Source organism: Paenibacillus sp. MZ04-78.2, from assembly GCF_024213375.1.
GTDB lineage: Bacteria > Bacillota > Bacilli > Paenibacillales > NBRC-103111 > Paenibacillus_G.
In genome coordinates this window covers 1-45,793 of the sequence record NZ_JANAVJ010000041.1, presented here as the reverse complement: position 1 = coordinate 45,793, position 45,793 = coordinate 1, and the positions used below count along the sequence as shown (strand labels likewise).

Genomic DNA, 45,793 nt, shown 5'->3' with positions numbered 1-45,793 from the left:
TCCGTTTGGTGGTACAAACGATTCTACAGCAAAGGCGATCTTTTTTCTACCATTTAGTGGTTAATCAACAGGCCTGATGGTATAGGTGAATAAGAACAGGGGGAGGACAGAGAATGGGTCTAAACGAGAATCAAAGAAGGAAATATGAGGAATATGTGAAGAGGAATAGTTTGGTATTTTCAGATCGTGTGGTACAAGACTTTTTTCAAAAAGAAGATCATATCCACCTTTTACTAAGAGTTCTTGATGGTGACTGCCACGGACAGCGTGTGTTGGAGGAAAAATTCCGTAAATTCTTCTTCAGAATTCGGTTCATAAAATTTCTCGTATCTACAATAAGATTTTGCACCATTGACCAACTACGACGTTACCAAAAACAAGAATCTCGTTACCAACTCATATTTGACCACCCAGTGTCTGGGGACGGAGACGGAACTACGTTTGGTGAGATTCTTTTAAGTACTCAAGAACTGACAATCGACGTGCCCAACACCCCAGATCTGGTTCAATTCCAGTCCACATTTACGAATGAGTTACTTGTCCATGCCTTTTCTAGGCTATCCCATAAACAAAAAGTTATTACAACCCTTAGATATGCTTTATGCTATCAAGATAATGAGATTGCAAGGATCATTGGTGTATCACCCCAGGCTGTTTGCAAAACGCGAAATTTAGCATTGCAAAAGTTGCGCATTTTACTTGCAGAAGGGGGTGATTCAAATGGATAATACAAATGCTCTCTCATACTTCATTACGGCAATTAGTCAAGTCGGCTTTCCAATTGTTTTAACAGGCTACTTACTTCTTCGATTTGAAAAAAAGCTTGATATTTTGACTGAAACCATGTTGCGTTTGATTGATGTAATCCATAATAAAGCGAGCGAGGGAAGCCAAGGGAAATGAAATGTTCGATTTAGTAAATCGGGCACAACAGGGTGACAATGAAGCACTGTATGAGGTTATTGCTGTTTTCTTACCGGCTATTCGAAGTGCCCGACAAAAAATTAAGCGTGATCGGCGGGATGATCTAGAACAGATTCTCGTTGAAACCATGATCAATAAAATACTGTCATATGACTTAAGCCAAACGCCAGATTTTTCTGCATTTTGCAGGCAATTGCATGAGGTTGAAAATCAATCCTAGGAATAGAAAAGGAAAGAGGCAGAAGGAAAAAAGCTGTGTGTACCTTCGCCTCCATCATTGATTTTTTTGTTCCATCCACGATCGTTTCAAAGGCGACGAATAGAACCTTGTTCGACAATCAGCTTGGTCACATGCATCTTGGGCACCCAAAAAAGCGGTCTATACTTTTCCATCGTGAACGAATAATGCGGCCGTACGCTTTCAACTTATCACGGGCCGGGAGGCCCTGCTCATACAAATCGCTATGGTCACCCCATCCGGCCAAGCCGATTCGGATCATGAACGTGTGCCTCCTTGCCTTGTTGCGCCGTACGGCTTACCCCATTTCCGACATAATAACTGAAATGACGATACCTGCCGCAGCGATCCAAAACAGCTTCGATTTAAAATATCTTTTCACCACGCTATCCTGTCGTTTGAATACTTTACCAGGGTCTTGCTGCATCTGCAAATCCGTAGCGTAGTGCGCTTCCGCGGAGCCTCCGTTATAAGTAAATCCGCGCCCTCCTCCGCCCACGAACACAAAATTCACAATAAGCGTCAGCAATGAGGCGATAAACAAATAGTCCGCAACAGTGTGCATTTGAACTCCTCCTCGACATCCTGAATTTTGTACAGCCATCCATCACTTCTACTTAGCGTCTCTGGAAGCCGCAGGCCTTACCAGCTCCAGCACCCGCTTCACCGCTTCCTCCACGGTAATCTGCTCCGCCTCCGGGGCTTGGCGCTCCTTGTACTCGACCACCCGTTCGCCTGCTCTCTTGCCGACGACGATGCGGACCGGGAGGCCGATCAGATCGGCGTCCTTGAACTTGACGCCCGGCCGCTCCTCGCGGTCGTCCAGCAGCACCTCGACGCCCTGCGCCTGCAGCCGCCCGTACAGCTCCTCGGCCAACTCCCGCTGAGCGTCGTCCGTCACGGCTACCGGAACGATATGCACGTGAAACGGCGCCAGGGATAGCGGCCAGACGATGCCCTGCTCGTCGTGGTGCTGCTCCAGAACTGCGGACAACAGGCGGGAGACGCCGATGCCGTAGCAGCCCATAATGATGTCCTGCTTCGTGCCGGATATACTCGTCGCCTTTGCGCCCAGCGCTGTGCTGTATTTCGTGTCGAGCTTGAACACGTGACCGACCTCAATCCCCCGGTGCAGCGTCAACGGTTCGTCGCAGCGTGCGCAGCGGTCGCCGAGCCGCACCTCGCGGAAATACCCCGTATGCGCCAACGAGAAATCCCGGCCCGGCCGGACATGGCGGTAGTGGTAATCCCGCTCGTTCGCGCCAGCAATGCCCTTGCCCAAGGCGGAGACCTCGCGGTCGACCAGCAGTGGAACGTTCAGCCCAACCGGTCCGGCAAAACCGACCGGCGCACCGGTAACGGACTGCACCGTATCGGCATCGGCCAGCTCAAGCTGATCCGCACCCAAATATCGCTGTACCTTTACTTCGCTCACTTCGTCGACGCCCCGCACCATGACGGCCACCGGCTTCCCGTCCGCCAGATACAACAACGCCTTCATCAGACGCGAAGCCTCCGGTCCGAGCAGTTCGGTCAGCTGCACAATCGTGCGGATGTCCGGCGTATGCCATCGCTCCAGCGGCGGCGCGGCTTCCCCATCCGCCGCAGCTTGCGCCTGCTGCGCGGCGGCCGCTTCCGCCTTCTCCAGATTGGCTGCGTAGCCGCAGCTGCCGCAGGCGACGACCGTGTCCTCCCCGATCTCCGCCAGCGCCATAAATTCGTGCGTCTCGCCCTCGCCGCCGATCGCGCCCGCATCCGCTTCCACCGCCCGGTAATTCAGCCCACAGCGGGTGAAAATCCGGTGATACGCCTCGTACATCGCCCGGTAGGTCGCGTCCAGCCCTTCCCAGTCCGTATCGAACGAATACGCGTCCTTCATCAGAAATTCCCGCCCACGCAGCAGGCCGTACCTCGGACGCCGCTCGTCGCGGAACTTTGTCTGAATCTGGTAAACCGTCAGCGGCAGCTTGCGGTACGAGCTGATCTCGTCCCGGACGAGCGCCGTAACGACCTCCTCGTGCGTCGGCCCAAGCGCGAATTCCCGGTCGTGCCGATCGCGCAGCCGGACGAGCTCCGGTCCGTATACGTCGTACCGGCCAGACTCCCGCCACAGCTCGGCAGGCTGCATGGCTGGCAGCAGTACCTCCTGCGCGCCGATCCGGTCCATCTCCTCCCGGACGATCGCCTCGGCCTTGCGGAGCACGCGGCGGCCAAGCGGCAAATACGTATACACCCCCGCCGCAAGCGGCCGGATCAATCCGGCCCGCAGCATCAGCCGGTGGCTGGCAGCTTCGGCATCCGACGGGATTTCCCGCAGAGTAGGCATGAGCAGATTTTGTTGTCGCATGGAAATCCCTCCAAGTTCAGATATAAACAAATAAACACGTCTTCGTCAGGGACGAAAACGTGTCGTGGTACCACCCTTGGTTCAACCGCATATGCCTCGGACTCCGGGCATGTACGGTCCTTCACTCGGATAACGGGGGAGGCCCGGCAGCGGATACGTCCAGCTTAGTTCCCCGCTGCAGCTACAAGGTGGGTGAAGCATACGGCGGTTGGGGGTCTCTCAGCCTCGGACGCCCTCTCTGGCGCAACCGGTCGCACGTTCCATGTCCTTGATCATTGCTTTTCGATTCTTGAATTAGAGCTACTGCAATGTTGTGTATTCCAATTTACATCAACTGTACCAAAATTGCAAGTGCTTCCAATCATCTCCTTCCGCGCTAGGAGCAACGAGCGGCAAACCGCCGCTGCTTTTATTTTGCTATTATTTGAGAAAAAGTATCAAAAAGCTACCCCGACTATACACAGTTGCCCTTTGTTATCGGAGGAATGATGCCGCCGGTATGGAGTTCTGTATAGCATATTCCCACATATGCGTCTGCTCTTTTAATCTATCTTAAATAGCTTTTTTATTAAGGGCTTAGTCACAAAATGATAGATTGTGATTGAAAGTATTAAACCAATGCCAAGGCTGCTGATGTTAGTACAAACGATATAAAAAAGTAAAACCATAACAACAAGATCAACCACGAAAAAAGGGATTTTGTTTTTTTCATCCACTATATTATTTCCGCCTTTCTTAGGTAAGGGTAAGGTTTCCTAAACAAGTACTACATCTTACAAAATGTTACAAAGTATTTTTAGCCTTGCAACTCGCTATAAGGGACTGGATCATGCACCGCAGGCATGCGATCCGGTACGGTTCCGTACTGTTCTAGTGCTTCGGCGGTAAAGCCGTCAGGCCGCCTTGGCTGGACGCAGATACGGAGGCTCAGCACCATTTCCTCTTTGGACTTCCATGCTTCCGCGGCTGACCTCATAGATCATCTGATATTGGCCATTCTCCTCTCCCTTACGCCAACGTTCCGTGAACAGCACTTTATAGACTTCCTTCTCGGCCGTTTCCTCTACCTTCGTTTCCCGCTCAACGTCATAGCCGTCAATTTGCAACTTAACGACTCCTTCTTCCTTGGGAAATCGGTCAATAGTAGTACCCCTGCCGGAAGTAGCAAATTGCACAGCATCTTTTGCGGTAAACGGCAGCTTCGGCGGCTTCGGCGGCGATGTGGCATCAATCGCACCCACTATGAGAACAAACAGTAGCATGGGAGCAATAAAAGCGATCACTCGGATCTTCCTCTTAAGAATCGGGATAGCACGAATGAGAATTCGATCGAAACTATAGAAAAGTATCGCCGCTCCTCCCCCCATGATGCCAAATAGCGAAGACTGAAGCACGAAGCCAAAGCAAAGTCCAAAGATGGCATGGAGAAAACCGAATATCAACGCCCCACCGGGACCTTTCACTTTTAACTTAACCGATAATGCTTCGAGGAGCGAAGAAACGAGAACTCCGTAGAGAAAAATAGCGGGAACTGCGTACAACGCAATAATGAACGCCAATAACAAATAATTTTCAGCCGCGTTCCAGTTGCTTCCTCCTAACGCTATACTAGGAAAGGTAAGCCAAAGGACGATTGCCCAGGAAGTGAAATAAGCTGCTGCCAGCTTTCGGACAAGCATCCGCCGTACGTTCAACAGCGTCAAAAGATATCCCCCCTGTGGGTTTGTGGTTAACTGAGATCTATATAAAACATTGCTTGGCTACCAAATCTAAAATGGAAAAAATTTATATAAATATGTTGAGTCAAGATGGGAAGGTAATAGGCTCATTTTTCTTTGTTCTAGATAAACCGCATTATTTTCATAAGAGTCCAATTACACAGGAGCTGTTTAATCTAGAATTATCCGGTGAATTCTGGTCAGAACCCTCTGTATGAAGCGATGGAAATTTGGAACAAATGGATGATCTCGAAACCAACAATAAAAAATACATGGTCAAGCCTGTCACAGAGACGAAGATTAGGTTGGTTAGAAGTTGTTCGTATATATCATGTCACCTATTGGGCCGGGTGGGTATTATGGTTCTTGTTTAGATAGTCTTAAAGACTGTTTTTGTGGAGGTTTTGGAGCCACGCCACCATTTGTTCTTCGCCTTTGTAATGGGAATTTTAACGAGCTGATGCATCAAGATAAAATAAAAGAATCTGAGAGAGTAAAATTACGAAAAATCCAAGATTTATTAATTTCAAGTCAAGTAACACTGGTTTATGATTAAACATTGGCGAAAAGATGGATGAATGGGTCTTCATGCGCGGTTTCCCACTTTTGCGGCGATAAGCGCGTATTTTTCTCATGGTAGCTTACGCGCCGCCAGCGTGTCAATTTGCGTACGGCCCGGCCCTCTCCGGCTTCGGACGCCTGCCCGCGGGTCGCTGAAGGAAATAATGGAAAATTAGGGTTGACGCCATCCTTGAAAACGTTTACTATAGGCATATAAAACTATAAACGTTTATAATTTTAAAGCTTCGATGCCATCCGCAATCCCCCCTCGTTTCAACAACATCCGAGTTTAACCGGCATAACTTTTTCAGACCCTTATTCATAAAAATCAATTCCATGTTGCGCGGAACCGGGCGCACAGCTTCGCATCGGTCGGTAGGGGGTGCGCCTTACTTCGACGAAAAATATAAACGCTTATACTTTAAGGAGGGATTGCCCATGCGGCAGGGGGCACGCAGACGGGAAACCAAAACTTTTTACCTGTTTATTTCGCCGTGGCTGATCGGAGCGGCGGTATTCACGCTGTACCCGATTCTGTATTCGCTCTACATCAGCTTCACGGAATACAACATCATCAGCCCGCCGAAGTGGGTCGGTCTGCAGAACTACGCCAAGATGCTTCAGGACGATCTATTCTGGCGCGGGGTGAAAACGACGGTGCTATTCACAATATTCAGCGTACCGCTCCAGCTTCTGCTGTCGCTGTTTCTGGCGCTGCTAGTCAATCAGAAAATTCCGTTCAAGCGGTTTTTCCGGACAGCGATTTATTTTCCCAGCATGATCTCCGGCGTGGCCATGTCGCTCGTCTGGCTGTGGGTGTTCAACTCCAAGATCGGCATGTTCAACTGGGCGCTCGGGCTGCTCGGCATCGACGGGCCCAAGTGGCTCGAAGACAGCAACTGGGCGCTGGCCGCCATGGTCATCATGACGATGTGGAGCGCCGGGGCCGGCATGGTCATCTTCCTCGCCGGTTTGCAGGGCGTGCCCCCGATTCTGTACGAGGCCGCTAAGATCGACGGCGTCACCCGGTGGCAGTCCCTCTGGCGCATCACGCTGCCGATGATTTCGCCTGTCGTACTATTCCAGCTCATCATGGGCATTATCGATTCGTTCCAGGTGTTTACGCAGGCGTTCGTCATGACCAAGGGCGGGCCGCACTACGCTACCCAATTTTACGTGTACTACCTATGGCAGAACGGCTTCAAATTTTTCAAAATGGGCTACGCTTCGGCCATGGCCTGGCTGCTGCTTATCGTGATCATGCTCATGATGTTCCTGATCATGAGGGTATCCCGGAAGCTTGTTCATTATGAAGGAGGCGGCGTATGAGTACGACAACCGTAACGCAGAAGCGTCCGGGGCAGCAAGCAGGTGACAAGCGCAAAACGACCCCGTTCGAATGGTTGGTCTTTCTACTGCTGATCGTCGTCGCGGTCATCATGATTTTCCCGACGCTCAACATGTTCTCGACCGCGTTCAAGTCGCAAGCGGAAGTGCTCAAATTCCCGCCCAGACTCATCCCGGAGCAGTTCGCCTGGGGCAACTTCAAGAGCCTGTTCACCCAATACCAGTACGGCTTGTGGTACAAAAACAGCCTGCTTATTGCCGTCTTCAGCGTCATCGGGACCGTGCTTTCGTCGTCTCTCGTCGCGTTCGGATTCGCACGCTATAACGCCCGGGGGAAAAACGCGCTGTTCCTGTTTCTGCTCAGCACGATGATGATTCCGTACCCGGCCCTGATGATTCCGCAGTTCATTTTGTTCAAAAATCTCGGGTGGATGGACACGATTCTGCCGATTACCATCCCTGCTTTTTTCGGCTCGGCGTATAACATCTTCCTCATCCGGCAGTTTTTCGCTTCGCTGTCGGGTGAGTTGTACGACGCGGCCAAGATCGACGGCTGCTCCGAATGGCGCCAGTGGTGGAACATCGCGCTGCCGCTCTCCGGCCCTGTGCTGGCGACCGTGGCGATCTTCGCCTTCATGTACGGCTGGAACGATCTGCTCGGGCAGGTGCTGTACCTGAACTCATCCGAGCATTTTACCCTGACGATCGGCATGACCGCGATGTATTCGTCCGCCACCCGGCTGGTGCCGTGGAATCTTGTCATGCTGTCCGCCGTTCTGGCTCTCGTTCCGATTCTGGTTTTATTCTCCGTCGCACAAAAATATTTCGTAGAAAGCATCGTGCTGACTGGAGTGAAATGAATAACCCTCAGGAGCCCGGTGGATGAACTAGCGGAGCAAGCGGAATCGTTCTGGAGAAGCGTCAGCGGTCGCCTTTGGCCCCGGATTCTCCCCACCTGATGGGTTATTGAATCAAAGAATCCGGGGACAACAGCGATCGGAAGAATGATCCGCTTGCGCAGCGACCTGTTATTCACCGGGCTCCAATGGTCACCAAACGAAGGAGTGAAGAAAGATGAAAAGAAACAAGACGGCTTGTCTCGGCGCGATTCTGCTGACAGGCGCGGTACTGCTGCCGGCTTGCTCAAGCGACACAAAAGATGGCGGGGCCAAGGGGGACTCCGCGGTCACGATCACGCAGTTCGTTCCCGACGTTCCAGATAAAATCTTTGTCGAGAAGCTCATTCCGGAATTCGAAGCGAAGCACCCGAACATCAAGGTCAAGATCATGAAGACGCCTTACGAGGAATTCGATTCGAAGATGCAAGCGATGATTGCCGCCGGAACGGCTCCCGACGTCACCTCGCATTGGGGCGAGGGCGGCTTCATCGAGTATTACGACAAGGGCTTGCTGCGTGACCTGACCGACCTGATGAAAGAGGACAACTTCAAAGCGTCCGATTACGGCATTCCCGACAACCTGCTCGATATCTACAAAATCGACGGCAAAAACTACGGCATCCCGGTGTACAGCTATGTGACGATGCTCCTCTACAACAAGGACATGTTCGACAAAGCAGGCGTTCCGTACCCGCCGTCGAGCTACGAAGACAAGTCTTGGACGTTCGACAAAATGATCGAAACCGCCAAGAAGCTGAGCAAGCCAAGCGACGATTTTGAAAAAGTGGAGTTCGGCGTGGACTGGGGCTGGGGCGATAGGGATATGCGTCCGGTTTATTTCGGAGCGAAGGTATACTCCGACGATACGTGGACGAACGGTGGCCATGCGACGTCCTTCCATTTCAATTCGCCGGAAAGTCGTCAAAATCAACCAGCGCTTGTCCGACTTGATTCTGAAGGATAAGGTGATGCCGTCGCCGGAATTCTCCAAAGCCGTGGCCGGGCTGGGCGGCGACCCGTTCGCCACCGGGCGCGTAGGGATGTCCGTCGCCGGGGCCTGGATTCTCGCCTCGGTCAAAGATTACAGCTTCAAGGTCGGCGTGGCCGCCGTCCCGTACAGCGGCAGCGACAAGAACCGCAACGTACTGTACGTCGACCCGCTCCTCATCCTGAAGGACTCCAAGCATCCGAAGGAAGCGTACGAATGGATCAAATTCCAGCTCGGCAAAGAAATCCAGGAAAAGTCGATTCAGTTGAGCGGCGGCACGCCTCCGGCCAACCAGCAGGCGGCGGAAAAGTATTTCAATCTCTACGCGCCGGCGATTGACGCCAAAGACATGAAGAACGTCGTCGAGGGCGGCCTGAAATACGGCGTCGAATCGTATAACCATCTGATCACCCACTACTCCGAGATTTTGAACATCGTCAAGAACGAGCTGGATCTCGTGGACAACGGGCAAAAATCCGTGGCCGAAATCAGCCCGCAGCTGGAGAAAAAGGTGAACGACCTGCTGAAGGAAAAAAACGCGGGCAAAGCCAAACAATAATCGAGCAAGCCTTCTGACCCCGCCGCGTAACGACTCCCCTGCGCCCCGGCCTCTCCTCGCGGAGGGGCCGGACGGAGCTATGGTATACTATTGCTTATCTATACGAATACCGATCCGGGAGTTTGATCCAATGAAAAAAGTAAGCATATGGGACGTCGTAAAAAAATCGGGACTGTCGCTCGTGACCGTGTCGAAGGTGCTTAACAATTCGCCTACCGTCCGGGAGAGCAACCGTCAGAAGGTGCTGCAGGCCATTCAGGAGCTGGATTACCGCCCCAATGCCGCCGCCCGCAATCTGGCGCGGGGGTCGACGGGACTGATCGGCCTGACGCTGATCACCCTGCAAGATTCGGTGTTCGACGGCATTGTGCATGCCGTGAACGAAGCGCTGGAGGAGAACGGCTATTTTTTGGCGCTGAACGTGTGCTCCTCTCCGGACGGCGGTTTGAAGCCGACCAACTTTTTATTTCAGGAGGACCGGGTCGACGGCATCATCGTGCTGTCGCCGATGGAAGAAGAGCAGTATGTGCTGGAGCTCAAACGGAAGAAAATCCCGTTTGTCATTATCGACAATCAGATTGAAAAAACAAATGCCACTACGGTGAATGTGGATAATTACATGGGCGGCTATGAGGCGACCAAGCATTTGATCGAGCTGGGACATACCCGCATCGCGCACGTCAGCGGACCGGAGCTGTTTCTCAGCGTCCGAGAGCGCCGCCGCGGATTCGAAGCGGCCATGGCCGAAGCGGGACTGACGCCACTGGCCGTGGCCGGAGCCGAATTCAACATCCGCAGCGGCTTCGACGTCGCCAAGGCATGGCTGCGCAGCGGGAACGTGCCGACCGCCGTCTTCGCCGGGGAAGACGGCCTTGCGCTCGGCATCATGGATGCGTTCCGGGACGAAGGGTACCGCATTCCGCGCGATATTTCCATCGTCGGGTATGACGACCAAGTGTTCGCCGCCGATATTCATCCGCGTCTGACGACCGTCAGACAGCCGATGGAGCAGATGGGACAGCAGGCCGTCCGCCTGCTGCTCAGGCTGATCGACGGCTCCTTGAAACGGAATACGTCGGTCTGCTTGAAGCCGGAACTGATCGTGAGAGAATCCACGTCGCCCTATTCTCCCGCACCGTAGCTGGCTCCAAGGACGGGAGTGGAGTACATTGAAATACTACTTGGGGATGGATGCCGGAGGCAGCAAAACGTATGCCGTCATTACCGACGAAACGGGTCGGCTGGTCGCAGTCGGCAAGGGCGGCCCCGGCAATCATCAGATTGACCGTGATACGGCCGCGCAGAGCATCCGCCAAGCCGTCGCGCAAGCGCTCGGCCAAGCAGGCCTGCGCGAGCAGGATATTGCCGCCGCCTGCTTCGGGCTGGCAGGCGCCGACCGCGAAGCCGACTTCCGCATTTTGCGCCCGATGATCGCCGAACTGGGACTACCCGGCTCCGACGTCGTCTGCGACACCGTCATTGCCCTGCGCGCTGGCACGTCGAAGCCGTACGGCGTCGTGGCGATTTGCGGCAGCGGCACGAACTGCGTCGGCGTCTCCCCTTCGGGCGAGACGTACCAATGCGGCGGCTTCGGTTATTCCTACGGCGATTTCGGCGGCGGCGGGGACTTGGCGACGGAGGCGTTCCGGGCCGTCATCCGGGCATGGGAAGGCCGCGAGGAAGAGACGCTGCTGACCGCGTTGGTCACGAAGGAGCTCGGCTACCCCTCAGTTGAACACATGTTCCATCACTTTCTGGACCATGCGCTGCCTGTCCCGCTTGGTTTGACCCCGCTGCTGTTCGAAGCCGCCGCCCAGGGAGACCGCGTAGCGACCCGCATCCTCCGCGTACAGGGAACGGAGCTCGGGCTGGCGGCCCGGGCGGTGATCCGGCGTCTGGGGATGCAGAGCGAGACATTCGATCTGGTGCTTGCGGGCAGTGTGCTGACCCGGGGAGACGGGCAATTCATTCATCCGTATATCGTAGATATCGTGCAGCCGGAGACGCCGGGCTGCCAGCTTCAGGTACTGGATGTCGAACCGGTGGCCGGGGCGATCTTGCTGGCCATGGAATCAGACGGCACGATCGTCTCCGAGCCGGTGCAGGAGCAAGTCCGACGCATATCCGATTTGAAGGGAGCGCTTGCAAATGACTGAAACCAAAGGACTGAAAGTTGTCGTGATCGGTGGCGGGTCGTCGTACACGCCGGAGCTGATCGAAGGATTTATTATGCACCATGACCGTCTTCCCGTCATGGACCTGTGGCTGGTCGACATCCCGGAAGGAGAGCACAAGCTGCGCGTCGTCGGACAGCTGGCGCAGCGCATGGTGGAGAAATCGAAGCTGTCGATCACGGTCCGCTTGACGACCAATCGCAGAGAAGCGCTGGCGGCCGCCGATTTCGTCACGACGCAGCTGCGTGTCGGTCTGCTGGAAGCACGCATCCGGGACGAGACGATTCCGCTGCGCTACGGCATGATCGGCCAGGAAACGACCGGTCCGGGCGGCATGATGAAGGCGCTGCGCACGATTCCCGTGCTGCTGGATATCGCCAAGGATATGGAGGAGCTGTGCCCGGACGCCTGGATGCTAAACTTCACGAATCCGGCGGGGATGGTGACGGAAGCGATCCTCAACCATTCGAACATTCGGGCCGTCGGCATCTGCAACTCGCCGATCGGGGTGTACAAATGGCTGGCCGGTCTCTACGAGATGCCGATGGAGCGCATCTACGCCGAGTTCGTCGGCCTGAATCATCTGCACTGGGTTACGCAGGTGCGGATTGACGGCGATTCGAAGCTGGAGGAGCTGCTGGCGAACCGCGACGGCTATTCCGCCAAAAACGTCCCTCAGTACGAATGGAACGCTTCGTTCATCCGTTCGCTCGGTGCCATTCCGAGCTATTACTTGAAATATTTTTATTTGACCGAAGAGATGCTGGCCGACCAGATCGAATCGTCCGCCCGGGAAGGCACCCGCGCCGAGGTGGTGAAGCGGCTGGAGGACGAATTGTTCGAGCTGTACAAGGACCCGGAGTTGGCGGAGAAGCCGAAGCAGTTGGAGAAGCGCGGAGGCGCATACTACTCGGAGGCCGCGGTCATGCTGATGACCTCACTCTACAACGATACACGCGACATCCAGACGCTGAACGTCCGCAACCAGGGCATTCTCGACTTCCTGCCGGCCGATGCCAGCATCGAGGTCAACTGCGTCGTCACGAAGCAGGGGCCGATTCCGCTGCCGGTTTCGGTCGTGCCGGAAGCCGCCAAAGGCTTGATCCATGCGGTGAAAACATACGAGCGCCTCGCGATCGCCGCCGCCGTCTCAGGCGACCGCGGACTTGCGCTGCAAGCGCTCGCCCACCATCCGCTCGTGACCTCGGTCAACAAAGCGGAGCCGATGCTTCATGAGATGCTGGAGCAGAACAAAGCGTATTTGCCGCGTTTTTTCGCCGCGCAGACCGTTTAAGCCGTTCTAACGCTTAAAGCCTTTAATCGCCTTGCAGCAAGCCGGCATCGGTCGCCGAACCGATAGCCGGCTTGTTCAATAGACACGGCAAAAAAATCCATGTTTCAACCCGGCCGGAAACGGGTAATGAACAAGCAAGCGTCCGCCCACTCCAGACTACCGACAGCCCTCCGTTCGCAAAAGAAAATAAGACGAAGGTGGTGTTTTTCTAATGGTAATGGGAGGCTTATTGTTCCTGTTGGTTATCCTTTTCACGATGTACCTGCTATACAGCCGCTCCGCGCAGTGGAAGACGGTGATGTCCGCTTCCGGGCCCGAGGCCCGCGACCTTCAAGCGAGGCACGCCTTCTTAAAGTCGAAGCAGGTCAAATGCCGGGTGCAATCCGATACCGATGCAGCGTTGAGCGCGATTCAGACGGCGGCCGAAGCCGTCGATCTCCATCACCCTGAACGCTTGAAGCTCGATGTGCACGCCAAAGATTTACACAAAGCCGAAGCACTGCTGCAGCAGTATGAGGAGAAGCAGCCGGAAGCCTCGGCTCGGCTCTAATCCGATATCCTCGCCAGTCATCCCCTGCGACCTGCGGCCTCGCGCCCGGACGCAGGGGATTTTCCGTCATGCGGACCATTTGCCGCCATCAGGGCTCGCCGCCAAAGGTCAGGTTGTCGAAGCGGAACGGGCTCGCCGCGTATTTGAAGCTGAGCCGGAAGCCTGAGCTTTCGATGGAGACGGAACGCAGATGCGGGGTCTTGACTATGCTGCGGACCAGCCGGTCAAGCAGCGCGCGGTTGCCGCTGCGGATCGCCCGGACGACGATGCAGGCGAGCGGCCGGTTGGCGACAATTTCTTGATAGAACGGCAGAATCGCCTTGGCGATAGCGCGGTGAACCTTGGAGTTGAAATAAAATTGCGTCGTTCCCGGACGAATCGTGGTGGCGTTCGAATACAGCACGATCGGCTTCGGCGCGTAGAAATCGACGAAATAGCCGATGCCGTTCGTGGACAAGGAAGCATACCTCCGTTCGGGTAAGCCAACTTGTCGAAGCAGCCGAAGCAGCGTATCCAGATCCGCGCGGCGCACGCCCCGGGCCCACGCTGCGGCATAAGCGGGGTCCGCAGCAATCCGCCGGTAAAACGGAAGCATGGCGGCCAACGTCTTCCGCAGCACCGGCACCGTTACGAGACGGTTCGTTTCTTTTACATGGTTCTTGTTCACAATGAATCGCTCCTTTCTATGCAATTCCCCCTTCTTTCCACCTTATGTTCTCTTGGCCGCAAGGTGCGGATTTTGCGCCGTCTCTTGCATAAAGAGAGAAAAGCCCCTCATTTTCATAGATACCGCCCAAGGCTCTGACGGAAAACGCAAAAAAGTCCGCCAAGTAAGGGCTTTCTTCAAAGAAACGTATAGAAACCCATTTATAATTGCCCTCCATTTTGTGTATTATAGAGAGTAATAGATTTTGACAGCTAACTTGTGAGAAAGGTTGATCCCATTGGACACGACGAAACCGGCTTCTGCATCATCCTCCAATTACATCAAAAACATCGTAATCGAAGACTTGAACACGGGTAAAGTGAACACCATCGTCACCCGCTTTCCTCCGGAGCCGAACGGCTACCTGCATATCGGGCACGCGAAAGCGATCTGTCTGAACTTCGAGCTTGCCGACGAATTCGGCGGACGTACGCATTTGCGGTTTGACGATACGAACCCGGTGAAGGAAGACGAAGAATTCGTACGCTCGATCCAGGAAGACGTCAAATGGCTTGGCTTCGAGTGGGAGCAGCTGTATTTTGCTTCGGACTTTTTCGATGAAATGTACGAGCGCGCCTTACGCTTGATCCGCAAGGGTAAAGCTTATGTATGCGATTTGACGGCGGAACAAATCCGCGAAACGCGGGGCACCTTGACCCAGCCCGGCCAAGAAAGTCCGTACCGCAACCGCAGCGTGGAGGAAAATCTCGACTTGTTCGAGCGGATGCGCAAAGGCGAATATGCCAACGGCGAGAAGGTGCTGCGCGCCAAGATCGACATGGCCTCCCCGAACATCAACCTGCGGGACCCGGTGCTGTACCGGATCGCCCATGCGCATCACCACAATACCGGCGACAAGTGGTGCATTTACCCGATGTACGATTATGCTCATCCGCTGGAGGACGCGATCGAAGGCGTCACGCATTCCGTCTGTACGTTGGAGTTCGCCGACCACCGTCCGCTGTACGATTGGGTTGTGCAGGAGTGCGAGATGGAGAACGTGCCGCGGCAGTACGAATTCAACCGGCTCAACCTGACCAATACGGTGATGAGCAAGCGGAAGCTGAAGCAGCTCGTGGATGAGAAGGTCGTCGACGGCTGGGACGATCCGCGGATGCCTACGATCTCCGGTCTGCGCCGCAAGGGCTATACCCCGGAAGCGATTCGCACGTTCTGCCGCGAAGTCGGCGTGGTGAAGACGAACAACAGTGTCGTCGACGAGAAGATGCTGGAGCATTTTATCCGCGAGGATCTCAAATTGAAGACGCCGCGCACGATGGCTGTGCTGCAGCCGCTGAAGGTGGTCATCACGAATTACCCGGAAGGGCAAGTGGAGATGCTGGATGCGGAGAACAACCCCGAGAACGAAGCGATGGGCCATCGTCAAATTCCGTTCTCGCGGGAAATTTATATCGAGCGGGACGACTTTATGGAGGAGCCGGTCAAAGGCTATTTCCGCCTGTTCCCCGGCAATGAAGTGCGTCTGAAGCACGCCTACTTCATCAAATGCGAGAACGTGATCAAGGACGCGGATGGCAACGTTACGGAGTTACACTGCACGTACGATCCCGAAACGAAGAGCGGCAGCGGATTCACCGGCCGCAAGGTCAAGGGGACGATACATTGGGTAGAAGCGACGCAAGCCGTCCCGGCGGAATTCCGCCTGTACGAGCCGCTCATCCTCGACGAGCAAGCGGAAGAAGGCGAATCGTTCCTCGACAATATTAATCCGAAGTCGCTCGAAACGGTGCAAGGCTTCGTCGAAAACAATATGCGGGACGCGCAGCCTCAGGACAAGTTCCAGTTTTTCCGCCACGGCTACTTCAACGTCGATCCGAAGCATTGGGCGGAGGGCCGCCCGGTGTTCAACCGGATCGTGTCGCTCAAGAGCTCGTTCGACCCGAAAAAATAGCTGCAAGCTCAAAGAAGCCTTATCGCCGGACGGTTCATCCGCTGCGAAAGGCTTCTTTTTTGCTTTCCTCTCAGGGTTCTGCGCTAAGACCGCGGAGCGTACAGCATGACGGCGACGCCGGCCAGACACAGGCTCATCCCGAGCCAGTCGTAGATGTCGGGGGTTTTCTTGTCGATGCCCCATCCCCTCTATGTATACCGATTCCCCAATGCCAAACATAAAAAAAGATCCCGTCAACGGGATCTTCAGGAAACTGCTCGCAATTAGATGAACAAAGAACGGGAAACGATCACAAGCAGAATGAAGAGAACGAGAATGACACCTATGCTAGTAAACCCGCCACCAACTCCGCAGCCGCCGCCGCAACCTCCAAAGCCGCCAAAACCCATTGTTCGGTCCCTCCTTTCGTTTACATGTTACATCGTATGGTCTTGCCCTTCCGCACGTTTGGACTATGCTGCAGAATGTGTGCTTTTCTCCGTCCATTTTATTCGTACCGTGAGGTCAACCGACTTGGAGTTATCGAGTATAAATTTTGAAATAGTGCGATACGGACACCATATCGCAGCGCTATAGTGTGATCTAAATCATAGGCGGGCGGGCACGGCTGGTATACCCTTGGTACAATGGGGCTGCTTCACCTCCGGACGAAAACCCATATTACTACAAAGGTGGCAGATGCTATGAGATCCGCCAACCGGGGCAAGCTGCCCGTTTTGGACTCCTTGACGATGTTTTTTATCTTATCGAATTTCATTCTCATTTTTTTGACCGATCTGATCGTCGACAAGGTTTCGGGCTTTCTCGACGCTTTGGGCTACGGCATACCGGATGTCCGCTGTTGCTGAGGTGGGGGCTGTTTCTTCTGAATTCGGTCGTGTTCTACTTCATTCTCCTCCGCTACAACGCCCGGCTGCTGCGGGAGGCGAACCGGCGGAGACGCTCGGAGAAGCATCTGCGGCTGCATGCGCGGGTGTTCCAAGCGGCACAGGAGGGCATTGTGATCACGGATGCCATGAATCGGATCATGGATGTGAATCGGGCCTTCACCCGCCTGACCGGGTACGAAGCAAGCGAGATCATCGAAGCAACGCCGCGAATCCTCCGATCGGACAAGCAGGACAAAGCGTTCTACGACGACATGTGGGCATCGATCCGCGAACAAGGAAGCTGGCAAGGGGAAATTTGGAACCGACGGAAAGACGGCAGCATATTCCCCGAATGGCTCATCATTAATGCCGTCAAGGACGAGACGGGCAGGATAACCAACTATGTAGGCATTTTCTCGGATATATCCGAGCGCAAAAAAGCCGAGCAAACGCTCCGCATACACGCCAGCGTGTTCGAATCGTCCCACGAAGGAATTATGATTACCAATATGGAAGGCACGATCTTGGCGGTCAATCCCGCATTCATCACGGTGACCGGCTACACCGCCAAGGATGCGATCGGCAACAAGCCCAGCATGCTGCAATCGGGGCGTCAGGATCGGGCGTTTTACTTGAGGATGTGGGCCTCCATCCGGGAGACCGGCAGGTGGCAAGGCGAAATCTGGAACAAGCGCAAAACGGGCGAAATTTACCCGGAATGGCTGACGATCAAAGCGGTCAAAGACGACGAGGGGAACATCCGCACCTATGTCGGCATGTTTTCGGACATTTCGGAACGTATTCAGGCGGAGGAGAACCTCCGTTATTTGACCTACTACGATATGCTGACAGGGCTGCCGAACCGCCGTCATTTCCAGAACAAGCTGAACGCGGCGCTGCTGGATGCGAAGCAAAGCGGCACGATGGTCGGACTGCTCTTCATCGACCTCGACCGGTTCAAAATCATTAACGATTCGCTCGGCCATGAAATCGGAGACCGGCTGCTTGTACAAGCGGGAAACCGGCTGCGCCGCTGCATTCAAGAGCCTCAGTTCGTATCCCGGCTCGGAGGCGACGAATTCACGGTGATCTTGCCCGGGCTGCTGGACCCGAAGGAGGCGACCGACGTCGCAGATACCGTGCTAAAGGAGCTGGCGCGGAAGTTCCATGTGGACCCGCACGAACTGTACATCACCGGCAGCGTCGGCATCAGCTTGTATCCAAGAGACGGAAGCGACTTGGAAACGCTCGCGAAGCATGCCGACTCCGCCATGTACGCGGCCAAGGAACAGCGCAACGGCTACCGCTTGTTCGCTCCCCATTGGACCGAGACGCTGCCCCGCCGGCTGGTGCTGGAGAACGGACTGCGCGCCACAACGCTGAACGGCGAGCTGGAGGTGTTCTACCAGCCGCAGATGGACTGCCGCTCGGGCCGCCTCGTCGGGCTGGAGGCGTTGACACGCTGGAACCATCCGGTGCTGGGCCTGATCAGCCCGCAGGAGTTTATCCCGGTGGCCGAAGAAATCGGCATGATTGCGGATATGGACGAATGGGTGCTGGAGAACGTATGCCGGCAGCACGTCCGGTGGGAAGAGGTGTTGGGCTACCCGGTCAAGGTGGCCGTCAATTTATCGGCGCGGCAGCTGCACCGGCCTCATTTGCCCGAACGCATCCGGCAGCTCCTGCAGCGGCACAAGGTCGATCCTTCCCAATTAGTGATCGAAATAACGGAAAGCACCGGTCTGACGAAGGCCGAGGCGACGATCCGGCTGCTGAAGGAGCTGCGCCGGATTGGCATCGGGACGGCCATCGACGATTTCGGCACCGGTCATTCTGCGCTCGCATACCTGAAAAAGTTCGATTTCAGCGTGCTCAAAATCGACAAGACGTTCATCCGTGGGCTGGATCATGATCCGGTCAACCGCGCTCTGGTCCAAGCGATCGTCGGTATGGCCCATGCGCTCGGACTCAAGACGGTCGCCGAAGGCGTGGAGACGGAGGCGGAACTGGAGCGGCTTAAGCAGATCGGCTGCGATGCGGTGCAAGGCTATTTGCTTAGCCGGCCCTTGCCCGCCAGCGAGATGGAAAAGTTTCTGGCCTCGATCCGGCACAGGGACAAGGACGCTGCGGAAGCTTAGCTCAATACAGCACCCTCCACAAATAAAAAGTTGCATACGCTTCAAAGCCGCTCCACCCAGCCGCAAGCCGATGCAGCTCGGCCGGCTTCGGCTTGCTGTCCATGCCTAACAGATGCTTGACCGCATTCTGCAACCCGACATCTCCGGCGGGAAAAGCCGACGGCAGCCGGAGACAGCGCATCATGACGTAATGAGCCGTCCATGGCCCGATGCCGCGTATGGCGGTCAGCTCGCGTTCGACCGTTTGCGCATCACCAAGGCGCAGCAGCCGCTCCTTGGTCAGTCGGCCGTCCGCCATGCGCGCCGCCGTTTCGAGCACATACTCGGCTTTTTTGGACGTGAGCTGCAACGGCGTGAGGTCGCTCACCGATAGTCCCGCAATTGTTTCAGGCGTCGGAAACGTCCAGTACGTCCGGCCGTCCCAAGCCATGGAAGCGCCGTACGACTCGACGAACCGCCGCTTGAGCGTGTAGGCGAACGCCAAATTGATCTGCTGCCCGAGAATGGCCCAGCAGAGCGCCTCGAACAAATCCGGAATGCCGATACATCGGAGCCCGTAAAACCGGTCCGTTAACGGCCCTAGCAGCAAGTCCCTCTCGGCCAGCCGGTAGAACGCGTCGAGATTCGTCCCCAGATCGAACCATTCCCACACATAGCGGGCCGCCGCCAGACGAGCCTGCGGCTTCTCCTGCGCCGCTTCGTCAAGAAACCGCAGACGCACGGTATCATCCTCCGGACCGCCGAAGATTTCGACGAGCATCCGCTCATTCCCGGCTTCGATCCATTTGTATACGCGGTCCTGGTCGACGTAATACAGGCATTCGTTCTCCGATCTCGCCATATAGTCGAGAGCCACGGAAAACCGGAAAGGCCCCCGCGGAACAAGCTCCCCTTCGTGTCCGCCGTCCTTCCATCCTTCTTGAAATGCAAGCTCTGCCCCATGCTGTGCTTCGTTCATCATCCATTCTCTCCTTTGTCCAACCAGCGTGCGCTATTTTTCCTCATGATCCCTTTGTACCATACTCCGGTCTTCTGCGCTTTTGAAATCTTGCGCTCTCACTCGTCCCCCTTACATCGCAAACACAGCAGGGGTATACTGAACTCGTCAGATGATCGCTATGACTGACATGCATGAACGGCCGGCGGACCGCGAACGAGCGGAGCCGGCGTTAACTCGACCGTTTTTCATAACCGAACCGGGCTCTCGCCGACCGCCTACCGGGACCGGGGATTGGATGCCGAGGAGCGCGGCCTGCGCAAAAATTAACGCCAAAAAAGCCGGCACATGCCTAATCGCAAGGGCCGGCTTTTCCGTTCGTTTCGAATCACAATGAAGCTTCCGCACGGTCTTTCTTCGCCGATCTGGCTTCGCGAACGGCAAAGACGGCGACGAGCACAAACGACAGCACCCCGTACAGCAGCACCATGAGCTGCAGCCCGATCGAATCCAGCAGCAGCCCCGTACTCAGCAGGACGACCTGAAACATGACGCGGTCAAGCATGCCGCGGAACGAAAAGAATCGGCCGTGGTACGCTTTCGGAATTTGCTTCTGGAACAAGGTCGACGCCGCCGGGAAAAATCCGCCCGCCGCCAAGCCGAACAGCCCGAACGCAAGCAAGGCGAACAGCTTCGAATCGGCAAAAAACAGCAGGCACTGCGCCGCCGCTACGATCATCGCAAACAGGAACAGGCGGTTCATCAAGCCGCCACGGTCGGCCATCCACTTAACCAGAAAGCCCGCCAGAATGAAGCTGACCCCTTCCACGGCATAGAGCAGCCCTTTCACCTGCGCATCTTGCTGCAGCTCGCTGATGTTGATGACCATCAGGTTGAAGCCGCCGATGAACAGCGTCGGCACCAGCGTCAGCCAGAGCACCGTCAGCACGGTCGGCTCCGAACGGAGCAGCGGCAGAAGCGCCTTGAAGCCACTTTGCTCCACAAGCGGCACCTGCCCTGCCGGATCGCTGCCGCTCTTACCGCTTTCGGCCCGCTCCGGCTCCCCACCCGGTACGGCCGTTGCCCTTTCGTCGGCCCCTTTCGCCCGCCGCAAGCCGGGCTCGGGCACGTTCAGGAAAGCGGTCGACGCAAGCAGCACCGCATAAGCCACGAAGGAGGCGACATACAAGCTTTGCAGGCTCATCACTGTCAGCATCAATCCGGCCAAAGTCGTCCCAAAAATACGCGCGATCGTACCCGCGTTCATATGGACGCCGTTTAAGGAGAGCAGATCCCGCTCCTTCACGATCAGCGGAATGACGGACTGCAGCGCCGGAAAATAAAACGCGGCCGATATTTGCAGCGTCACGGCGAACAGCACCATCCACCAGATGGAATCAAAATACAGCGCGACAAACATAAAGCAGACGCTGACAAGGCGTCCGGCGCCCGAGAGCAGCAGCACCTTTTTCTTCGAGGTTGTATCGATGACCCGCCCGGCCAGCGGACCGAACAGCACGCCGGCGAGCAGCCCGACGAATAAAATAAGCGACTTCATGAAGTCCGAAGGCACTTTCTGCTGCATAAACTCCAAATTGGCAATAATCGACATCCACAAGCCAAGCCCGGCAATAAACTCCCCTGCCAGGACAATCCATACGTTCCGGTTCGTCCACATAAACGCTTCTCCCTTACATTTCAAGCTGTCTCTGGATTGTATACCGAACCGGCCGAAATTGAAAGACTTGTCCGGCAAAACCAAACACAAAGCCCACTCTCTCCGGGTATGGAAGGGAATGGGCCTCATACGGCATATTTAATCCAACGGCTGCTTCGGATGCTTTTTCATCGATTGGTTGAGCTTCTTCCACCGGTCCTTCTCCGCCCGCTGCAAGCCCTTGTCTTCCTTACGGGCTTGGAACGCCAGCTCCTTCTGCAGCTTTACGTAGTTATGATACCGTCCCCGGTCAAGCGTGCCGTTCTCCAACGCTTCCTTGACGGCGCAGCCGGGCTCCTCCCGATGCGTACAGTTGCCGAAGCGGCAGCCCACGGCAAGCAGGTCCACGTCGCGGAAGGCGGCGTCCAAGCCGGATTCCGCCTCCCACAGCTGCAATTCCCGCATTCCCGGCGTATCGATCAGCAGCGAGCCCCCAGGCAGCAGCACAAGCTCGCGGTGGGTCGTCGTATGCCGACCGCGCCCGTCTCCCTCGCGGATCTCACCGGTGTCCAAGATGGCCTCGCCGTACAGCAGATTGGCCAGCGTGGATTTCCCGGCCCCCGAGGACCCGAGGAGCGCCACCGTCCGCCCCGGCTTCAGATAGGCGGCCAGCGCATCGAAGCCTTCGCCGCGCGCGGAGCTGATCGCATGCACCGGCACGCCCGGCGCCACGGCTTCCACCGCGGCTAGTTTGCCCGGTACGTCCTCGCACAGATCCGCCTTGCTGAGCAGCACGACGGGCGCCGCGCCGCTCTCGTAGGACAAGGTCAAGTAGCGTTCCAGCCGCCGCACATTAAAATCCGCATTCAGCGCATGCACCAAAAACACCGTGTCGATATTAGCCGCGACGATCTGCTCCTCGACGGCCGTCCCGGCTGCTTTGCGCGAAAACTTGCTCTCCCTCGGGAGCACCGCGTGAACAATCGCGCGTCCGTCCTCCGCCCGCACCTGTAGCGCCACCCAATCGCCGACGGCGGGATAATCGGCCCGGCCGGCAGCTTGATGCCGGAGCCGCCCCGCCACTTCGGCCAGCAGCTCTCCGCCAGCCGTCACCGCGCGGTAAACGTGCTTATGCTCCAAAATAATGCGTCCGGGCTCATGCCCGGCCTCACGGTAAGGGGCGAATGCCTCCTCCCGCTGGTCGTTCCAGCCCCAATCATGCAGATGGCATATGGTCAATTGGTTTCCTCCCATTCTTCAAGCCGACAAAACTGTTGTACCATTTAGTGTAACGAACCGGAACGACCGCATCAAAGTAAAAAAAGACTTCTAACCAACCTTTACCGAAAATAACCGCCGCAGGAGTTTGTAACCTTGTTGTAACTTTCTTGCAAGCCATTCGTCCTATAATAAAAGCATCAAGTCATTTATAACCCAGGAGGGATTTTTATGAAAACCCCGTTCAAATTACTGACTCTAAGCATCGCAGGAGCTTGCCTGCTGACCGCAGGCGTCCCCGGTTCCCGGGCAAACGCCGAGCCTTCCTCCGCGAGCGTGCCTGTTCAAGCCGTCCCGATCTCCACGCCCGTTCAGCAAGGCGCCGTCAAAGTATCCGCCAAGGCCGTACAAGAGAAAACCAACCTGTACTCCGCGGACCTGAGCATCCCGGTAATCGAAGGGCTCAAAGATAAAAAGTACCAAGACCAGTTGAACGATATCCTGGAGCGTCATGCGATGAAAGACTTGGAGCTGATGAAGAAGCAAGTGGCAAATGACGCGGCCGAGGCCAAAAAAGACGGCTACGAATTCAACCCGTACGAGGTCATCGTAAAATACGAAGTGTACGCCGGAGGCGGCACAGCCGATGGGGGTATGTTTTCCATCGCCGTGGAAACCTACGTGTATACGGGAGGAGCCCACGGTATTTCGCGAACCGATACATACAACGTACTGAATCAGGACGCCGCGGAACGGATCGAGCTGAAGGACCTGTTCGGCGCGGATTACAAGCAGACGATCGACAAGCATATCAAGGATGAGATTGCCAAGCATCCCGACGATTACTTCAAAGACGGCTTCGAAGGCATCGCCGATACGCAGTCGTTCTATATTCGTCAAGGCAGCGCCGTCATCATCTTCGCGCCGTACGAGATCGCGCCATACGCCACAGGCACGCCGGAGTTCATCATCCCGCTGCCGAATCAAGCACAGACACCGGGTGCCGACGCGAGCAGCAAGCCGCATACGCTTGTTGTGAACGGCAAGAAGCTGTCCATCATCGATGCAACCATCAACATGGACGCCAAAGGAACCGTGACCGTGCCTTTGCGCAGCGTCGCCGAATCTCTCGGCTTCGAGCTGAAATGGAACGCCGAGCAGCAAGCCGTGGAGCTGCAGAAGGGGGCTCAGTGGACGACCGTGCGGATGGGCAAGGATGAGTACGTCATGAACAAGATGGCTCCGGTCTCTCTGGGCACCGCCCCGGCAATCAACAGCGAAGGGAAAATGTACGTGCCGCTGGCCTTTTTCTCGGATATCCTGAAAGCGGACGTGAAGTCCGAAGCCGGGACGATCACGATCCGTTAGTTCCACCTATCGACCAAGAAAGAGCGCTTAACGGCGCTCTTTTGCTTTGCTTAAAACGAAATAATCGTACTCGCCTTGATCCGACAAGGTGACCCTTCGCCGATGCTCGAAGCCCGCTTTTTCAATCACCCTCTTGGAAGAGACGTCCATGGAAATATTCGTTAAAAAGCAACTTGCCGCCTTTATGAAAAGGATTCGGCTGACTGTATGGAGAATTAGGCATGAACACAAACTGACATCAAATCGGGAATAAAGGACGGCTGCAATTTTATGAAACTCGACCGGCTGTTGGCCATCACCATGCTGCTGCTTAACCGCAAACGGGTAAGCGCCAAGGAATTGTCTGAGCGCTTCGAAGTGTCGCTGCGGACGGTGTACCGGGACATCGAAGCCATCAACCAAGCGGGGATTCCGATCGTTTCTTACGCCGGTCTGACCGGCGGCTACGAGATTACGGACCGCTACCGGCTGGATCGTCAGCTCCTGTCCTTCGACGAGCTTCAGTCCGCCGACAAAGAAAAGCTGGAGACGCTGCGGCAAGCGATCCGCGATAACCGGCTTACCGCCTTTGCGTATACGAACGGGAAAGGAGAGCAGGCCGAGCGTCAGTGCGAACCGATGAGCGTGGTGCTTAAAGGCTATGTGTGGTACATGTACGGCTATTGCCGGCTGCGGGAAGATTTTCGGATATTCCGGCTGTCGCGGATGCGGAACTTGCAAGCCGGAACAGAGACGTTCGAACCTCGCCAGCTTCCGACGGAAGCATTGGATAGCCGCTGGACGTGGCGCGATTCTCCCCATTCCGTGAATCTCGTGCTGCAATTCACCTCGAAGGTCCGGGTCCCGGTGGAGGATTATTACAAGCCCGAGCAAATCGAGTACGGCCCGGACGGGACGCTCATCGTCCGCGCTTCCCATCCGGACGCGCCCTGGATGTACGCCCATCTGCTGTCCTACGGCGCTGATGTGAAGGTGCTGGAGCCGGAAGCTGTTGCCAGCCGGGTGCGGGAGGAGGCGCTCGCCATCGCGCGGCTCTACGAGCAACCCTGACATACAGCTGTCAGGGAATACATGTTATCGTAAAGTGGTAACGCTAAATTGCGAGCGCAGGGAGGAATTCGAAATGTTTATCGCAACAACCGATTTTATCGCCGAATGGCAGCAAGAGGCTGCCGCTACACAGAGGGTCATGGATACCTTGACCGACGAAGCCCTGGATCAGGCGATCGCTCCGGACCATCGGACGCTTGGGCAGCTTGCCTGGCATCTGACGACGACGATGCACGAGATGCTGTCGCGGACCGGCTTGGAATTCGCATCGGCGGGAGACGACCAACACGCACCGGCCTCGGCGGCTGCGATCGCGGAAGCTTACCGGAACGCCTCGCAAGCGGCCGGGAATGCGGTCCAAACCCAGTGGACGGACGCCAAGCTGGCAGAAACGACGGAAATGTACGGCAATACATGGCCGAATGGCCTGACCTTGCGGATTTTAATCCAGCATCAGATTCATCACCGGGGCCAAATGACCGTCCTGATGCGCCAAGCCGGGCTCAGGGTTCCGGACATCTACGGCCCGACACGGGAAGATTGGCTGGAGAGCGGTATGCAGCCGCTTATCTGACGAGGCTAATGCCGTGACGCCGAGCGCTTAGTGCGCCAACACTACACGGCTCTTTGGATAAACGAAGCTGTGGTCTACCCCACGGCGCGCATAGTTTTTAACCTAAGCGAAAAAACCACCGGTCAGGGGCCAACCTAACTACGGTGGTTTTTTTGCTTGCTTAGCTTCCGTTTGATCAACTTGAACAGCTTCCTACCGCTCAACCATAAGCTGAGTATAGTTGCAATCCATTTGGCTACATCCAGCAGCGCCACTCTCCGCTAATGCACATTTTCCCGCCCACCCAATCAAGGGGCATATGACCATCATAAGGTATACTAGGCCAAACGGAAGGAGGATATATACATGAGCTTCGTAAAAGGGTTCGGCGGCTTTACTTCTACGGGCGTAATCCTCGTATTGTTTATCTTGTTGGTAATCGTATCTTGTGCTCTCTGGATCTAATCCGGGGCACAAGCCAAGCTCTTTTCTTCAAGCACAGGCATCCGGGAAGGGGGGGTTCATTGCGAACTCCCTTTTTGGGCATTTTCAACTACATAGATTCGCTCATGGCTTCAGCAGACGGATAAACGCAAGCAGCGGCTGCGACATCCATTTTTTGGGATGGAAAAACATCTGCAGGTCGAACCGGATATCGGGGTGGGCAAAAGGCAGCGCCTGAAGGCGCCCGCGCCGTACCTCGTCTTCAACGACGATCTGCGGAAGGAGGGCCACCCCGAGCCCGTTCATCACGCACTGCTTGATCGCCTCGGGGTTGCCCAGCTCAAAACGGATGAGAAACGAGACGTTGTGCGCTCTTAATACGTTCTCGAACATGCCCCGGTAATTGCAGCTTTCCTCCGACATGATCAGCTCGACTCCGTTCAGATGATCCACGCCTACACCGCCGGATAACTGCGTGAGCGGATGACCGGGCGGCGCGATCAGCACCAGAGGCTCTTCCCGGATCGTCTCGCAGCGAAGAGCCGGGTCGGCTGGCTTGCCGTCGAGCAGCAGCCCGATATCGAACTCCCCCTCCTTCACTTTGCTGACGATCAACGATTCGCGTTCCGCTTGGATATGGATGTTCAATTCAGGAAAGCGTTCCTTCAGATGATGCAAATAGGGAGGAAGGTAATAGGCCGCCAGCGAATCGATCGCGCCGATCGTCAATGTCCCGCCAACCTGATTCCCGACGATTTCTTTGGATTGCGCGTACAAATCCAGCATCTGCCCGGCGAGCTTCAGCAGCACTTCACCGGGCGGCGTAAGCCGAAGCTGACGGCCGTGACGCTCGAACAAGGAAACGCCATATTCCCGCTCCAGCTTCTGAATTTGCATCGTGACGCTGGATTGCGCATAGCCGAGCTCCTCGGCCGCCCGGGTAAAGCTATGACGTTTAGCCACCTCGCGAAACGTCTGGAGATACGTCAGCTCCATGTGATCTCCGCTCCTATGATCAATATTATTGATGACGACTATCACTTATTATAGCTAACTCCGATGATCCAAACCATGGTAAAGTAGAGCCAAACCAAATTATTTAAACCCATGGAGGAATGTAAAAAATGCTAACCCAAGAGCAGCTAACTGGTGTTTACGTCCCGATCGTCACCCCGTTCGACAGTAACGGCGCCATAGATTTAACTTCATTCGAGCGGCACGTTCGTTGGCTTGCGGACCGCGGTATCCATGGTCTGGTCGTCAACGGGACGACAGGAGAATCGCCGACGGTAGCATGGGAAGAAGTCGAAGCTTTGGTGAAGGCCGCCAAAAACGCAGTCGGCGGAAAACTTCCGGTCATCGTCGGCACCGGAACGAACGATACCGCTTCGACCGTGAAGCGTACGGAGCTTGCGGGACGGCTTGGCGCGGATGCTGTGCTTGTCGTTGTCCCTTACTATAACCGCCCGTCGCAGGAAGGCATCGCCGCCCATTTCCGCAAAGCGGCGGAGGTAGGCATTCCCGTTATCGCCTACGACAACCCGTCGCGTGCTGGAGTGGGGCTGACGGCGCAGACGGCCGGAGCCATTCTGGAGCTGGACGGGGTGATCGGTCTGAAGGACAGCTCCGGCGGCATTCAGCTGCTTACAGAATTGTCCCGCTTGAACAGCAAACCGTTGCTGTGCGGCGACGACTCCTACGCTTACGCCATGCTTTGCTGCGGGGCCAAGGGCGGCATCCTCACCGCCGCCAACGTGGCGCCGGAAGCTTTCGTCGAAGTGCACCGGCAGTTCGCCGAAGGAGACTTGAACGGAGCGAGACAAACGTTCGAAGGACTGCTTCCGCTCATCCGGCTTCTTTTCCGGGAATCTAGTCCGGCGCCGGTCAAGTGGGTTCTGGCTCATCAGGGCATTATCACCTCGGAGGCTCTCCGCCTGCCGATGACCGGCATCAGCGCAAAGCTTCAGCAGGAGCTCGGAGCGTATTTAAGCCGGTAAGCCGGTACAATAAACCGACGGTCCGGACAAAAACAACCGTGAGACGTACCGAAAAAGCCCTCCGCTTGAAGCGGAGGGCTTTTTCTGACCCAACCTGTTGTTACATACGGAAAAACAATTGGATAAACGCCCCGCCAACGAGCCAATAGCTAACGATGCAGCTGAGCACGATGAGGATAACGTTTTTCAAAAACTTCATCTCTTCAACCCCAATATCCTTTAGGTTCACCCATGATCGTAGCGCCGAGCTTCCTACCCGTTTTCGGCGTACAGTGCCTAAGTGCGGCTCCAGATGTCATTGGACAGAAGGACCCTTATATTGTAGACGAATGAACCTGCGAATAGGTTCAACTCCCTATTTTCACAGAAGGAACCGCGCTGCCCCATGAACGCCAATCGCCGCCAGCGCTTCTGTACCAAGGCAAGGTACTCGGCCGCCGGCGGCGATAGTTTATTGAAATTCGATTCAGCCTGTGCGCTTACACCCAGCCGCGGGCTTCCATCGCTTTGGAAATCCGCTCCATCGAGATCATGTAAGCGGCCGTGCGCAGATCGGTTTTGTATTGGGTTGCCAGATCTTGAACCGCGCGATACGCTTCCGTCATCGCCGTCTCGAGCTTGGAGTTTACCTCTTCTTCGCCCCAGTAATAGTTCATCAGGTTCTGAACCCATTCGAAGTAGGAAACCGTCACGCCGCCGGCATTCGCCAAAATATCCGGAATCACCTTTACGCCATTGCCGAACAAAATTTCGTCCGCTTCCGGCGTCGTCGGTCCGTTGGCCGCTTCCGCTACGATATTTGCCTTGATCTGAGCGGCATTCGCCGATGTAATGACATTCTCAAGTGCAGCTGGCACCAAAATATCGACATCCAGCTCCAGCAGCTTCTCCGGTTGAATAGCGAACGATGCGCCGTATGCGGACAGACCTCCCTGATCCTTCAGCTGCTCCACACGGTTCAAATCCAGTCCTTGCGGGTCGTAAATCGCGCCGCGAGAGTCGCTGACGGCCACAATGCGGCAGCCCAGTTCCGACAGCAGCTTCGCCGCAATCCGGCCGGCGTTGCCGAAGCCTTGAATGGCTACCGTCGCGCCTTCCGGCGTCTTGCCCATATCCTTCAGCGCCTCTTGAATCGTGAAGACGCAGCCGCGGGCCGTCGCTTCGTTTCTTCCCTTGGAGCCCCCGATAATCAGCGGCTTGCCGGTAATGACGCCCGGGCTGTTGAAGCCCTTCAAACGGCTGAACGTATCCATCATCCAGCCCATAATTTGCGGGGTCGTGTACACGTCCGGCGCCGGAATGTCTTTCTCCGGTCCGACGATATCGGCGATCGCTTCCATGAATGCCCGGCTGACACGCTCCAGCTCGCCCTTGCTCATTTCGCGCGGGTCGCAGATGACTCCGCCCTTACCGCCACCGTACGGGAGGCCGACAACGCCGCATTTGAAGCTCATCCACATCGACAGCGCCTTAACCTCATCCAGCGTCACGTCCGGATGGAACCGGATACCGCCCTTCGTCGGACCGATCGCATCGTTATGCTGAGAACGGTAGCCTTCAAATACGCGGACTTGGCCGTTGTCCATCTTCACGGGAAACGTGACGGACAGCACCCGTTTCGGTTGCTTCAAAATTTCTACAACCTCTTTGGGCAAGTTTAGTAGAGTAGCCGCATGCTCGATTTGCCTTTGAGCAATTTTAAACGGGTTTAGATTTTCTGCAGTCAATGTAGTAACAGTCATTGATTCTCTCCATCTCCTTCTATGCTTTAACGTAATACTGAAATAATGAGTTGTTCTTTATTTTATAGGGATCGACTTCCACTTTCAACCGTTTTTTTTGACAATATTCGCAAAAATATCAGAAAACCTCAATAAACCTTTCATCATATGTTATTTTTATTTTAATAATGATGTATAATATAGTTGACGTATATCCAAAATTTGTATGATGGGATGAAGAAATCATGCTGACGTTTGAGGAAAAGATTACCCTGATCGAATCGTTTGCAGAGCTGGAGAGAAAAAACGTGTCCTTGGGCCGGGTAAATTATCACTATGAGCAGAGCGCTTATGACAAGAAGACGGTTGTCTATCATTTGCATCCGAACGGCAACGGCTTCGTCTATGCCGGCCATTTGTCCGGTTACGATACCGATGAGCGTGGGATGGTGAACATCCGGGACTTCACCGCAGATGCGCTCCGCTCGATTGTCGAAGCCTCGATCCGCTCCCTTGCGCCCAAGACGGTAAAGGAACAAGTCGTTACTGGCGACGCGGAAATCGAAGAGCGCTGGATCAGTCCGGATAAGCAGACCTTGATGCTGCTGTATGAGAACGAGCTGTGGTGCGTCTATGCCGGTTTAAATCTCGAAGCGGCCTTCGAGGCGTACGAGGAAGCCGAAGAGTATTTAACGGAGGAAGGTTTCTCGCGGCAATAGCCCTCGTCCATCTGCGAGGGCCATGTCTGCCGGGGATGGACATGTTCTTATCACGGCCGTCGGATGACAGGCAGCTTACGCTTCAAGTTAAGACGGACATCTTGGATCTGTCAGCTCCCCTCCTCCGGCCGTGACCCGCCTGCCGCCGTGCCAGTTTCAACCGATCTTACGACCACCCGTCTCAGGTCCTCCACGAACAAACGCATAAGCCCCGGCCTGCGCCGGACGGCGAGCGGATGGTAGCTGACGGTCGTCGGCAGCCCGTCGATATCGTACCAGCTTCCCCTGAGCCGCTTGACCTCCACTTCCGGGTCCTGAAAAAACGCCTGTACCGCCACGTTCCCCAAGCAGATCATGAGCTTCGGCCGCTTCTGCTCCAACTGGGAAAGCAGGTGCGCCCGGCAGCTATTCCTCGCGGCCTCTTTGTCGTATTTGCGAATCGGCCGGCATTTCAACACGTAGGTCACATAAACGTCGTTCATATCGAGTCCCGCTTCTGCCGCACCGAGCTGCAGTGTGGCGCGAGTACCGCAGACAAAAGTGCGGCCCTCCCGGTCTTCCCGCGCCCCAGGGTTATCCAGCAGCATGATGACCCGGCCTTCCGGATTGCCTTCCCCCCATATGACGCGAGTCCGCTGGTTCGCCAACTCGCATAGCCGGCAGGAGGCCGCGTACAGTGGTGCGGCTTCCTCCGGCAGAGTGATTGGATCATTGTCGGTCATGGATTCGGCTTCCTTCCCGATAGGATGTCGGTTTTTTTACAGGATGTTCCGGAAGCCCTGAGTTTATGCATGGCGCGTGGTACAGTCTTCCATAGCTCCTTCCGACGAAACCCGGCCATGGGAAAAAGCCGAAGCAGCGCTCCGGCTTTTTCTTTCGCCTGTCGTTTCCGCTACATCCGCTCCACAATGGACCGGGCAATCCACACTCCGGCTGCGCCCGCTTGGGCCAACCCCCGGGTCACGCCCGCGCCGTCGCCGCCACAGTACAAGCCGCCGATCACCGTTTCAAGCTGCTCGTTCAGCTTCGGCCGGGCCGAATAGAACTTTGCCTCCACACCGTAGAACAGGGTATGCTCCGATGCGATGCCTGGCGTCACTTTGTCGAGCGCCTCGACCATTGCGATCAGACTTTTCATCGTATTGTACGGGAGCACGAGGCCCAAATCCCCAGGCACGGCCTCCTTCAGCGTCGGCTCCAGAAACCCTTCCTGAATGCGCCCTGCCGTCGAGCGCCGGCCGCGAATGATGTCGCCATACTTCTGAACGATCACGCCGCCGCTTGACAAATCGTTCGCCCGCTTGCAGATTTCCCGCGCGTACTCGTTCGGCTTGTCGAACGGTTCGGTAAACCGGTGGGAGACGAGCAGCGCGAAGTTCGTATTGAGCGAGCCGAGCGCCGGGTCCTTGAAAGCATGCCCGTTGGCCGCCATAACCCCGCTGTGGTTCTCGACCACGACATGGCCCGACGGATTGCTGCAGAATGTCCGCACCCGCGTGCCGACCGATGTGTTGAAAATAAATTTGCCCTCGTACAAGTGCTCGTTAATCTCGCGCATGACGACATCGGACGTCTCCACCCGGACGCCGACGTCCACCTGGTTATTGAACATCGGGATGCGCCGCTTGCGGAGAATTTCCGTCAGCCATGCCGAACCGTCCCGTCCCGGCGCGACGATCACAGCATCCGCTTCCAATTCCTCGCCGCTGGACAGCACGACGCCTTGCACCCGGTGCCCTTCCGCTTCTTTCACCGTCAGCACGTCGGCTACTTCCGTCTTGAACCGCATCTCGATATGCTGCTTCAAATAGTCGTTGATCGATTTCAAAATTTCCAAATTTATCTCAGTGCCCAGATGCCTGACCTGCGCCCGCAGAAGCTTGAGTCCGGCCGCATAGCCGCGCTGCTCGATGGAGCGCACGACCTCGGTCATCGGGTCGGTGATCGTGTCAGGAGCGCCATGCTGCAGATTGAGACCGTCAACGTAACGGATAAGGTCCAGCACCTGCGACGGGGGCAAATAATCGGTCAGCCATCCGCCGAATTCCGTCGTAATGTTGAACTTCCCGTCGCTGTAAGCGCCCGCTCCGCCGAACCCGCCCGTGATCGAACAGGCCGGCAGACAGCCCGCGTACTCCTTCTTCCCCGCCGGGGGAGGACAGAGCCGGATCTTTTCCTCCAGAATCGGACACCGACGGCTGGCGATATCGTGTCCTTTATCAATTAACAAAACGCGCTTGTGAGGCGCTTTCAACGTCAGCTCATAAGCGGCAAAAATCCCCGCTGGTCCGGCTCCTACAATAATCACATCAAAGTGCTTGCCCATCTTCGCTTTCCCTCCATAGAACGAATAGTCTCGTGCCTACCCGCCAGAAGACGCAAGAAATCCCGGCCTCGAACGGGTATGGAAAACCCGCCGCTCGTAGCCAGGAATTGTCGGTTCCTTGTAGAGACCTCCGGCCCGTCATGCCGAAGATATACGAACAGTCTCATCTGTGACGCTTATTCAGTTTACGTTATTTAGGGTATCGAAATTTCAGATCGCTGTCAAGGGACTATCTTAATTTCGTTCGTGTTTTACATAAAAATTATACGTTAACCCTGTAATCTCGTCCAATATAAAATGAAATCACGAACATTTCCACTATTCCCCGCTTCATGTTCCATCGTTCGGTAACGATTCTGAATCCGCTGACGAGCCTTTTGCTGCTTACGGGGCGTCTACAACTAACTTAACTCATCCTCGGAGACCCGTTACTTTGCCTGAACATGTCGATATGCTCGCGCAGAAAAGCATCCAGCGTGCGCGGCTCTCTACCGAGCAGACGCTTCACGGTGTCCATAGGCTTTTCCGGCAGCGCTAGTTTCGTGTCAACCGGTTTTTCTTGATCCTAAGCTTGATTCCGAGAAACCCACACACTAAAATAAAATCGGCTTGCAACTTGCAGTCCGGCAAGGTTATCGCACGCTATCATCACATGCAAGACATTCGGAGGAAACTATGGGACTGGATATCATCCTATACGATGATAAAAACGCCAAGGCAGGATTCATTGAAATCCCGAGCAGTTTACATGAAGCTATATTCATGGGCACACCACAATGGAGCAGTTATCCCCATTTAAGAAAAATCAAGGATTACTACAAGACGAACGTCCGGCTTCACCAACCCGATCTGCACCATTTTGTCGAAGACTTAAAACAAGTCAGACTGTTCATGGATTCTGCGCATCATGCAGCGCTGGACAGTTTAATCGATGTCTTGAGTCAAAGCCATGTTCAAGCGATCCATGTGGCCGGCGATTGAGAGCCAGTCGCATTGTAGTGGAATAGCTAGGATTGATACTTACTATCTTGTCTAGCTTGCTCAAGGTTGACATGGAGCAATTCGACCCGGAAATCCATCTCCATCTGGTGAATGAGCGTGAGGATATCTTCCATCGTCAACATATGCATTGATTTTCCACGCTGACGAACCATACTTTTGAGTGTGAAAATAACTTCTTGGCATGTTTGAATCTGCAATAGCAACTTGGCTTCTTCGCCTAACAAGATCTTATACTTGGCTGCATCTTCCATACTTGTACCTCCCGCTAATTTGTTTTTGTTACTTTTATAGGTCTTACTCTTAAGAGTATGAAAATATTATATTACTTTTAAGCGTAAGTTTCAATGATAACTTTTGATTCTTATGCTATAGTATTTGTGATTTATACTGTCAAACGTAACTTCTCTTTAGTGGAGGGAATACCATATGAGAATCAAAATCCGATTGAAGGAACTGTTAGAGGAAAGAGGAATTAGCCAGCGGCAGCTCTCACTGAGAATGAATATGCGTCCCGCAACCATCAACCATCTCTGTTCTAATTCCGTAGACAGAGTTTATATTCGCACGTTGGAACAAATCTGCGAAGCCTTGGATATTACCGTAGACCAACTTATTGTCTCGGTAAACGAGAAAGAAGACGTGGCCGATAAATAGCACTGTGGCGCTGTGGATGTAGTCAAATGGATTGCAGCTATTCTTATGGCTGAGCAGTACGAAGCTATTCAAATTGATCAAACGGAAGCTAAACAAGCGAAAAAACCACCGTCAATAAGGTTACAGCCCTGACCGGTGGTTTTTTCGCTTAGATTGAAAAACTATGCGCGCCGTGGGGTAAATCACAGCTTCGTTTATCCAAAGAGCCGTTTAGTGTTGGCGCACTAGCGGCTCTCTTTATCGACCGTTTCCTTCCGATACCGCTGCGTTTTTTACGACGTAACTGGCGTAATGTTCCGTGCTTTGAACACTTCGCCGACCACATTCAAGGCCCCGCATGCTTTCGGGAACCCAGCGTAACCTGCGCAGTGCAGGACGATCTCTAAAATTTCCTCCGGCGTCAAGCCAACGTTCAGCGCCGCATGCACATGGAACGGCAGCTGCTCCGTCGCCCCTTGCGTGATGAGCGAGGTGATCGTAATAATCTCCCGCTGCTTCAGGTCCAGCGTCTTGCGCGAATACAAATCACCGAATCCGAAGGATACGATCTGATGCGCCATATCCGGAAAAAAAGCGCCGATATTCCCAATCGTCTGCGCCCCTTCCTCTCCGACCATCTCCAACAACGTCTTCATACCCCGTTCGTACCGTTCGGCGTTCGTCAACCGGTCTTCGCTTCCCATCGTATTCACCTCTGCTTATGTATTTATGACCCTCTCCAGTTACCCGCGCGCCATCGTCGGCGGAATTTCCAGCGGGTCGGCCATCACTTCGATCACAGCCGTACGCCTCATTGCCAGCGCCTGCGTCACCGCAGCATACAGCTCGGCTTCGGTCGAGCAGCGGGACGCTTCCGCTCCCATCGCTTCCCCGAACTTGGCGGCGTGCACCGGCACCGTGTAATTCGTTCCGATCGCGCGGCCCAGATGCCGGGCCATCCCTTTCTCCACCATATCCAGACAGCCGTTGTTCAACACAACGAAAATGACCGGAGCGCCAGCATTCACCGCCGTCGATATTTCCGTGCCGTTCATGAACAGGCATCCGTCCCCGGTCAGGCATACGATCGTTTTGTCCGGCTCCGCGAGCTGAGCGCCGACGGCATACCCGATGGCGCGGCCCATCGTCGCATAGACTTCTTCGAAGTAGAACGTCCCGGGCACCTCAATATCAAAATGCTTTACCGCATAAAAGGAATGACTGCCCGCGTCGCCATACACCACAGCCTCCCCCGGCAGCGCCGACCGCAGAACACGCATCGTCTGCTGACCGGTCAGCCAGCGGCTCTCCGACGACCCCTCCGCTTCGGCGGCCGGTTCCGACGCAGCTGCAACCTCGGCATAAGAGCTTGTCAGCTCTACCCGACGGCCATCTGTCAAACGAAGCAGCTCCTGAAGATTTCGCTTCAAGTCCCCAAGCACCGGAAGCACCGGCACGGGTACCGCTTTACCGATAAACGTCGGCTCATAGTCGAAATGGATCATCCGCTGCGGGTACATGGCCGGCGTCAGTCCGGGCAGCTCCAAGTCGCTGAGCTGGCTGCCCACGACCATCATCACGTCGACGCCTTCGCTCATATAGGCTTTGGACGTGTCGTTGCCGCCCAGACCGAACGGTCCGAGTGACAGCGGATGCCCGGACACGAACGCGCCCTTGCCTCCCGGCATCGTCATCACAGGAATGCTCCATCGTTCGGCCAACTGCCGAAGCTCTTCGTAAGCCCGGCAAGCGTGCACGCCGCCGCCCACGAACAGCACCGGACGTCTTGCCGCATCGAGCCATTCGATCACTTGGTCGAGGTTGGCGGAAAGAACGGCCGGATAATGCGTCGGCAGCGGAATTTGAAAAGGCCGGACTTCTTCCGTCAAAACGTCCAGGGGAATGGAAAGATGAACGGGGCCTTTCACCCCGGTATAGGCTTGTTCGATCGCATGGCGCAGGTACGTATCCAGCAGCTCGCCGCGCTCGATGCGCGCACTGAATTTCGTCACCGGCTCGAACATCTTGACGAGATCGGTTCCGAACGGCGTGCTGTCCTGCCCGAGCACCTTGCCGATCTCTTGGATCGGCGGCTGGCCGGTCAAGAACAGGACCGGTACGCCCGTCGCCTTCGCTTGGCCCGCGGCGGTCAGCATGTTGACGCCGCCCGGCCCCGCCGTGCCCAGCGCCGCGCCAAGCCGCCCGCCTTCGAAAGCGTAGCCGGCCGCTGCGTACCCCGCTCCGCCTTCATGCTTGCTCAGCACGAAGGCGATGCCCTGCCGGTCCATCTCTATAACCAGAGGCGTCACCGGCTTGCCTGGAATGCCGAATACATGGGTAACGCCCCATTGAATCAAATGCTCCACTACCAATTGAGCTACAGTTTTCATGATGATCCCCTTTTTTGAAAGCATCAATATTTTCTTTTGACCTTCTCCTGCAGCTCCTGAAAATGCAGCTCAAATCTCTCCGCCGGAATCGGCTCGCTGAAGTAGTACCCTTGCACTTCGTTGCATTTTTGGTACTGCAGGAAACGGAGCTGGTCTTTCTCTTCGACGCCTTCCGCAATAACCTCCAGCCCCAGATTGTGCGCCATCGCGATAATGGTGCCGACGATGTCCGAATCATGGGAATTCGTTATAATATCCCGCACGAACGACCGGTCGATCTTCAGGCGGTCGATGGAAAACTTTTTCAAATAATTCAGCGAGCTGTATCCCGTTCCGAAATCGTCGATGCTGATTTGAACCCCAAGGTCATGCAGCTGTCGCAGCGTCGGAATCGTATGCTCCACATCCATCGTCATCGTTTCGGTAATTTCCAGCTCAAGGAATTTCGGCTCAAGCCCGGTCTCCTCCAACATGCCCTTGACCATCTCGGCAAGATATTCTTTGGAAAATTGTTGGGAAGACAAATTCACAGCGACGCGCATCGGCGGCAGCCCTTTTTCCTGCCAGCTCTTGTTCTGCATGCAGGCGGTGCGCAGCACCCATTGATCCAACTGGATAATAAGTCCGGTTTCTTCCGCTAGCGGAATGAACTCAAAAGGAGACACAAGCCCGCGCTCGGGGTGGTTCCAACGAATCAGCGCCTCGGCGCCCTTGATATCCCCGGTTTTGATATCGATTTGCGGCTGGTAATACAGCACGAATTCATTGTTGTCGATCGCGCGGCGCAGCGACGTTTCCATCTTGATCTTTTCGTGGGACTTCGTCTGCATGTCGTCCGAATAGATGACATATTGATTTTTGCCGCGCTGTTTTGCCCGGTACATCGCCGTGTCCGCATGAATCATCAGCATCTCGATGTCGAGACCGTCGTCCGGATAGAACGCGATGCCGATGCTGGCCGTAATATGAAACTCGTACCCGTTCATGTTGAACGGATGCTGGAACAGGCCCAGAATGCGCTCGGCCCGATGCACGACCTGCTGTTCGTCCGTCACGATCGGGAACAGGAACATAAATTCGTCGCCGCCCATGCGGGCCACCAGATCCGTCGATTCGAGACTGCTCTTCAGCCGTTCGGCAATTTGCTTGAGCAGCAGATCTCCGTTGGAGTGTCCTAACGTATCGTTGACCAGCTTGAACCGGTCGAGATCCAGATACATAATGGCGATTCCAGACGGATGCAGCCCCCGCTTGGCCCGCTCCAGCAGAGGGACAAGCACTTGCTTGTAGTACCTTCGGTTGGGCAGCTTGGTCAAATCGTCGTGATTGGCCAAATAGTTGTATTTTTCCTCCGCCTCGTACCGATCCGTAATGTTCCGGAACTGGCCGAAGGCGCCGATGAGCCGTTTGTGCTCGTCATAGATCGGGAACGCGTCGAACAGACACACCGTACGCGCCCCGCCCCTCTTGCGCTCAAAGCTGATCTGAATATCTTCGTACTTCTTCCCATGGCGGATGACATCGTAGATGTATTGCCCCATGGGTTCAAGACATAGGACCGACCTCCCCAGAGTTTGCTCTTTGGACAGACCTGTAAGGTCTTGAGCAAAGTGATTAAAATCCGTAATTTCCCCCTCTTTATCGGTAATAATAATGCCGTTGCGTGTATTGTCCATCAGAATCTGATTCATAATGTCCAGCTTGCGGTTCTGCTTTCGAAGCATCAGTTCCCTCTCGATCGAGTCCACGGCGGTCGACAGCATGGTCACCATCAGCGGATTCTGGTATTCGATCGCCGTCATAATGATGATGCTTCCGAGCAGATTGTTGACATCGGAATAATGAAAAGCTACGGCGTAGCATGCGGTTTGATGCAGAACTTCGTGGTAATGATCGGGGCCAACCAATTGGATAGCGTTGCCGCTGTGCTTCAAAGAGAGGCTCACCACATTGGTGCCCATCACTTCCTCGGAAAATTGAATGCCGATACGGATGCCGAGCTGATTTATCGTGTTCCTGATGGCTTCATCCCCCATCATATGCAGGATAAACCCCCGTGCGTCGGCAACCGCCAACAAGATCGGCATGCCCTTCATCAAATCCATCATTTTGTTTCCAAAAAACTGGATGACGGACAAGATTTCTTCGTAGTCCTGCCGCTTGTCCTCCAGCTCTCTCGGCGTCATCACGACTCTGGGAAACGGAATCTCTTTCGGATTCATCCCCGCATGGCTGCAAACCGACTTGGACTCCATAATGTAGTTACTTAGCGACATACCCCCACCCTCTTCCAACGTGACATAAGGAATGTACGATCCCCTTGTATAACGATATGTATATAGTATACTTCTTCGCCACAAGAGCGACGATAGTGAATAGGGAAACAAACTTTCATGCCCGCTTTATTCTGATGGCGCGTTGAAGTGGCTTGGCGAAAGTGAAAGGTTCAGCGCCGCGTCGCTTGCCTTTTTCGGGCTGGTTCTCGGTCTTGGCGGTGCGCGGGGGACTGCAACAAAAAAAACGGAGGCGTCATGTGCGTCTCCGTTTGTTAGCGTGCGATGATGTGCTTCTATTGAATTGCATGCAGAACCATGCTAAAATGGAGATTGGTCGCCACCTATATTTTGGTTCAATTCTTTAAATTTACCCACTATCATAGTAACACATGCATCGGTGATTGTCAAATCTTTTGGAAAAAGGGGCGGTAACGTGGTTAACATGCAGCAGGCGTGGCAGGAAGAGCAGGAGCGGGTCGAACGGGTAACCCGGGACATCGGCAAGCGCATCGATACCCTCCAGCGGGAGGTCGGCGAGCTGAGGACGGATATCGTCGATATCCGCAAGCATTTTTGGGACGACGTGACCGTCAACTTGGACGCTCCCGACGAAGTCATAGAAACGTACGCAAGCTTGAAGCAGCAAGCGGAGGTGCTCGTCGGCCGCGAACACAGCCACCGGCACGCCCAGAAGCAACTGACGAAGCTGAAACGATTGAAAACGACCCCGTATTTCGGACGCATCGATTTTCTGGAAGACGGGGAGCGGCGCGCCGAAGCCGTGTACCTGGGCATCGGATCGTTCCTGGACGAGAGCGGCGAGCAGTTCCTGATCTACGACTGGCGCGCTCCCGTATCGAGCCTTTACTACGACTACCCGCCGGGACCGGCGCAGTATGAGACGCCCGGCGGCGTCATCTCCGGCGAGATGGAGCTGAAACGGCAATATATTATTCGCGACGCGGTCATCCGCAGCTTGTTCGACACCGGCGTCACGATCGGCGACGAGTTGCTGCAAGAAGTGCTCGGCAAGCATTCGGACGCTCAGATGAAGAGCATTGTCGCCACGATTCAAAAGGAACAGAACCGGATCATCCGCAACGAGCGCAGCCGTCTGCTGATCGTGCAAGGCGCTGCAGGCAGCGGCAAAACGTCGGCCGCCCTGCAGCGGGTCGCGTACCTCCTGTACCGGTACCGGGAAACGCTGAGCGCGGAACAGATCGTGCTCTTCTCGCCTAACCCGATGTTCAACAGCTACGTCTCTACCGTGCTGCCCGAGCTCGGAGAGGAAAACATGCAGCAGACGACGTTCCAGGAATATCTGGAGCACCGGCTTGGCGGCACGTTCCGTGTGGAAGACCCGTTCGAGCAAGCGGAATACACGCTCACGGCAGCCGGAGACCCCGGCTATGACGCGCGAATCGAAGGAATTTTGTTCAAAGCGGGCACTTCGTTCATGCATATGCTGGAGCGGTATGCGGAGCGGCTCGGAAGAGAAGGGCTGCTTTTCAGGGACGTGAGCTTCCGCGGGGAGCCTATCGTCGCGGGCGGACAGATCGCAGACTATTTCTACAGCCTCGATCCGGCACTACCGATTCCGAACCGGATGATCCTGACCTCCGAATGGCTGCTGAAGGAACTGAAGCGGCTCGGGCGGCGGGAGCGGTCCAAGCCGTGGGTCGAGGACGAGATCGATCTGCTCGACAAGGAGGCGTATCTGCAGGCCTATCATCAGTTGCAGCGCAGAAAACAGCATGCCGAAGACATGTTCAACGACTTCCAGCGCGAACAGGAGCTGCTGGCCGCGATGGTTGTCCAGGAGCATTTCAAGCCGCTCCGCGTGAGCGCCAAGCGGCTCGAATTCATCGACGTCCCCGCCGTATACCGGCAGCTGTTCGCCGAGCCGGGACGCTTCGCGGACCTCGCGCCCGAAGCCGGCCTGCCGCCGCATTGGGAGGATATATGCAAGCAGACGGCGGAGAAGCTGGAGCGCGGCGAGCTAGCCAGCGAGGACGGGGCGCCGTATTTGTACTTGAAGGAGCGGATCGAGGGCTTCCAGACGAACAACACGGTCCGTCACGTCTTTATCGATGAAGGACAGGACTACACGCCGTTCCAATTCGTGTTCATCCGGCGGCTGTTCCCGCGCAGCAAAATGACCGTGCTCGGCGACTGGAACCAAGCCATCTACGCGCATGCCTCCGCCAATACGGACGGCTTCGCGCCGCTGACCTCGCTGTACGGGCCGGAGCATACGGAGACGAACGTGCTGACGCGAAGCTACCGCTCGACGCGAGAGATCGTCGAGTTCACCCGTGGCCTGCTGGCGGACGGCACGGCCATCGAGCCGTTCAACCGCGGCGGCAGCCTGCCGGTCGTCACGGAAGCGGCGGATCGGGCCAATCTGAGCGCCAAGGTCGCCGGGCGCATCCGGGCCCTGCTGGCGGACGGCCACAAGACGATCGGCGTCATCTGCAAGACGGCGGCGGAGAGCCGGGAAGCGTACGACGCGCTGCAAGAAGCAGGGGTCACGCTTCGCCTCGTCGGGACGGAGACGGCCTCCTTCGAGCCCGGCGTGCTGGTGATCCCGTCGTACTTGGCCAAGGGCGTCGAGTTCGACGCGGTCGTCATCTACAACGCCTCGATGGAGCACTACGGCCGGGAAGCCGAGCGCAAGCTGTTCTACACGGCTTGCACGCGGGCGATGCACGAGCTGTACGTGTACCATACCGGCAAGCGCAGCCCGTTTCTGGACGGCGCTTCCCCCGACACTTATACCACCGGTCATTGATCGGTCGCACGAATAAAGCCTCCGGCGAGCCTGTGGATGTTGAATCCATAGGAGCCGAAGGCTTTTTTTAATAGGCCAATACCGTTATTTCAGGCCGTCCAAGAAAGGACGGTGGCTGTTGACAAAGCCGTAGCCGCTCGCCGCATCCCAGTTGATGGACCAAGTCATGAGTCCTTTGAAGCCGGGATAGCCGGCCGGGTTTTGCAGCTTGTAGTTGCCGCCGAACGACGTGCCCTTGACGAGATACGTGATCGCCTTCTGCACCTCGGCCGCCGGCGTATATCCGCCTCCGGCCGCGCTCGGCACCGCAGGTACGCCGATGGCGACCTGCTCCGGACGCAGCGCCGGGAAGACGTTGTTCGCATTGTTATTGACCGGGAAGCCCTTCAGCAGCATCTCGGCCATGGCGACGTGGAAATCCGCCGTGCCTTGTGCGTAAGAGCGGCCGTCAAGCCCCGTCATCGAGCCGCTGTTGTAATGCTGAACGTGAATATAGTTCAGCTTGTCGCGCAGCGCGTGGATGATCGGCAGGTACGCGCCCCAAGGGCCGCCGTAAGCGCCCATCCCGCCTTGCACGTACGCCGTCTCCGGCGCCATCGTCAGCACGAAGCCGCTGCCGAACGTGCTGCTGAGCGTGCGGACTGCGTCAATTAGATTCACGATGCCCGGCGTCGTCGGGTTTTTGAAGTCCGTATCGCCGCCGTTCAGCGCCACCGAGCTGCCTTCCAGATCGATATCGATCCCGTCGAAGCCGTACGTCTGGATAATCGAAGTCATCGTGCTGATAAATTGCTGCTTCTTCGTCGCATCGGACAGCGTAACCGTGCCGTTGGCGCCGCCAAGGGAGATCAGCACCTTTTTACCCTGGTCCTTCAAATACGCGACATCCGCTTTGAATTCTTCTACCGTCGCATTGAATGGCGTAAAGGCAATCGTACCGCTGCCCGGAGAAACCGGCTCGGCAAAAGCGACGTTGATCACGTCGTATTTCTTCGAAACGTCCCGCAGCTTGAGCACTGAGGACCCGTTATCGAAGTTGTGCCAATAGCCCACGATGATCTTGCCCCCGCCTCCGGACGGCGCCGGTTCGGTTTTCCCTTGCACACTCGCTCCGGCCGAGACGTTGCCGGCCGCGTCATTCGCCTTCACGGTGAACGTATACGCCGTGTCAGCGGCAAGCCCGGCCACCGTCGCCGTTGTGCCCGCGACGCTCAGAGAGCCGGAGCCGTAATCCACCGTATAGCCGGTGACGCCTACGTTATCTGTGGAAGCCGTCCAGGACAGCGAGATGCTGGACGATGTTTTCCCCGTAACGGTCAGATTCGTCGGCGCGGTCGGCGGCTGCGTATCGCCCGACGCCGGGTCCGTCGTCACCGCGACGGCTTGGCTTGCGGCGGACACGTTACCTGCCGCGTCCTTCGCTTTCACCGTGAACGTGTACGCCGTGTTCGCCGACAAGCCTTCGATTGTGGCAGTCGTTCCTGTCACGCCCGCCGCAACTGTAGATCCGTTGTACACGTCATAACCGGTGACGCCTACGTTATCCGTCGAAGCGTTCCAAGCGAGGGTCACGCTGTTGGACGTTTTGCCCGTCGCCTTCAAGCCGGACGGAGCCGTCGGCGGCTGTGTATCCGTTCCGCCGCTGCCGCCGGCCTTCCATAAGGCCGGGACGTTCGGCGGCTCCCAGCCGTTCAGCGATGTATGCGGTTGCAAGCAGGTGTACGTCTGCCCTGTATACGTTACCACATCGCCGGCTTTGTAGGCGGTGTTCGGCTGCCACTCGGCCGCGCCGAGCGCCATCGCCGGAATCAGACTAAGCAGGAGCAAAGCGACTACAGTCAAAGAAAACGCTTTCCTAATGGTGCGCCGAAACGCGATTTGCGCAAAACTCATTCATGAATCCCTCCTGAAAATATGGATAAAAAATACCGGGAACATTCCATCAATCGACGACGGCTGCGGTAGGCTCACCCCCTTTCGAACCGGGCTTGTACTCTCATTTAACCATGGCTTCGGCAGGGCAGATAGGGATACATTCCATTTTTTAGGGGATAAAATTGTGCAAAAAACGGTGGCCGCCAAATCTGAACCATGAACCCCGGCAACAGGTTCGGGCTGGTAACATTCACTATCGTTTAGTGCTAAAATTTTTATTGACTTATAATTTTGCGTTCAAGTAAAATTAAACACGTCGATTCTATTGATAATGATTATCAATGTTAATTAGGTTCCATCTTTTGAGAGCGGGGGTTCCCATGCACAAACTGTCGTTCACTTTACTTGGCTTTGTTTTCGCGTTCAGCCCCTGTCCGCCTGCGGCTCTGCGCCCGCTCCATCGGCCCAGGCGAACAACGGACAAGCTTCCCCCGCACCGTCCAAAGCCGAAAACAGTACCGTATCCGACGCGGCGATCAAAGAAGGAACCGCGAAACTGCTGAAAACGGCGAAGCAGCTGAGAAAAGCCGCAACAGCAGGCGACGAAGCCAAGATCAAAGAGCTGGGACCTAAATTGGAAGACGCTTGGGGCGCTTTCGAGGATGGAGTCAAGCCGAAATACCCGGACCTGTATGAGAAAATCGAAAAAAATCTCGACCCGGCATCGCGGCGACCAAAGCATCGCCCCTGAATAAAGAAGTGTTGTCCAAAGCCAACGACCAACTGATCCAAACACTGTACGAGCTGTCGCAAAAATTAATTCCTGCCGACCAGATCAAAGCCGGAGCCACTCAAATGCTCGGCATCGCCGGAGACTTGAAAAAAGAAATCGAGGCGGGGAACGAAGCGAAGGTGAAGGAGCTGGGGCCTAAATTGGAGGACGTATGGAGCACCTTCGAGGACGGTGTGCGCCCACGCAATGCCGAGCTGTACGAGAAGCTCGAAAAAAGCTTGAACCCCGAAGTAGCGGGTTCCCAGAAGAGCCCTCTGGACAAGCAAGCGTTGTCCCAATTGAATGACGGATTGACGCAAGCCTTAAACGAACTGCTGCAAACGATCAAGTAAACAACGAAAAGAGAAGGATGCGCTTAAGTAGTTCAATTTTAAGATAGAAAAATAAAATAACACCATAATTTTTAGTCCAATTCTGCATATGAATTGGACTATTTTGTTGATATACCAATGTTTGTGTCTAAATTTAATATTAATTTCTATGCGGAAGTTGTTATAATTTATATAAGGGGGCTGCGATGTACAGATCCAATTTATTTTAGGTAGTTTACCGATTATTTATAGGGAGAGAAAAAATATGAACGAAGCATCACAAATATATTGGAATGAATATTGGGAGTCTCAGGCTCAAGATAAACCAAAATCAGTAAGTGCGTGGCAATTCGGAGCTAATCCAGACGATTTGGCTCAATTAGTAATAGATGGTGTAAAATCAGCCACTTGTTCTGGACTCGTTTTTTATGAAATAGACATCCATGCCGCTGGCGCGGCACCATCAGAAGGATGAAAATGGTGCCGCGTCGAACTTAGTCTTTACGGC

The 45,793-nt window shown here is 55.4% G+C and carries 42 protein-coding genes, 2 pseudogenes and 1 riboswitch; of the genes and pseudogenes, 25 read left to right on the top strand and 19 right to left on the bottom strand.

Annotated elements, in window-relative coordinates; genetic code table 11:
- Nucleotides 1–113: 113 nt before the first annotated feature.
- From NLX71_RS21875 to NLX71_RS21865, 3 genes are read left to right on the top strand one after another with little or no spacing between them, the layout of a single operon-like run.
- Nucleotides 114–728: a sigma-70 family RNA polymerase sigma factor gene (locus NLX71_RS21875; protein ID WP_254365880.1), complete on the top strand. Its 615-nt coding sequence runs from the start codon at nt 114–116 to the stop codon at nt 726–728.
- The gene (locus NLX71_RS21870; RefSeq protein ID WP_254365879.1) at nt 721–903 is read left to right on the top strand and encodes a YvrJ family protein; all 183 of its coding nucleotides are present in this window, start codon (nt 721–723) and stop codon (nt 901–903) included. The genes NLX71_RS21875 and NLX71_RS21870 overlap by 8 nt, the downstream gene beginning before the upstream one ends.
- Nucleotide 904: 1 nt before the next feature.
- Complete coding sequence (locus NLX71_RS21865) at nt 905–1,144, top strand: helix-turn-helix domain-containing protein (RefSeq protein ID WP_254365878.1); 240 nt, start codon at nt 905–907, stop codon at nt 1,142–1,144.
- A gap of 316 nt (nt 1,145–1,460) precedes the next feature.
- Here the strand turns inward: NLX71_RS21865 and NLX71_RS21860 are convergent, their stop codons facing one another.
- From NLX71_RS21860 to NLX71_RS21850, 3 genes are all read right to left on the bottom strand, one after another.
- A complete protein-coding gene (locus tag NLX71_RS21860; protein WP_254365877.1) occupies nt 1,461–1,727 on the bottom strand; it encodes a hypothetical protein in 267 nt (88 codons plus the stop codon).
- A gap of 48 nt (nt 1,728–1,775) precedes the next feature.
- Complete coding sequence (locus NLX71_RS21855; protein WP_254365876.1) at nt 1,776–3,509, bottom strand: proline--tRNA ligase; 1,734 nt, start codon at nt 3,507–3,509, stop codon at nt 1,776–1,778.
- A gap of 893 nt (nt 3,510–4,402) precedes the next feature.
- A complete protein-coding gene (locus NLX71_RS21850) occupies nt 4,403–5,212 on the bottom strand; it encodes a hypothetical protein (protein WP_254365875.1) in 810 nt (269 codons plus the stop codon).
- A gap of 1,014 nt (nt 5,213–6,226) precedes the next feature.
- Here NLX71_RS21850 and NLX71_RS21845 point away from each other — a divergent pair.
- The 8 genes from NLX71_RS21845 to NLX71_RS21810 all read left to right on the top strand — a co-directional run bounded on the left by NLX71_RS21845 (nt 6,227) and on the right by NLX71_RS21810 (nt 13,599).
- Nucleotides 6,227–7,117 (top strand): carbohydrate ABC transporter permease, encoded by an 891-nt coding sequence (locus NLX71_RS21845; RefSeq protein WP_254365874.1) that lies wholly within the window; start codon nt 6,227–6,229, stop codon nt 7,115–7,117.
- On the top strand, nt 7,114–7,995 hold the full coding sequence (locus tag NLX71_RS21840) for a carbohydrate ABC transporter permease (protein WP_254365873.1): 882 nt from the start codon (nt 7,114–7,116) through the stop codon (nt 7,993–7,995). The genes NLX71_RS21845 and NLX71_RS21840 overlap by 4 nt, the downstream gene beginning before the upstream one ends.
- 214 nt (nt 7,996–8,209) lie before the next feature.
- Nucleotides 8,210–8,998, top strand: coding sequence for an ABC transporter substrate-binding protein (locus NLX71_RS21835; RefSeq protein ID WP_254365872.1), 789 nt, complete (start codon nt 8,210–8,212; stop codon nt 8,996–8,998).
- Nucleotides 8,919–9,581, top strand: coding sequence for an extracellular solute-binding protein (locus tag NLX71_RS21830; protein ID WP_254365882.1), 663 nt, complete (start codon nt 8,919–8,921; stop codon nt 9,579–9,581). Before NLX71_RS21835 ends, NLX71_RS21830 begins: the two co-directional genes overlap by 80 nt.
- A gap of 130 nt (nt 9,582–9,711) precedes the next feature.
- On the top strand, nt 9,712–10,722 hold the full coding sequence (locus NLX71_RS21825; protein WP_254365871.1) for a LacI family DNA-binding transcriptional regulator: 1,011 nt from the start codon (nt 9,712–9,714) through the stop codon (nt 10,720–10,722).
- Between the two features lie 28 nt (nt 10,723–10,750).
- The gene (locus NLX71_RS21820) at nt 10,751–11,737 is read left to right on the top strand and encodes an N-acetylglucosamine kinase (protein WP_254365870.1); all 987 of its coding nucleotides are present in this window, start codon (nt 10,751–10,753) and stop codon (nt 11,735–11,737) included.
- Nucleotides 11,730–13,049: a 6-phospho-beta-glucosidase gene (locus tag NLX71_RS21815; RefSeq protein WP_254365869.1), complete on the top strand. Its 1,320-nt coding sequence runs from the start codon at nt 11,730–11,732 to the stop codon at nt 13,047–13,049. The genes NLX71_RS21820 and NLX71_RS21815 overlap by 8 nt, the downstream gene beginning before the upstream one ends.
- Nucleotides 13,050–13,260: 211 nt before the next feature.
- The gene (locus NLX71_RS21810) at nt 13,261–13,599 is read left to right on the top strand and encodes a hypothetical protein (RefSeq protein WP_254365868.1); all 339 of its coding nucleotides are present in this window, start codon (nt 13,261–13,263) and stop codon (nt 13,597–13,599) included.
- An 88-nt stretch (nt 13,600–13,687) separates the two neighbouring features.
- On the opposite strand, the gene NLX71_RS21805 is transcribed toward NLX71_RS21810, so the two are convergent.
- The gene (locus tag NLX71_RS21805; RefSeq protein WP_254365867.1) at nt 13,688–14,266 is read right to left on the bottom strand and encodes a hypothetical protein; all 579 of its coding nucleotides are present in this window, start codon (nt 14,264–14,266) and stop codon (nt 13,688–13,690) included.
- 277 nt (nt 14,267–14,543) lie between these two features.
- Between NLX71_RS21805 and NLX71_RS21800 the strand changes: the two genes are divergently transcribed.
- The gene (locus tag NLX71_RS21800) at nt 14,544–16,217 is read left to right on the top strand and encodes a glutamine--tRNA ligase/YqeY domain fusion protein (protein WP_254365866.1); all 1,674 of its coding nucleotides are present in this window, start codon (nt 14,544–14,546) and stop codon (nt 16,215–16,217) included.
- An 83-nt stretch (nt 16,218–16,300) separates the two neighbouring features.
- Here the strand turns inward: NLX71_RS21800 and NLX71_RS21795 are convergent.
- Nucleotides 16,301–16,402 (bottom strand): annotated as a pseudogene (locus tag NLX71_RS21795) (YnfA family protein); the annotation flags it as partial.
- A 78-nt stretch (nt 16,403–16,480) separates the two neighbouring features.
- A complete protein-coding gene (locus tag NLX71_RS21790; RefSeq protein WP_254365865.1) occupies nt 16,481–16,606 on the bottom strand; it encodes a YjcZ family sporulation protein in 126 nt (41 codons plus the stop codon).
- A 294-nt stretch (nt 16,607–16,900) separates the two neighbouring features.
- Between NLX71_RS21790 and NLX71_RS21785 the strand changes: the two genes are divergently transcribed.
- Entirely contained in the window at nt 16,901–17,065 is a 165-nt protein-coding gene (locus NLX71_RS21785) for a hypothetical protein (protein WP_254365864.1), read from the top strand.
- Nucleotides 17,059–19,224 (top strand): putative bifunctional diguanylate cyclase/phosphodiesterase, encoded by a 2,166-nt coding sequence (locus tag NLX71_RS21780; RefSeq protein ID WP_254365863.1) that lies wholly within the window; start codon nt 17,059–17,061, stop codon nt 19,222–19,224. Before NLX71_RS21785 ends, NLX71_RS21780 begins: the two co-directional genes overlap by 7 nt.
- Nucleotide 19,225: 1 nt before the next feature.
- On the opposite strand, the gene NLX71_RS21775 is transcribed toward NLX71_RS21780, so the two are convergent.
- The 3 genes from NLX71_RS21775 to rsgA form a co-directional block, all read right to left on the bottom strand.
- Complete coding sequence (locus NLX71_RS21775) at nt 19,226–20,185, bottom strand: DNA-3-methyladenine glycosylase family protein (RefSeq protein WP_254365862.1); 960 nt, start codon at nt 20,183–20,185, stop codon at nt 19,226–19,228.
- A 364-nt stretch (nt 20,186–20,549) separates the two neighbouring features.
- Nucleotides 20,550–21,839 carry an MFS transporter gene (locus NLX71_RS21770; protein ID WP_254365861.1) on the bottom strand — a complete coding sequence of 430 codons (1,290 nt, stop codon included), beginning with the start codon at nt 21,837–21,839 and terminating at the stop codon, nt 20,550–20,552.
- 138 nt (nt 21,840–21,977) lie between these two features.
- Nucleotides 21,978–23,057, bottom strand: coding sequence for a ribosome small subunit-dependent GTPase A (gene rsgA / locus NLX71_RS21765; RefSeq protein WP_254365860.1), 1,080 nt, complete (start codon nt 23,055–23,057; stop codon nt 21,978–21,980).
- A 210-nt stretch (nt 23,058–23,267) separates the two neighbouring features.
- Here rsgA and NLX71_RS21760 point away from each other — a divergent pair, with 210 nt between their 5' ends.
- From NLX71_RS21760 to NLX71_RS21745, 4 genes are all read left to right on the top strand, one after another.
- Nucleotides 23,268–24,404, top strand: a complete 1,137-nt coding sequence (locus NLX71_RS21760) for a PdaC/SigV domain-containing protein (protein ID WP_254365859.1) — start codon at nt 23,268–23,270, stop codon at nt 24,402–24,404.
- A gap of 270 nt (nt 24,405–24,674) precedes the next feature.
- The gene (locus NLX71_RS21755) at nt 24,675–25,454 is read left to right on the top strand and encodes a helix-turn-helix transcriptional regulator (protein WP_254365858.1); all 780 of its coding nucleotides are present in this window, start codon (nt 24,675–24,677) and stop codon (nt 25,452–25,454) included.
- Nucleotides 25,455–25,527: 73 nt separating this feature from the next.
- On the top strand, nt 25,528–26,028 hold the full coding sequence (locus NLX71_RS21750; RefSeq protein ID WP_254365857.1) for a DinB family protein: 501 nt from the start codon (nt 25,528–25,530) through the stop codon (nt 26,026–26,028).
- Between the two features lie 345 nt (nt 26,029–26,373).
- Nucleotides 26,374–26,472: a YjcZ family sporulation protein gene (locus NLX71_RS21745; protein ID WP_254365856.1), complete on the top strand. Its 99-nt coding sequence runs from the start codon at nt 26,374–26,376 to the stop codon at nt 26,470–26,472.
- A gap of 102 nt (nt 26,473–26,574) precedes the next feature.
- On the opposite strand, the gene NLX71_RS21740 is transcribed toward NLX71_RS21745, so the two are convergent.
- A complete protein-coding gene (locus tag NLX71_RS21740) occupies nt 26,575–27,447 on the bottom strand; it encodes a LysR family transcriptional regulator (protein ID WP_254365855.1) in 873 nt (290 codons plus the stop codon).
- Between the two features lie 128 nt (nt 27,448–27,575).
- On the opposite strand from NLX71_RS21740, the gene dapA reads away from it, so the two are divergent.
- A complete protein-coding gene (gene dapA / locus NLX71_RS21735) occupies nt 27,576–28,448 on the top strand; it encodes a 4-hydroxy-tetrahydrodipicolinate synthase (RefSeq protein ID WP_254365854.1) in 873 nt (290 codons plus the stop codon).
- A gap of 479 nt (nt 28,449–28,927) precedes the next feature.
- Here dapA and NLX71_RS21730 read toward each other — a convergent pair whose 3' ends face one another.
- A complete protein-coding gene (locus NLX71_RS21730; protein ID WP_254365853.1) occupies nt 28,928–30,190 on the bottom strand; it encodes a Glu/Leu/Phe/Val family dehydrogenase in 1,263 nt (420 codons plus the stop codon).
- Nucleotides 30,191–30,414: 224 nt separating this feature from the next.
- On the opposite strand from NLX71_RS21730, the gene NLX71_RS21725 reads away from it, so the two are divergent.
- Nucleotides 30,415–30,888, top strand: a complete 474-nt coding sequence (locus tag NLX71_RS21725) for a hypothetical protein (RefSeq protein ID WP_254365852.1) — start codon at nt 30,415–30,417, stop codon at nt 30,886–30,888.
- Nucleotides 30,889–30,998: 110 nt separating this feature from the next.
- Here the strand turns inward: NLX71_RS21725 and NLX71_RS21720 are convergent, their stop codons facing one another.
- Entirely contained in the window at nt 30,999–31,610 is a 612-nt protein-coding gene (locus NLX71_RS21720) for a uracil-DNA glycosylase (RefSeq protein WP_254365851.1), read from the bottom strand.
- A gap of 170 nt (nt 31,611–31,780) precedes the next feature.
- On the bottom strand, nt 31,781–33,214 hold the full coding sequence (locus NLX71_RS21715) for an NAD(P)/FAD-dependent oxidoreductase (protein WP_254365850.1): 1,434 nt from the start codon (nt 33,212–33,214) through the stop codon (nt 31,781–31,783).
- A gap of 77 nt (nt 33,215–33,291) precedes the next feature.
- A riboswitch (purine riboswitch) is annotated at nt 33,292–33,391 on the bottom strand.
- Between the two features lie 498 nt (nt 33,392–33,889).
- On the opposite strand from NLX71_RS21715, the gene NLX71_RS21710 reads away from it, so the two are divergent.
- The gene (locus tag NLX71_RS21710; protein ID WP_254365849.1) at nt 33,890–34,195 is read left to right on the top strand and encodes a hypothetical protein; all 306 of its coding nucleotides are present in this window, start codon (nt 33,890–33,892) and stop codon (nt 34,193–34,195) included.
- A 26-nt stretch (nt 34,196–34,221) separates the two neighbouring features.
- Here NLX71_RS21710 and NLX71_RS21705 read toward each other — a convergent pair whose 3' ends face one another.
- Complete coding sequence (locus NLX71_RS21705; RefSeq protein WP_254365848.1) at nt 34,222–34,467, bottom strand: hypothetical protein; 246 nt, start codon at nt 34,465–34,467, stop codon at nt 34,222–34,224.
- 175 nt (nt 34,468–34,642) lie between these two features.
- On the opposite strand from NLX71_RS21705, the gene NLX71_RS21700 reads away from it, so the two are divergent.
- Nucleotides 34,643–34,870 carry a helix-turn-helix domain-containing protein gene (locus tag NLX71_RS21700; RefSeq protein ID WP_254365847.1) on the top strand — a complete coding sequence of 76 codons (228 nt, stop codon included), beginning with the start codon at nt 34,643–34,645 and terminating at the stop codon, nt 34,868–34,870.
- Nucleotides 34,871–35,142: 272 nt separating this feature from the next.
- Here NLX71_RS21700 and NLX71_RS21695 read toward each other — a convergent pair whose 3' ends face one another.
- From NLX71_RS21695 to NLX71_RS21685, 3 genes are read right to left on the bottom strand one after another with little or no spacing between them, the layout of a single operon-like run.
- A complete protein-coding gene (locus NLX71_RS21695; protein WP_254365846.1) occupies nt 35,143–35,553 on the bottom strand; it encodes a carboxymuconolactone decarboxylase family protein in 411 nt (136 codons plus the stop codon).
- Nucleotides 35,554–35,592: 39 nt separating this feature from the next.
- The gene (locus tag NLX71_RS21690) at nt 35,593–37,239 is read right to left on the bottom strand and encodes a thiamine pyrophosphate-binding protein (protein WP_254365845.1); all 1,647 of its coding nucleotides are present in this window, start codon (nt 37,237–37,239) and stop codon (nt 35,593–35,595) included.
- Between the two features lie 23 nt (nt 37,240–37,262).
- Complete coding sequence (locus NLX71_RS21685) at nt 37,263–39,515, bottom strand: putative bifunctional diguanylate cyclase/phosphodiesterase (RefSeq protein WP_254365844.1); 2,253 nt, start codon at nt 39,513–39,515, stop codon at nt 37,263–37,265.
- A gap of 442 nt (nt 39,516–39,957) precedes the next feature.
- Between NLX71_RS21685 and helD the strand changes: the two genes are divergently transcribed.
- Nucleotides 39,958–42,306: an RNA polymerase recycling motor HelD gene (helD, locus tag NLX71_RS21680; RefSeq protein ID WP_254365881.1), complete on the top strand. Its 2,349-nt coding sequence runs from the start codon at nt 39,958–39,960 to the stop codon at nt 42,304–42,306.
- A gap of 84 nt (nt 42,307–42,390) precedes the next feature.
- Here the strand turns inward: helD and NLX71_RS21675 are convergent, their stop codons facing one another.
- Both NLX71_RS21675 and NLX71_RS21670 read right to left on the bottom strand, forming a co-directional pair.
- Nucleotides 42,391–44,199 carry a fibronectin type III domain-containing protein gene (locus NLX71_RS21675; protein WP_254365843.1) on the bottom strand — a complete coding sequence of 603 codons (1,809 nt, stop codon included), beginning with the start codon at nt 44,197–44,199 and terminating at the stop codon, nt 42,391–42,393.
- A gap of 405 nt (nt 44,200–44,604) precedes the next feature.
- Nucleotides 44,605–44,799: a hypothetical protein gene (locus NLX71_RS21670; RefSeq protein WP_254365842.1), complete on the bottom strand. Its 195-nt coding sequence runs from the start codon at nt 44,797–44,799 to the stop codon at nt 44,605–44,607.
- A gap of 144 nt (nt 44,800–44,943) precedes the next feature.
- On the opposite strand from NLX71_RS21670, the gene NLX71_RS21665 reads away from it, so the two are divergent.
- Together NLX71_RS21665 and NLX71_RS21660 are read left to right on the top strand one after the other, a co-directional pair.
- Nucleotides 44,944–45,306: a hypothetical protein gene (locus NLX71_RS21665; protein ID WP_254365841.1), complete on the top strand. Its 363-nt coding sequence runs from the start codon at nt 44,944–44,946 to the stop codon at nt 45,304–45,306.
- A gap of 244 nt (nt 45,307–45,550) precedes the next feature.
- Nucleotides 45,551–45,724 (top strand): annotated as a pseudogene (locus NLX71_RS21660) (ASCH domain-containing protein); the annotation flags it as partial.
- Nucleotides 45,725–45,793: the final 69 nt, after the last annotated feature.

Coding starts and splice junctions, on each gene's coding strand:
- NLX71_RS21875 (WP_254365880.1), top strand. CDS start 114: ATGGGTCTAAACGAGAATCAAAGAAGGAAATATGAGGAATATGTGAAG.
- NLX71_RS21870 (WP_254365879.1), top strand. CDS start 721: ATGGATAATACAAATGCTCTCTCATACTTCATTACGGCAATTAGTCAA.
- NLX71_RS21865 (WP_254365878.1), top strand. CDS start 905: ATGTTCGATTTAGTAAATCGGGCACAACAGGGTGACAATGAAGCACTG.
- NLX71_RS21860 (WP_254365877.1), bottom strand. CDS start 1,727: ATGCACACTGTTGCGGACTATTTGTTTATCGCCTCATTGCTGACGCTT.
- NLX71_RS21855 (WP_254365876.1), bottom strand. CDS start 3,509: ATGCGACAACAAAATCTGCTCATGCCTACTCTGCGGGAAATCCCGTCG.
- NLX71_RS21845 (WP_254365874.1), top strand. CDS start 6,227: ATGCGGCAGGGGGCACGCAGACGGGAAACCAAAACTTTTTACCTGTTT.
- NLX71_RS21840 (WP_254365873.1), top strand. CDS start 7,114: ATGAGTACGACAACCGTAACGCAGAAGCGTCCGGGGCAGCAAGCAGGT.
- NLX71_RS21835 (WP_254365872.1), top strand. CDS start 8,210: ATGAAAAGAAACAAGACGGCTTGTCTCGGCGCGATTCTGCTGACAGGC.
- NLX71_RS21830 (WP_254365882.1), top strand. CDS start 8,919: ATGCGACGTCCTTCCATTTCAATTCGCCGGAAAGTCGTCAAAATCAAC.
- NLX71_RS21825 (WP_254365871.1), top strand. CDS start 9,712: ATGAAAAAAGTAAGCATATGGGACGTCGTAAAAAAATCGGGACTGTCG.
- NLX71_RS21815 (WP_254365869.1), top strand. CDS start 11,730: ATGACTGAAACCAAAGGACTGAAAGTTGTCGTGATCGGTGGCGGGTCG.
- NLX71_RS21810 (WP_254365868.1), top strand. CDS start 13,261: ATGGTAATGGGAGGCTTATTGTTCCTGTTGGTTATCCTTTTCACGATG.
- NLX71_RS21790 (WP_254365865.1), bottom strand. CDS start 16,606: ATGGGTTTTGGCGGCTTTGGAGGTTGCGGCGGCGGCTGCGGAGTTGGT.
- NLX71_RS21785 (WP_254365864.1), top strand. CDS start 16,901: ATGAGATCCGCCAACCGGGGCAAGCTGCCCGTTTTGGACTCCTTGACG.
- NLX71_RS21775 (WP_254365862.1), bottom strand. CDS start 20,185: ATGATGAACGAAGCACAGCATGGGGCAGAGCTTGCATTTCAAGAAGGA.
- NLX71_RS21770 (WP_254365861.1), bottom strand. CDS start 21,839: ATGTGGACGAACCGGAACGTATGGATTGTCCTGGCAGGGGAGTTTATT.
- NLX71_RS21760 (WP_254365859.1), top strand. CDS start 23,268: ATGAAAACCCCGTTCAAATTACTGACTCTAAGCATCGCAGGAGCTTGC.
- NLX71_RS21755 (WP_254365858.1), top strand. CDS start 24,675: ATGAAACTCGACCGGCTGTTGGCCATCACCATGCTGCTGCTTAACCGC.
- NLX71_RS21750 (WP_254365857.1), top strand. CDS start 25,528: ATGTTTATCGCAACAACCGATTTTATCGCCGAATGGCAGCAAGAGGCT.
- NLX71_RS21745 (WP_254365856.1), top strand. CDS start 26,374: ATGAGCTTCGTAAAAGGGTTCGGCGGCTTTACTTCTACGGGCGTAATC.
- NLX71_RS21740 (WP_254365855.1), bottom strand. CDS start 27,447: ATGGAGCTGACGTATCTCCAGACGTTTCGCGAGGTGGCTAAACGTCAT.
- dapA (WP_254365854.1), top strand. CDS start 27,576: ATGCTAACCCAAGAGCAGCTAACTGGTGTTTACGTCCCGATCGTCACC.
- NLX71_RS21730 (WP_254365853.1), bottom strand. CDS start 30,190: ATGACTGTTACTACATTGACTGCAGAAAATCTAAACCCGTTTAAAATT.
- NLX71_RS21725 (WP_254365852.1), top strand. CDS start 30,415: ATGCTGACGTTTGAGGAAAAGATTACCCTGATCGAATCGTTTGCAGAG.
- NLX71_RS21720 (WP_254365851.1), bottom strand. CDS start 31,610: ATGACCGACAATGATCCAATCACTCTGCCGGAGGAAGCCGCACCACTG.
- NLX71_RS21715 (WP_254365850.1), bottom strand. CDS start 33,214: ATGGGCAAGCACTTTGATGTGATTATTGTAGGAGCCGGACCAGCGGGG.
- NLX71_RS21710 (WP_254365849.1), top strand. CDS start 33,890: ATGGGACTGGATATCATCCTATACGATGATAAAAACGCCAAGGCAGGA.
- NLX71_RS21705 (WP_254365848.1), bottom strand. CDS start 34,467: ATGGAAGATGCAGCCAAGTATAAGATCTTGTTAGGCGAAGAAGCCAAG.
- NLX71_RS21700 (WP_254365847.1), top strand. CDS start 34,643: ATGAGAATCAAAATCCGATTGAAGGAACTGTTAGAGGAAAGAGGAATT.
- NLX71_RS21695 (WP_254365846.1), bottom strand. CDS start 35,553: ATGGGAAGCGAAGACCGGTTGACGAACGCCGAACGGTACGAACGGGGT.
- NLX71_RS21690 (WP_254365845.1), bottom strand. CDS start 37,239: ATGAAAACTGTAGCTCAATTGGTAGTGGAGCATTTGATTCAATGGGGC.
- NLX71_RS21685 (WP_254365844.1), bottom strand. CDS start 39,515: ATGTCGCTAAGTAACTACATTATGGAGTCCAAGTCGGTTTGCAGCCAT.
- helD (WP_254365881.1), top strand. CDS start 39,958: ATGCAGCAGGCGTGGCAGGAAGAGCAGGAGCGGGTCGAACGGGTAACC.
- NLX71_RS21675 (WP_254365843.1), bottom strand. CDS start 44,199: ATGAGTTTTGCGCAAATCGCGTTTCGGCGCACCATTAGGAAAGCGTTT.